At 62.6% G+C, this 56,455-nt stretch carries 51 protein-coding genes and 10 pseudogenes (2 of these 61 running past the window's edge); 39 read left to right on the forward strand and 22 right to left on the reverse strand.

Annotated elements, in window-relative coordinates; all coding sequences use genetic code 11:
- Together GT370_RS18605 and GT370_RS21695 are read right to left on the reverse strand one after the other, a co-directional pair.
- A protein-coding gene (locus tag GT370_RS18605; protein ID WP_270183536.1) for an IS630 family transposase crosses the window boundary here: on the reverse strand, nucleotides 1-528 show its 5' portion. It extends 30 nt beyond the left edge of the window; only the first 528 of its 558 coding nucleotides appear in the window; the start codon lies at nucleotides 526-528; the stop codon falls past the left edge of the window.
- Nucleotides 416-844 carry a helix-turn-helix domain-containing protein gene (locus tag GT370_RS21695; protein WP_442865461.1) on the reverse strand — a complete coding sequence of 143 codons (429 nt, stop codon included), beginning with the start codon at nucleotides 842-844 and terminating at the stop codon, nucleotides 416-418. Before GT370_RS21695 ends, GT370_RS18605 begins: the two co-directional genes overlap by 113 nt.
- A gap of 165 nt (nucleotides 845-1,009) precedes the next feature.
- Between GT370_RS21695 and GT370_RS18610 the strand changes: the two genes are divergently transcribed.
- Nucleotides 1,010-1,767 (forward strand): IS5 family transposase gene (locus tag GT370_RS18610; RefSeq protein ID WP_144052894.1). Its coding sequence is split into 2 segments (ribosomal slippage): nucleotides 1,010-1,328 and nucleotides 1,328-1,767, totalling 759 coding nucleotides; the frame shifts between segments, so codons are not numbered across the junction.
- A 234-nt stretch (nucleotides 1,768-2,001) separates the two neighbouring features.
- On the opposite strand, the gene GT370_RS18615 is transcribed toward GT370_RS18610, so the two are convergent.
- The 8 genes from GT370_RS18615 to GT370_RS18650 all read right to left on the reverse strand — a co-directional run bounded on the left by GT370_RS18615 (nucleotide 2,002) and on the right by GT370_RS18650 (nucleotide 9,241).
- Nucleotides 2,002-2,907, reverse strand: coding sequence for a hypothetical protein (locus GT370_RS18615; RefSeq protein ID WP_270183537.1), 906 nt, complete (start codon nucleotides 2,905-2,907; stop codon nucleotides 2,002-2,004).
- Nucleotides 2,880-3,209, reverse strand: a complete 330-nt coding sequence (locus GT370_RS18620) for a hypothetical protein (protein ID WP_270183538.1) — start codon at nucleotides 3,207-3,209, stop codon at nucleotides 2,880-2,882. The genes GT370_RS18615 and GT370_RS18620 overlap by 28 nt, the downstream gene beginning before the upstream one ends.
- Nucleotides 3,210-3,396: 187 nt before the next feature.
- A complete protein-coding gene (rhaM, locus tag GT370_RS18625) occupies nucleotides 3,397-3,729 on the reverse strand; it encodes an L-rhamnose mutarotase (RefSeq protein WP_008495279.1) in 333 nt (110 codons plus the stop codon).
- Nucleotides 3,726-4,724: an ABC transporter permease gene (locus GT370_RS18630; RefSeq protein WP_008495280.1), complete on the reverse strand. Its 999-nt coding sequence runs from the start codon at nucleotides 4,722-4,724 to the stop codon at nucleotides 3,726-3,728. The genes rhaM and GT370_RS18630 overlap by 4 nt, the downstream gene beginning before the upstream one ends.
- Nucleotides 4,721-5,716: an ABC transporter permease gene (locus tag GT370_RS18635; RefSeq protein ID WP_008495281.1), complete on the reverse strand. Its 996-nt coding sequence runs from the start codon at nucleotides 5,714-5,716 to the stop codon at nucleotides 4,721-4,723. The genes GT370_RS18630 and GT370_RS18635 overlap by 4 nt, the downstream gene beginning before the upstream one ends.
- On the reverse strand, nucleotides 5,709-7,193 hold the full coding sequence (locus GT370_RS18640; protein WP_008495282.1) for a sugar ABC transporter ATP-binding protein: 1,485 nt from the start codon (nucleotides 7,191-7,193) through the stop codon (nucleotides 5,709-5,711). Before GT370_RS18640 ends, GT370_RS18635 begins: the two co-directional genes overlap by 8 nt.
- A 53-nt stretch (nucleotides 7,194-7,246) precedes the next feature.
- Nucleotides 7,247-8,239 (reverse strand): rhamnose ABC transporter substrate-binding protein, encoded by a 993-nt coding sequence (rhaS, locus tag GT370_RS18645; protein WP_008495284.1) that lies wholly within the window; start codon nucleotides 8,237-8,239, stop codon nucleotides 7,247-7,249.
- A 186-nt stretch (nucleotides 8,240-8,425) separates the two neighbouring features.
- Nucleotides 8,426-9,241, reverse strand: coding sequence for a DeoR/GlpR family DNA-binding transcription regulator (locus GT370_RS18650; protein ID WP_008495285.1), 816 nt, complete (start codon nucleotides 9,239-9,241; stop codon nucleotides 8,426-8,428).
- Between the two features lie 195 nt (nucleotides 9,242-9,436).
- On the opposite strand from GT370_RS18650, the gene GT370_RS18655 reads away from it, so the two are divergent.
- The 3 genes and pseudogenes from GT370_RS18655 to GT370_RS18675 all read left to right on the forward strand — a co-directional run bounded on the left by GT370_RS18655 (nucleotide 9,437) and on the right by GT370_RS18675 (nucleotide 14,471).
- Entirely contained in the window at nucleotides 9,437-10,213 is a 777-nt protein-coding gene (locus GT370_RS18655; protein ID WP_270183539.1) for a class II aldolase/adducin family protein, read from the forward strand.
- A complete protein-coding gene (gene rhaI / locus GT370_RS21700; protein WP_442865462.1) occupies nucleotides 10,165-12,861 on the forward strand; it encodes an L-rhamnose catabolism isomerase in 2,697 nt (898 codons plus the stop codon). The genes GT370_RS18655 and rhaI overlap by 49 nt, the downstream gene beginning before the upstream one ends.
- A gap of 524 nt (nucleotides 12,862-13,385) precedes the next feature.
- Nucleotides 13,386-14,471, forward strand: a pseudogene (locus GT370_RS18675) (IS3 family transposase).
- A gap of 34 nt (nucleotides 14,472-14,505) precedes the next feature.
- Here GT370_RS18675 and GT370_RS18680 read toward each other — a convergent pair.
- Nucleotides 14,506-15,051 (reverse strand): hypothetical protein, encoded by a 546-nt coding sequence (locus tag GT370_RS18680; RefSeq protein WP_008495288.1) that lies wholly within the window; start codon nucleotides 15,049-15,051, stop codon nucleotides 14,506-14,508.
- A 456-nt stretch (nucleotides 15,052-15,507) separates the two neighbouring features.
- Here GT370_RS18680 and GT370_RS18685 point away from each other — a divergent pair, with 456 nt between their 5' ends.
- Complete coding sequence (locus tag GT370_RS18685; RefSeq protein WP_256378786.1) at nucleotides 15,508-15,642, forward strand: hypothetical protein; 135 nt, start codon at nucleotides 15,508-15,510, stop codon at nucleotides 15,640-15,642.
- 26 nt (nucleotides 15,643-15,668) lie between these two features.
- Complete coding sequence (locus tag GT370_RS18690; RefSeq protein ID WP_008495290.1) at nucleotides 15,669-16,565, forward strand: LysR substrate-binding domain-containing protein; 897 nt, start codon at nucleotides 15,669-15,671, stop codon at nucleotides 16,563-16,565.
- Between the two features lie 96 nt (nucleotides 16,566-16,661).
- On the opposite strand, the gene GT370_RS18695 is transcribed toward GT370_RS18690, so the two are convergent.
- Nucleotides 16,662-17,996, reverse strand: coding sequence for an MFS transporter (locus tag GT370_RS18695; protein WP_008495291.1), 1,335 nt, complete (start codon nucleotides 17,994-17,996; stop codon nucleotides 16,662-16,664).
- A 412-nt stretch (nucleotides 17,997-18,408) separates the two neighbouring features.
- On the opposite strand from GT370_RS18695, the gene GT370_RS18700 reads away from it, so the two are divergent.
- From GT370_RS18700 to GT370_RS18745, 10 genes and pseudogenes are all read left to right on the forward strand, one after another.
- A complete protein-coding gene (locus tag GT370_RS18700) occupies nucleotides 18,409-19,221 on the forward strand; it encodes an enoyl-CoA hydratase/isomerase family protein (RefSeq protein ID WP_008495292.1) in 813 nt (270 codons plus the stop codon).
- The gene (locus GT370_RS18705) at nucleotides 19,221-21,320 is read left to right on the forward strand and encodes an acetate--CoA ligase family protein (RefSeq protein ID WP_008495293.1); all 2,100 of its coding nucleotides are present in this window, start codon (nucleotides 19,221-19,223) and stop codon (nucleotides 21,318-21,320) included. The genes GT370_RS18700 and GT370_RS18705 overlap by 1 nt, the downstream gene beginning before the upstream one ends.
- Entirely contained in the window at nucleotides 21,317-22,330 is a 1,014-nt protein-coding gene (locus GT370_RS18710; RefSeq protein ID WP_270183540.1) for a 3-hydroxyacyl-CoA dehydrogenase NAD-binding domain-containing protein, read from the forward strand. Before GT370_RS18705 ends, GT370_RS18710 begins: the two co-directional genes overlap by 4 nt.
- A 79-nt stretch (nucleotides 22,331-22,409) precedes the next feature.
- On the forward strand, nucleotides 22,410-22,868 hold the full coding sequence (locus tag GT370_RS18715; RefSeq protein ID WP_270183541.1) for a 3-hydroxyacyl-CoA dehydrogenase family protein: 459 nt from the start codon (nucleotides 22,410-22,412) through the stop codon (nucleotides 22,866-22,868).
- Nucleotides 22,869-22,934: 66 nt separating this feature from the next.
- Nucleotides 22,935-23,715: pseudogene (locus GT370_RS18720) on the forward strand (enoyl-CoA hydratase-related protein).
- A 173-nt stretch (nucleotides 23,716-23,888) separates the two neighbouring features.
- Nucleotides 23,889-24,089, forward strand: a pseudogene (locus GT370_RS18725) (citrate-proton symporter); the annotation flags it as partial.
- A gap of 92 nt (nucleotides 24,090-24,181) precedes the next feature.
- A complete protein-coding gene (locus tag GT370_RS18730) occupies nucleotides 24,182-25,138 on the forward strand; it encodes an MFS transporter (protein ID WP_270183542.1) in 957 nt (318 codons plus the stop codon).
- A gap of 158 nt (nucleotides 25,139-25,296) precedes the next feature.
- Nucleotides 25,297-26,508 (forward strand): CaiB/BaiF CoA transferase family protein, encoded by a 1,212-nt coding sequence (locus GT370_RS18735; protein WP_008495298.1) that lies wholly within the window; start codon nucleotides 25,297-25,299, stop codon nucleotides 26,506-26,508.
- 36 nt (nucleotides 26,509-26,544) lie between these two features.
- Nucleotides 26,545-27,798, forward strand: a complete 1,254-nt coding sequence (locus GT370_RS18740) for an MmgE/PrpD family protein (protein ID WP_270183543.1) — start codon at nucleotides 26,545-26,547, stop codon at nucleotides 27,796-27,798.
- A 64-nt stretch (nucleotides 27,799-27,862) separates the two neighbouring features.
- A pseudogene (locus GT370_RS18745) lies at nucleotides 27,863-28,941 on the forward strand (IS5 family transposase).
- Nucleotides 28,942-29,170: 229 nt separating this feature from the next.
- Here GT370_RS18745 and GT370_RS18750 read toward each other — a convergent pair.
- The 4 genes and pseudogenes from GT370_RS18750 to GT370_RS21705 form a co-directional block, all read right to left on the reverse strand.
- Nucleotides 29,171-29,641: a hypothetical protein gene (locus GT370_RS18750; RefSeq protein ID WP_270183544.1), complete on the reverse strand. Its 471-nt coding sequence runs from the start codon at nucleotides 29,639-29,641 to the stop codon at nucleotides 29,171-29,173.
- 41 nt (nucleotides 29,642-29,682) lie between these two features.
- Nucleotides 29,683-29,922 carry a hypothetical protein gene (locus GT370_RS18755; RefSeq protein ID WP_270183545.1) on the reverse strand — a complete coding sequence of 80 codons (240 nt, stop codon included), beginning with the start codon at nucleotides 29,920-29,922 and terminating at the stop codon, nucleotides 29,683-29,685.
- Complete coding sequence (locus GT370_RS18760) at nucleotides 29,847-30,401, reverse strand: aminotransferase class I/II-fold pyridoxal phosphate-dependent enzyme (RefSeq protein WP_270183546.1); 555 nt, start codon at nucleotides 30,399-30,401, stop codon at nucleotides 29,847-29,849. Before GT370_RS18760 ends, GT370_RS18755 begins: the two co-directional genes overlap by 76 nt.
- Nucleotides 30,402-30,427: 26 nt before the next feature.
- Nucleotides 30,428-30,547, reverse strand: a pseudogene (locus tag GT370_RS21705) (hypothetical protein); the annotation flags it as partial.
- Nucleotides 30,548-30,900: 353 nt separating this feature from the next.
- Between GT370_RS21705 and GT370_RS18770 the strand changes: the two are divergent.
- From GT370_RS18770 to GT370_RS18835, 13 genes and pseudogenes are all read left to right on the forward strand, one after another.
- The gene (locus GT370_RS18770) at nucleotides 30,901-31,383 is read left to right on the forward strand and encodes an MSMEG_0572/Sll0783 family nitrogen starvation response protein (protein ID WP_008495301.1); all 483 of its coding nucleotides are present in this window, start codon (nucleotides 30,901-30,903) and stop codon (nucleotides 31,381-31,383) included.
- A gap of 4 nt (nucleotides 31,384-31,387) precedes the next feature.
- Nucleotides 31,388-32,374 (forward strand): Nit6803 family nitrilase, encoded by a 987-nt coding sequence (locus GT370_RS18775; protein ID WP_008495302.1) that lies wholly within the window; start codon nucleotides 31,388-31,390, stop codon nucleotides 32,372-32,374.
- Nucleotides 32,355-33,461 (forward strand): MSMEG_0568 family radical SAM protein, encoded by a 1,107-nt coding sequence (locus GT370_RS18780; RefSeq protein WP_008495304.1) that lies wholly within the window; start codon nucleotides 32,355-32,357, stop codon nucleotides 33,459-33,461. The genes GT370_RS18775 and GT370_RS18780 overlap by 20 nt, the downstream gene beginning before the upstream one ends.
- Entirely contained in the window at nucleotides 33,461-34,000 is a 540-nt protein-coding gene (locus GT370_RS18785) for an MSMEG_0567/Sll0786 family nitrogen starvation N-acetyltransferase (RefSeq protein WP_008495305.1), read from the forward strand. The genes GT370_RS18780 and GT370_RS18785 overlap by 1 nt, the downstream gene beginning before the upstream one ends.
- Nucleotides 33,997-34,940, forward strand: a pseudogene (locus GT370_RS21710) (sll0787 family AIR synthase-like protein). Before GT370_RS18785 ends, GT370_RS21710 begins: the two are co-directional and overlap by 4 nt.
- Nucleotides 34,928-36,067: an MSMEG_0565 family glycosyltransferase gene (locus GT370_RS18795; protein ID WP_008495307.1), complete on the forward strand. Its 1,140-nt coding sequence runs from the start codon at nucleotides 34,928-34,930 to the stop codon at nucleotides 36,065-36,067. Before GT370_RS21710 ends, GT370_RS18795 begins: the two are co-directional and overlap by 13 nt.
- A complete protein-coding gene (locus GT370_RS18800) occupies nucleotides 36,060-36,353 on the forward strand; it encodes an MSMEG_0570 family nitrogen starvation response protein (RefSeq protein WP_008495308.1) in 294 nt (97 codons plus the stop codon). Before GT370_RS18795 ends, GT370_RS18800 begins: the two co-directional genes overlap by 8 nt.
- Nucleotides 36,353-37,599, forward strand: a pseudogene (locus GT370_RS18805) (MSMEG_0569 family flavin-dependent oxidoreductase). The gene GT370_RS18800 and the pseudogene GT370_RS18805 overlap by 1 nt, the downstream one beginning before the upstream one ends.
- On the forward strand, nucleotides 37,599-39,359 hold the full coding sequence (locus GT370_RS18810; RefSeq protein ID WP_442865463.1) for an AMP-binding protein: 1,761 nt from the start codon (nucleotides 37,599-37,601) through the stop codon (nucleotides 39,357-39,359). Before GT370_RS18805 ends, GT370_RS18810 begins: the two are co-directional and overlap by 1 nt.
- A 138-nt stretch (nucleotides 39,360-39,497) precedes the next feature.
- Entirely contained in the window at nucleotides 39,498-39,626 is a 129-nt protein-coding gene (locus GT370_RS18820; RefSeq protein ID WP_270183547.1) for a hypothetical protein, read from the forward strand.
- Nucleotides 39,623-40,054 carry a hypothetical protein gene (locus GT370_RS18825; protein ID WP_270183548.1) on the forward strand — a complete coding sequence of 144 codons (432 nt, stop codon included), beginning with the start codon at nucleotides 39,623-39,625 and terminating at the stop codon, nucleotides 40,052-40,054. Before GT370_RS18820 ends, GT370_RS18825 begins: the two co-directional genes overlap by 4 nt.
- Nucleotides 40,055-40,064: 10 nt before the next feature.
- Nucleotides 40,065-40,439, forward strand: coding sequence for a transglutaminase-like domain-containing protein (locus GT370_RS18830; protein ID WP_008495312.1), 375 nt, complete (start codon nucleotides 40,065-40,067; stop codon nucleotides 40,437-40,439).
- A gap of 265 nt (nucleotides 40,440-40,704) precedes the next feature.
- On the forward strand, nucleotides 40,705-40,914 hold the full coding sequence (locus GT370_RS18835; RefSeq protein WP_008495313.1) for a cold-shock protein: 210 nt from the start codon (nucleotides 40,705-40,707) through the stop codon (nucleotides 40,912-40,914).
- 706 nt (nucleotides 40,915-41,620) lie between these two features.
- Here GT370_RS18835 and GT370_RS18840 read toward each other — a convergent pair.
- Both GT370_RS18840 and GT370_RS18845 read right to left on the reverse strand, forming a co-directional pair.
- Nucleotides 41,621-41,938 carry a hypothetical protein gene (locus GT370_RS18840; protein WP_008495315.1) on the reverse strand — a complete coding sequence of 106 codons (318 nt, stop codon included), beginning with the start codon at nucleotides 41,936-41,938 and terminating at the stop codon, nucleotides 41,621-41,623.
- Nucleotides 41,901-42,053 (reverse strand): cold-shock protein, encoded by a 153-nt coding sequence (locus tag GT370_RS18845; protein WP_234731564.1) that lies wholly within the window; start codon nucleotides 42,051-42,053, stop codon nucleotides 41,901-41,903. Before GT370_RS18845 ends, GT370_RS18840 begins: the two co-directional genes overlap by 38 nt.
- A 252-nt stretch (nucleotides 42,054-42,305) precedes the next feature.
- Between GT370_RS18845 and GT370_RS18850 the strand changes: the two genes are divergently transcribed.
- The 4 genes from GT370_RS18850 to GT370_RS18865 all read left to right on the forward strand — a co-directional run bounded on the left by GT370_RS18850 (nucleotide 42,306) and on the right by GT370_RS18865 (nucleotide 47,411).
- Complete coding sequence (locus GT370_RS18850) at nucleotides 42,306-44,276, forward strand: Hint domain-containing protein (RefSeq protein WP_083878824.1); 1,971 nt, start codon at nucleotides 42,306-42,308, stop codon at nucleotides 44,274-44,276.
- Between the two features lie 245 nt (nucleotides 44,277-44,521).
- On the forward strand, nucleotides 44,522-45,586 hold the full coding sequence (locus tag GT370_RS18855; RefSeq protein WP_008495317.1) for a type III polyketide synthase: 1,065 nt from the start codon (nucleotides 44,522-44,524) through the stop codon (nucleotides 45,584-45,586).
- Between the two features lie 35 nt (nucleotides 45,587-45,621).
- Nucleotides 45,622-46,275 carry a methyltransferase domain-containing protein gene (locus GT370_RS18860; protein ID WP_205619825.1) on the forward strand — a complete coding sequence of 218 codons (654 nt, stop codon included), beginning with the start codon at nucleotides 45,622-45,624 and terminating at the stop codon, nucleotides 46,273-46,275.
- Entirely contained in the window at nucleotides 46,272-47,411 is a 1,140-nt protein-coding gene (locus tag GT370_RS18865; RefSeq protein ID WP_008495319.1) for an NAD(P)/FAD-dependent oxidoreductase, read from the forward strand. Before GT370_RS18860 ends, GT370_RS18865 begins: the two co-directional genes overlap by 4 nt.
- 112 nt (nucleotides 47,412-47,523) lie before the next feature.
- On the opposite strand, the pseudogene GT370_RS18870 reads toward GT370_RS18865, so the two are convergent.
- The 3 genes and pseudogenes from GT370_RS18870 to GT370_RS18880 form a co-directional block, all read right to left on the reverse strand.
- A pseudogene (locus GT370_RS18870) lies at nucleotides 47,524-48,021 on the reverse strand (transposase); the annotation flags it as partial.
- Between the two features lie 52 nt (nucleotides 48,022-48,073).
- A pseudogene (locus GT370_RS18875) lies at nucleotides 48,074-48,445 on the reverse strand (IS66 family transposase); the annotation flags it as partial.
- Between the two features lie 372 nt (nucleotides 48,446-48,817).
- Nucleotides 48,818-49,905, reverse strand: a protein-coding gene (locus tag GT370_RS18880) for an IS3 family transposase (RefSeq protein ID WP_270183549.1) whose coding sequence is annotated in 2 segments (ribosomal slippage) — nucleotides 48,818-49,644 and nucleotides 49,644-49,905 — 1,089 coding nt in all. Because the reading frame shifts where the segments join, the coding sequence is not laid out codon by codon here.
- Between the two features lie 171 nt (nucleotides 49,906-50,076).
- Between GT370_RS18880 and GT370_RS18885 the strand changes: the two genes are divergently transcribed.
- From GT370_RS18885 to GT370_RS21715, 5 genes and pseudogenes are all read left to right on the forward strand, one after another.
- Nucleotides 50,077-51,156, forward strand: coding sequence for an IS5 family transposase (locus GT370_RS18885; protein WP_083878918.1), 1,080 nt, complete (start codon nucleotides 50,077-50,079; stop codon nucleotides 51,154-51,156).
- A gap of 220 nt (nucleotides 51,157-51,376) precedes the next feature.
- The gene (locus tag GT370_RS18890) at nucleotides 51,377-52,048 is read left to right on the forward strand and encodes a heavy metal response regulator transcription factor (protein ID WP_008495325.1); all 672 of its coding nucleotides are present in this window, start codon (nucleotides 51,377-51,379) and stop codon (nucleotides 52,046-52,048) included.
- A complete protein-coding gene (locus tag GT370_RS18895; RefSeq protein WP_008495326.1) occupies nucleotides 52,045-53,451 on the forward strand; it encodes a heavy metal sensor histidine kinase in 1,407 nt (468 codons plus the stop codon). The genes GT370_RS18890 and GT370_RS18895 overlap by 4 nt, the downstream gene beginning before the upstream one ends.
- 63 nt (nucleotides 53,452-53,514) lie before the next feature.
- Nucleotides 53,515-54,489: an efflux RND transporter periplasmic adaptor subunit gene (locus GT370_RS18900; protein WP_270183550.1), complete on the forward strand. Its 975-nt coding sequence runs from the start codon at nucleotides 53,515-53,517 to the stop codon at nucleotides 54,487-54,489.
- Between the two features lie 52 nt (nucleotides 54,490-54,541).
- Nucleotides 54,542-54,817 (forward strand): annotated as a pseudogene (locus GT370_RS21715) (efflux RND transporter permease subunit); the annotation flags it as partial.
- A gap of 79 nt (nucleotides 54,818-54,896) precedes the next feature.
- Here the strand turns inward: GT370_RS21715 and GT370_RS18910 are convergent.
- Entirely contained in the window at nucleotides 54,897-55,055 is a 159-nt protein-coding gene (locus tag GT370_RS18910; RefSeq protein ID WP_270183552.1) for a hypothetical protein, read from the reverse strand.
- 15 nt (nucleotides 55,056-55,070) lie between these two features.
- Between GT370_RS18910 and GT370_RS18915 the strand changes: the two genes are divergently transcribed.
- Nucleotides 55,071-56,455, forward strand: the 5' portion of a protein-coding gene (locus tag GT370_RS18915; RefSeq protein WP_270183553.1) for an efflux RND transporter permease subunit. The gene runs 1,066 nt beyond the window's last position; only the first 1,385 of its 2,451 coding nucleotides appear in the window; the start codon lies at nucleotides 55,071-55,073; its stop codon lies beyond the right edge, outside the window.

Raw genomic sequence — 56,455 nt, forward strand, 5'->3', positions numbered from 1 at the left:
GGTTCTTTCTGCGGCTTTTCGGAGCAGGGTTTTGAGTTTGGCGAAGACCTGCTCGATGGGGTTGAGATCGGGGCTGTAGGGCGGCAGGAAGAGGAGTTTGGCACCTGCGTCTCGAATGGCCTTGCGCACGGCGGGGCCTTTATGGCTGCCGAGATTGTCCATGATGACGATGTCTCCGGGGGACAAAGTCGGCACCAGCATCTGGCGGACATAGGCGGTGAATGTTTTGCCGTTGATTGGCCCGTCCAGAACGAAGGGGGCGTCGATGCGATCTGAGCGCAAGGCGGCCAGGAAGGTCAGGGTTTTCCAGTGACCATGTGGCACCTTTGCCTGTAGGGGCTGACCGCGCGGTGACCAGCCGCGCAGGCGCGTCATATTCGTCTTGGCGCAGGTTTCGTCCAGAAAAACCAGCCGCTCAGGCGCCAGTTTTGCCTGATGCTTCTTCCAGAACCGGCGTTTGCGCGCCACGTCGGGACGATCTTGCTCGGCGGCGAACAGCGTTTTTTTTGAAACTGAGCCGGGCGTCACGCACCAGGCGCCACACCGAAACCTCACTTGTGGCAACGCCGCGCGCGCCAAGTTCCAGCGCCAAGGCGCGCATCGTCAAATCCGGCTTCTCGTCCAGCCGGGCCAGTATCCAGCTCAAATGCGGCGCCAAAGCCCGAGGCGGCCGCCGGCCTTGCGGTTTGGCCGCAGCACTACCCGTCTCCCGCAACCGCTGCGACCACTTCACCGCACTTGCAGGACTTACAGAAAACAGCGCCGCAACCTCACGGCACGAACGGCCAGATAAAACCGCCGCCGCCACTCGTTCCCTTAGATCGTTCGAATAATGCCGACCCATTCCAAGCTGACCTCCAACCCAGCAGTCAGCTTGAATCAGAAATCAGCCCGCGCCGGAATCCCAAAAACGATTCAAGTGAGAGGAAAGAGACTCTAGGTCGTGTCTGCATTCATAGATTCCCTTTGTTTGTGATTTCTGATTCAAGGCTTGAGGAGGGTTCTTGCCTTGAGCAGACGGACACTGACGGACGAACAATGGAACCGCATTGAGGGTCACTTGCCTGGCCGTGTTGGCACCCCTGGCCGAAGCGGGGTGGACAACCGACTTTTTGTTGATGCGATCTTATGGATGGCTGGCAATGCGGCGCGTTGGCGAGATTTGCCGGAGATGTTTGGCAAATGGACGGCGGTACATGCGCGGTTCCGGCGTTGGTCTCATGCGGGCGTTTGGGAAGCGCTATTCAAAACCCTGGCGGATACGCCGGATTTTGAATACGTCCTGATTGATAGCACCATCTCGAAAGTCCATGCCGATGCGGCAGGGGCAAAAGGGGGGCTGAAGCTGCCGCCATTGGGCGTTCACGCGGCGGACTGACGACCAAGCTCCATGCCGCGGTCGATGCACTTGGCTTGCCGCTGCGCATCCACCCGACGCCGGGACATCACGGCGATTGCCCACAGGCGGAAGCCCTGCTGGATGGGTTGCAGGGTGTTGGTCATGTCATCGCTGACGCTGCCTACGACGCAGATCCCCTACGCGCTTTCATTGCCAATGATCTCGGTGCAACCGCTCAGATCAAGGCTAATCCCAGCCGCGCCATAAGCCCCCCAATCGACTGGAGGCTCTACAAGGAGCGCCATCAGGTCGAGTGCTTCTTCAATAAACTCAAACGCTTCCGCAGAATCGCCCTCAGATGCGAAAAAACCATCAAAGCCTTCATGGGCTTCGTACATCTCGCTTGCGCCATGATTTGGCTACGATGAATGCAGACACGACCTAGGGCGGGAAATCTCCGGGATCGGCACATGCTCACGCTTATGCCACCGGCGGATAATGCTCAAAAACGCCATGTCCAACACTCCGTTCGCCCCCGCCAGTTCCAGGCGGGGAAACAGTCAAACATGGGTCAAATCTCAGTGGAAAAATCCGGCCTTCCAGGGGCAGATCTCAGCGGAAATCAACACAGTGCTGGTTGATTGTCGCGGACCCGGATTTAATCAGGTAGCATCGGCCCCCATCAGCCTTGGGGAGAGGCTGGCGCGCCAGGCTGTGCGGTGAGCGCGCAGGGCGTGTGCCTGGGGCAGGGCGGGCGGCGGGGGCACCGGCGGCGCGGGCGGTGGCGGGGAGCCGGCAAGCCACAAAGCGGCCGCCGCCAGCCCGCCGCGTGCGGCCCGCGCCTCCACCGGGGATTGCGGGCGCAGAGCCTGCAGCAGGGCGGGAAAGAGCGGGTTGGCGGCGAAGGGGCCGTCGACCAGCACCGGGCCCTGGCCCTGCAGCCGTTCCAGAATGTAATCGGCCATCAGCGCGCAATACAGGCTGGCCAGGGCGGCACGGGCCGGCGGGGAGAGGGCGTCTGCCGCCAGCAGCCGGCCGGCCCGGCCAGGAAACGGGCCGCCCAGGGCAAAGCCGGGCAGCGCCATGGCGCCGGCGGTCAGCATTTCGTCAAGCCCGGCGAGGGTCGGCGGCGTCTCTGTTCCGGCGATGGCGGCATATTCCCGGCCGCCCATGAAGCGGGCGGTGGCGGTGGGCACGCCCAGCGCGTCCACATTGGCCAGCATGTCCGCCGCTTCATCCAGCCCGTCGAGCTTGGCGCCGCTGGCCAGGATGACGCACCAAGTGCCCGAGGATAATACGCAGAACGGCGCCGCCGGCGGTCGCCCGATGCGATGGGCGAGGTAGGAGGCGTTGGAATCATGGATCCCGCAGATCACCTGGCACGTCGCGGGCAAGCCCAGCGATGCGGCCAGCGCTGGGCGCAGCCGGCCGAGCGGGGTGGCGGCGGGGCGCAGCGGAGCGAGCAGCCCCTCCCAGCCCTGGGCGGCTACCAGCCGGGAATATTCGCCCTGTTGCGGCGCCCAGAGATCCGTGTGGCAACCTAGCGAGGTGACCTCCGAAGCGGCCATGCCGCTGAACCGCCAGGACCAGTATTGGGGGTAGGTGAGCAAGCGGCTGGTGCGCGCGAACAGTGCCGGCAATCGCTGCTGCACGAAGAAAATCTGCGCCCCGAGATTGAGCCCGGCCGGCAGGGCGGGGACAGGGTTTCCGCGAAGGGCGGACGCTGGGCGCGGTAGGCGGGCTGGGTCTGGGTGAAGGCCGGGTCCTCGTAATCGGGGGCGAGCAGCCTGGTGCCGGCGGCGTCGAGCAGCACCATCGCCGCGCCATGGGCGATGGGGACGATGGCGCGCACAGCCTTCCGCCCGGGCATGGTGGCCAGCGTCGCCAGGGCCCAATCCTCGATCCCGGCGACATCCAGCTGGCGGGTGAGCGGGCCATGTCCGGGGCGGGCAGCGCCGGGCTGGCCCGCTCGGCCGACCAGAGGCAGCTCCCGGCCGCATCCAGCAGCAACAGCTTGGCGTTGGTCTTGCCGATATCCAGGACGACGATAAGCCCGCTCATGGCATGTGGAACATCAGCGCCAGGGGCACGGCGAGGGGCGCATTGTCCGGCCCGGTCTGCATGATGTCGGCCATGTACGCCCACCAGCGCTGCATGACCGCCTGTGCCGGCAGAGCGTCCATGGCATGTTCCGCGCGGCGGCGCAGCACGGCGAACAAGGCATTGCTCTCCGGGTCAAGGAAGATCGAATAATCGCTGATCCCGGCCTCGCGCAGCAAGGTGAGCAGCTCTGGCCAGATCTCGTCATGCCGGCGGCGATATTCAGCCGCCTGGCCCGGCGTGAGGCGCATGCGCCAAGCCACCTGTTCCGGCGTCCCGGCCGCGCTCATCGCCGCCGCCGCGCCGGGCCGAGCTGCGCGGAGAGGGCGACGACCCCCAGCAGCATGCCCCCGGTGATGATGGCCAGCACAATCCCCGGCACGTTGAGCAGCGACAGCCCGAAGGTGACCATGCCGATCAGCAACGCCGCCAGCACCACGCCGATGATGCTGCCTTGCCCGCCATCGATGGCGACGCCGCCGAGGATGACCATGGTGATGACATCAAGCTCCCAGCCCAGCCCCAGCGAGGGGCGGGTTGAGCCCTGGCGCGAGGTGAGCAGGATGGAGGCCAGCCCGGCGCAGGTGCCCAGCAGCACAAACAGGCCGAATTTCGTCCGCCCCACCTGCACCCCGGCGAGCCGTGCCGCCACCGCATTGGCGCCGATGGCATAGATGCGCCGGCCGAGTACGGTGAAATGCAGGACGATGCCAAAGATCACCGCCAGCCCCAGGAACAGCACCAGCTCAAAGGACACCGGCCCCCACACATAGCCCTGGCCGAACCAGGCGAACGCGTTGCTGTAGGATTTGAGCACGCCATCACCCAGAATGGCGTAGGCGATGCCGCGATAGAGGCTGAGCGTGCCGATGGTGGCGACGATGGAGGGGACGCGGAAATAGGTCACCAGCAGGCCATTGCCCGCCCCCGCCAGTGCCCCGGCGAGCAGCCCGGTGAGGCAGACCAGAGCGGTGTTTCCGCCCGCCTGCGCCACCAGCCCCATGAACACCGACGACATGGCCATGGTGCTGCCCACCGAGATGTCGATCTCCCCGGCGATGATCAGCAGCGCCATGGGCAGCGCCATGATCCCGCGCTCGGTGAAATTGAAGCTGGCGTCCGAAAGGGTCCAGGGGTTGAGGAAATACGGCGAGAGCCGTGTGTTGAGGAAGACATCCGCCAGTACGGTCAGGGCCAGCAGGCTCTCCCAGCGGCGCAGCACGCGCCAGGTGAAGCCGCGCCGCGCGGCCACGCCGGGGGTCAGGGAGGTGGGGAGAGATTTCACGATGCGGCCTCCGCCGGTTCGAGGATCTTGCGGCCATGGGTCTTGCGCTGGACGGTGCTGTTGAGGATCACCGCCACGGTGATCACCAGGCCGCTGACGGCGAGTTGGAAGAAGGGCGAGATGCCGACCACCGGCAAGGCGGTTTTGATGATGCCGAGAAACAGCCCGCCCAGCACCACCCCAGCGATGCCGCCAACCCCGCCGGTGATGGAGACGCCGCCGATGACGCAGGCGGCGATCACCTGCAACTCGAACCCGCTGGCCACATCCGTGTAGGCCACGCCGAAGCGCGCCGTCCACAGATACCCGGCCAGGCCAGAGATGGTGCCCGAGAGCAGGAAGGCGAGGCACTGCATCCGCCCGACATCGATCCCCGCATAGGCGGCCGCTTCCGGATTGTTGCCGGCGGCATATAGGTTGCGCCCGGCATTGCTGTAGCGCAGGAACAGCCAGCCGAGCCCGGCCGTGCCAAAGCCGATCCAGCTGAGCATGGACAGGCCGAGCACCGGCAGCCGTACGAAATCCAGAAAGGCGGGCGACATCTGCCCGCTATTCACCCAGGCGCCGCCGGAGACCAGATAGACGCAACCGCGATAGATGGAGAGCGTGCCCAGCGTGACGACGATGGAGGGCAGGCGCAGCCGCCAGACCAGCAGCCCGTTGAACAGCCCCAGCCCCGCCCCCATCGCCAGGGCGATGAGCAGCACCGGCACCACCCCGGCCTGCGGATGCGCGGCATTGAACTGCGCCACCACCATGCCGGTGAGGGCGGCATTGGCCGCGACCGAGAGATCCACCCCCCGGGTGAGCAGCACGAACATCTCACCCACCGCCATCATGATCAGCAGGGCGGTGTCGTCGAGCAGTGACTTCACATTGTCCGGGGCGAGGAACTGCGGGAACAGCAAGGTGACCAGCGCCAGCAGGGCGAGGGTGAGCAGGCCGAGCCCGGCCTCGTGCGGCAGGGGTTTGAGGCGGCCGACTTTACGCATCGGTGGCGGCTTTCACGATGGCTTCGGCGCTGGCCTGCGCCCGGTTGAAACTGGCGCGTAGGCGGCCGCGGCGCATCACCAGGATGCGGTCCGCCAGCCCCAGCACCTCCGGCAGTTCGGATGAAACCATGATGATGCCAAGGCCCTTTTCCACCATCTCGGCCATCAGCCGGTAAACCGCGGTCTTGGCGCCGATATCGATGCCCTTGGTCGGCTCATCCAGGATCAGCACCGAGGGGCCGGTGGCCAGCCATTTGCCGATCACCACTTTTTGCTGGTTGCCGCCGGAGAGTTCCTCCAGGCGCTGCCCGACCCCGGCGGTCTTGATCTGTAATTGCCGGACATAGGTCTGCGCCAGGCTGTCCTCATCACGCCGGCGGATGAAGCCGCGGTGCGAAAGATGCGCGAGCGAGGGCAGGGCGACATTGCGGGCGATGGAGGCACCGAGGATGCCGCCCTGGACCTGCCGGTCCTCCGGCACATAGGCGATGCCGGCCTGGATGGCGGCTTGCGGGGTGGCGGCGTGCAACCGCGCCCCGGCCAGTGTCACCTGCCCCTGGTCAGGGCGGGTGATGCCCGCCAGCGCCTGCATCACCTCGCTGCGCCCGGCGCCGACCAGCCCGTACACGCCAAGGATCTCGCCGCGATGCAGGTTGAAGCTGATATCCGCGAACTCGCTGCCGCGCCCCAGCCCCTCGACCCGGAACAGCTCCGCGCCGATCTCGATTTCTGCCTTGGGATAGGCTTGCTGCACGGCGCGCCCGACCATCATCGCGATCAGCCGGTCGCGATCGACCTCGCTGATCAGCCCCTGGCCGACGGCATGGCCGTCGCGGAACACCGCATAGCGGTCCGCCAGGGCGAAGATTTCCTCGAATTTATGGCTGATGAACAGGATGGCGCGCCCGGCCCGTTTCAGCCGCTCGACGATGACGAACAGTTCCTCCACCTCGCGGTGCGAGAGGGCCGCGGTGGGCTCGTCCATGATCACCACCCGGGCCTCGTTGGACAGTGCCCTGGCGATCTGCACCAAGTGCTTCTGCGCCACGCTGAGCTGGCGCATGGGCGTGCGCGGGTCGATGCGCGGATCCAGCTCCGCCAGGATCAGCCGGGCGCGTTCGCGCATCCGGGTCCAGTCGATAAAGCCGTGGCGGCGCGGGCGGTCGGTGATGAAGATGTTCTCGGCGACGGACAGATCATCGAACACCACCGCTTCCTGGTGGATGGCGCCGATGCCAAGCCGCCCGGCCTGGTCGGCCGAACCGATATGGACCGGCGCGCCTTGCAGGCGCACCTCCCCGGCATCGGCCTGATGAACGCCGGTGAGGATTTTCACCAGCGTCGATTTGCCAGCACCGTTCTCGCCGATCAGCGCGGTGACTTCACCGGGATAGAGCGCGAGATCGACGCCGCACAGCGCCTGCACGCCGGCGAAGGATTTGCTGATGCCCGACAGGCTGAGCAGGGGGATGGTCATAAGGCTGGCTCTCTCCGGCTGAGGCGGCGGGGCAAGGCCCCGCCGCGCCGCGATCAGAAGATCTTGGCGAAGGCCTCGACGTTGGATTTGTCGTAGGTGAAGGGCGCGGCCATGGCGCCGACGCCATCCGCGCCGAAGCTGATGCTGCCCATGCGGCCGATGGGCAATGTAGCGCCTGGGCCGCGGGCCCCCTTGACCAGATCCACTGCGACATAAATCGTGGTGTAGCCGAGGTCGATGGGATTCCAGATGGCGAAATCACGGATCGAGCCGGCTTGCACATGGCCGGCGCATTCGGAGGGCAGGCCCAGACCGGTGACATAGACCTTGCCGACCTTGCCGGCATCCTCCACCGCCTTGGCGGCGGCGACGATGCCGACCGAGGTGGGCGCCACGATGACCTTCAGCTGCGGATATTTCTGCAACAGCGCGGTGGTCTGGCGGTAGCTGTCATCCGCGAGGTCGTTGCCGTAAACCGTGGCGACGAGCTGCAGGCCGGGATAATTCCCAAGCTGTGCCTTCATCACATCGATCCAGGCATTCTGGTTGGTGGCGGTGGGGGTGGCGGAGAGAATGGCGATCTGACCCTTGCCGTCGGGCGCGTTCTGCGCCGCCAGCTTGTCCAGGGCCGCGCCGATCAGGGCGTTGGAGGAGGGGGCGACATGCACGATACGCCCGGCCTGGTCGATGCCGCTGTCATATGAGATGACCTTGATCCCGCGCTGCATGGCGCGCTTGCAGATCGGCACCAACGCGTCCGGGTCGTTCGCGGAGATGGCGATGGCATCGACATGCTGGTCGATCAGTGACTGGATCACGTTGATCTGCCCGGCGGCGCTGGTGGTGGTGGGACCGGTGAAGATCACCTTGACATCGCCGAGCTGCGCGGCGGCCTGCTGGGCGCCCTTGTCCACCGCCACGAAAAAGCCGTTGCCGAGTGATTTGGCAACCAGCCCGACACGGATTTCCCCGGCCGCCCGGGCGCTGCGCCCAAGCCCCGCGGTGAGCGTGGCCGCACCCGCGAAGAGCGCGCCGCTCCTGATCAATTGACGCCTTTGCATCCTTGGTTCTCCCTTGTTTTTGATTCAGCTTGAGGCTCTAATTTTGGTATTAGCGAGCAATTTCTTGTGTTTATCTTGATGCTGGCGCGTCACTCCAAACACATATCGCTCTCGTCCGTCCGCGGGTTGTTCCGGGCCGGGGTGGCTTCTCCCCGATCACGGCGCCCGCCTTCACGCAACGTCCTGCAATCCTCCCGCCTGTGCCTGCAGCGGCTCAGGGTCGACGACAATGGTTTCAACCCCGGCGGCGCGCAGCATGTCGAGCTCCTCGGCGGTGGCGCCGCGATCAGTGATCACCGTGGTGATGCGCGACAGTGGGGCAACGATCATCGAGGAGCGTTGGCGCAGCTTGCGGCTGTCGGCCAGCACCACCAGCGTCTCCGCGCATCCCAGCAGCGACATCAGCGATTGCGCGATCAGCGGATCGGTCTCCATCAGCCCGAAGCCGTTCAGCCCATGGCAGCCGGTGAACAGCAGGCGACCGCAGAAATGCTTCATCATGTCGTGGCCGAAGGGGCTGAGCACGATGTTCTGCTGGGGATAGATGGTGCCGCCGGGGATGGTCACGCGCAGCTTGGGGCTGCGCATCAGCGAAGCCGCGAGGGGGAAGGAGTTGGTCAGCACATCGAGCCGCCGCTCCGCCAGGAACCCGGCCAGGCGATAGGTGGTGGTGCCGCCGTTGATGACGACGCTGTCGCCATCCTCCAGCATGGCGGCGGCGGCTTTGGCGATGGCCTGTTTTTCCGCCAGAGCCACCGGCTCCTCGGCGCTGAAATGCGCGGCGCCGAGTTGCGGCTGGTGGCGCGGGCGCAGCGCCTCCGCCCCGCCGCGCACACGGCGCAGCTCGCCGCGATCGGCCATCGCTCCAATATCACGCCGGATCGTCGCCTCCGAGGCGCCGAGCAGCTCGACAAGGTCGGCCACGGCGACGACGGAACGATCCTCGACGAGTTTGCGGATCAGGTGGTGGCGCTCACGTTCGAGCATCCGGGGCGTCCTCATTGGTTGTTTCTGCAAGAAAACGCCGGTTTTTGATAGTCGTCAAGCAAAATCGCGCATATTGCAACGCAATATTAATCGAATTTGGTTGATTGTGATCGTTTCGTGTTCTAGGAAAGGCTATCGCCCCTCAAAATGACGCAAGACGCCAGGGGGCACCAAGCGGCCGCACGGGAGGAACCAATGGACGCCATCACGTCACCATCTTTGCTTGAGACTCGCTGGGACGAGGCGCATGCGGCAACGCTGACGCCGGCGGCGCTGCTCGTCTATCGCTCCAATCTGCTGGGCGCGGACAAGCGCATCACCAATTACGGCGGCGGCAACACCTCCTCGAAAATCGAGATGGCGGATCCGCTGACCGGCGCCCCGGTCCAGGTGCTGTGGGTCAAGGGCTCGGGCGGCGATATAGGCAGCATCACGCAGGATGGCTTCGCCACGCTGTACATGGACAAGCTGCACGCGCTGCGCGGGATCTATCACGGCCCGGCGCAGGAGGATGCGATGGTGGGGCTGTATAATCACTGCACCTTCAACCTTAACCCGCGTGCCACCTCCATCGATACGCCGCTGCACGCCTTCATCGACCGCCCGCATGTGGACCATGTGCATCCGGATGCGATCATCGCCATCGCCGCGGCGGCGCAAGGCGAGGCGCTGACACAGGAGATTTTTGGTGACGAGATCGGCTGGCTGCCCTGGCGGCGGCCGGGGTTCGAGCTGGGGCTATGGCTGCGGCGCTTTGCCGAGACGCACCCGCAGGCCAAAGGCGTGGTGCTGGGCGCGCACGGGCTGTTCACCTGGGGTGACACGCAGAAAGAGTGCTATGAGACGACGCTGGCGGTGATCAACCGCGCCATCAGCTTTCTGGCAGCGCGGGCGCAAGGGCGCGCCGCCTTTGGGGGGTGCGCGTGCAGCCGGCTCCCGCGCCCACGCGCCGCGCCGTGGCCGCGACGCTGATGCCGGTGATCCGCGGGCTGATCAGCCAGGAGGGGCCGCGCAAGGTCGGGCATTTCGATGACGCGCCCGAGGTGCTTGAATTTGTCGGCAGTCACGCGCTGGACAGTCTGGCGCCGCTGGGCACCTCCTGCCCGGACCATTTCCTGCGCACCAAGATCGCGCCGCTGGTGCTGGCGTTCGATCCGGCGACGCAGCAGGCGGCGGATTTGCTGCCCGGCCTGGAGGACGCGCTAGCCGCCTACCGCGCTGGCTACGCCGCCTACTACCAACGCTGCAAACACCCCGACAGCCCGGCGATGCGCGATCCCAACCCCGTGGTCTATCTCATCCCCGGCATCGGCATGCTCACCTTTGCCGCCGACAAGGCCACGGCACGGATTTCCGGCGAGTTCTACCGCAACGCCATCAATGTGATGCGCGGCGCCAGCACGGTTTCCGAATATCGCGGCCTGCCCGAGCAGGAGGCGTTCAACATCGAATACTGGCTGCTTGAGGAGGCGAAGCTGCAGCGCCTGCCAAGGCCGCGCGCGCTGGCCGGGCGCATCGCCTTCATCACCGGCGGGGCCGGAGGCATCGGCGCGGCCACCGCGCGGCGGCTGCTGCAGGATGGTGCCTGCGTGGTGCTGTGCGATATCGACCGCGAGGCGCTGGAGGGCACGCGTGCGGCGCTGGCCAAATCCCATGGCGCCGACCAAGTGGCGGCGGTGTGGGCGGATGTGACGCGCGAGGAGGCGCTGGCCGCCGCCTTCACGGAAACCGCCCTGGCCTTTGGCGGGTTGGATATCTGTGTGTGCAATGCCGGCATCGCCTCCGCGGCGCCGCTGGAGGAGACCAGCCTGGCGCTGTGGCAGAAGAATATCGACATACTCGCCACCGGCTATTTCCTGACCTCGCGCGAGGCCTATCGGATGCTGCTCACCCAGAAGCTGGGCGGTTCGATCATCATGGTGGCGAGCAAGAACGCACTTGTCGCCTCGCCGGGGCGGCGGCCTATTGCACGGCCAAGGCCTCAGAGCTGCATCTCTCGCGCTGCTTGGCACTGGAGGGGGCGCCGCACGGCATCCGCGCCAACGTGGTCAACCCGGATGCGGTGCTGCGCGGCAGCCGCATCTGGCAGGGCGATTGGGGGAGCAGCGCGCGGCTTCTTACCAGAAGGCTTCGCTGGAGGAGCTGGACGATGTCTATCGCCAGCGCTCGCTGCTCAAACGCAGCGTCTACCCGGAGGATATCGCCGAGGGCATCGCCTTCTTCGCCTCAGAGATCTCCGCCAAATCCACCGGCAACATCCTGAATGTCGATGCCGGCAACGCCAACGCTTTCACCCGGTGAACCAGATGGACAAGTTCGTGACACCGCAACTGGACCAGGCGGCGCTGGCCGCGCAGAATGCGCCCTTGCTGGCGGCCCTGCAGGAGGATTACGAGGCGCTGGGCCGGGGGCTGGCGCGGCGCGGGATCGATATCGAGGCGGTCACCCGCGCCGTGGCCAGCTTTGGCGTGGCCACGCCGAGCTGGGCGGTGGGCACCGGGGGCACCCGCTTTGCCCGCTTCCCCATGCCCGGCGAGCCGCGCAACGTGTTCGACAAGCTGGAGGATTGCGCGGTGATCCACCGCCTCACCGCCGCCACGCCGACCGTCTCGCTGCATTTCCCATGGGATGAGGTGAGTGACGTGGCGGCCCTGAAGGAGCACGCCGCGGCCTTGGGGCTGGGTTTTGATGCCGTGAATTCCAACACGTTTCAGGACCACCCGGGCAATCCGGCGCATCCTCTCTCCTACAAGTTCGGCAGCCTCACCCATGCGGATGCGGCGGTGCGCGCGCAGGCGGTGGCGCACAACATCGCCTGCGCCGCGCTGGGGGCCAAACTGGGCGCCCGGGCGCTGACCATCTGGGTCGGCGATGGCGCGAATTTCCCCGGCCAGCAGGATTTCACCGCCGCGTTCGAGCGTTATATCGAGAGCGTGCAGGCGGTGTATGGCGCGCTGCCGGCGGATTTCGCGCTGTTCCTCGAACACAAGATGTACGAGCCGGCCTTCTATGCCACGGTGATCCAGGATTGGGGATCTTCCCTGCTGGCCGCGCAGGCGGTGGGCGAGCGCTGCCTGTGCCTGGTTGATCTGGGGCATCACGCGCCGAATGTGAATATCGAAATGATCGTCGCCCGGCTCGTGCATGCGCGCAAACTGGCGGGGTTTCACTTCAACGATTCCAAATATGGCGATGACGACCTGGATGCCGGGGCGATCGACCCGTACCGGCTGTTCCTGGTGTTCAACGAGCTGGTCGGCGCCCAGGCGCGTCAGGCGCCGGGGTTCGCGCCGGCTTATATGCTCGACCAATCGCACAACGTGACCGACCCGATCGAAAGCCTGATCACCAGCGCCATCGAGGTGCAGCGGGCCTTTGCCCAGGCATTGCTGGTGGACCGCGCCGCGCTGGCCGGCTTCCAGGCGCAGAATGACGCGCTGATGGCCAGCCAGACGCTCAAGCGCGCCTTCCTGACGGATGTGCAGCCGATCCTGGGCATGGCCCGTGCCCGCGCCGGCGCGGCGATCGAGCCGTTGAGCGCCTACCGGGCGAGCGGTTACCGCGCCGCGGTGGCGCGCATCCGCCCGGCCAAGGCGGGGGGCGGTGGCGGCATCGTGTAAGCAAAGACCGGGCGTGCGCGCGGCGCGCGCCCCTGATGTGCAGATTGCCTGCCCGACAAAATCGCCGGCCGCCACCGGCCTCACCGCCAGGGATTCCTCGAACTGTGGGCAAGCGGCTTTTCGCACAATACGGCCCTGTTGGCTTCTTGATCGGCGCTTCCGGAATTGGCCCGCTTATGCGGGGGGGGGGGGGAGGCCCTGTGTCGGATAAAAGCCGCCGGTTAGAGCAACATCCGATCAAACGGATTCGTTTGATCGGATAAATCGTCTTTCCTCTGCACTCTGAACTGCGGCAAATAGCCGTTGCAGCGCCAGGCTATCTTGCAAAACATGGGGTTCCGCAACATCCGAGGGATCTTCGCGAGCATCTCTGCATTTGTTTCCGGTGGCCAGGGCACGCCACATTCTGATCTCATGGCCGGACCTGAACCGCGCGGCGGCGATGGTGCTGGACGGTAATCCCCCCTGAAATTAAGGGGCTTGATAAGTAGAATTTTCTCGGCAGATTACACGAGGAGATTTGTATGAAGACGTCGAGATATAGCGAGCCCCAGATCCTTGCGATTTTGCGCCAGGCGGAGGGCGGTGTTCCGATTTCGGAACTGTGCCGCGAACATGGGATGAGCGATGCCTCCTTTTACAAATGGCGTGCCAAATATGGCGGGATGGATGCCTCGATGGTGTCGCAGATGAAGGCGATTGAGGACGAGAACCGGCGTTTGAAGAAGATGTTTGCGGAATTGAGCATGCAGAATGAGCTGCTCAAGGAGGCTTTGGGAAAAAAGTAGCGCGGCCATCTAAACGCCGCGAGATGGCCGAGGTGGCGGTGGCGAGGCGGGGGTGAGCATCGCGCTGGCCTGCCGGACGTTTGGCGTGAGCGAGACCTGTTATCGCTATGCGCCAAAACTGGTTGGCGAGAACGAGGAGATCGCTGATCTGCTCGTGGGATTAACGAATGCCAAGCGCAATTGGGGTTTTGGCCTGTGCTTTTTGTATTTACGCAATGTGCAGGGCCGGCCATGGAACCATAAACGCGTCTATCGCATCTACCGGGAGCTGGAGCTGAACCTGCGGATCAAGCCTCGCAAACGGCTGCACCGGGACAAGCCTGATGCATTGGCTGTGCCTGAGGCGCCGAACGTCTCATGGTCGATGGATTTCATGGCGGATCGCTTGGAGGATGGCCGCGCATTCCGGCTGTTGAACGTGCTCGACGACTTCAATCGTGAAGGTTTAGGCATAGAAGTTGATTTCTCGTTGCCGGCTGAGCGTGTAATCCGCAGCCTGAACCGGATCATCGAATGGCGCGGCAAGCCTGGGAGCATTCGTGTTGATAACGGCCCGAATATATCAGCGGAAAGCTGCTCGCATGGGCTGAGAAGTTGAAGATCAGCATCCGCCATATTCAGCCGGGTAAGCCCCAGCAGAATGCCTATGTCGAGCGCTATAACAGGACCGTGCGGCATGAGTGGCTCGACCAGCACATCATTGAAAGTATCGAGGAGGCGCAACACCACGCCACAAAATGGCTCTGGACTTATAACAACGAGCGCCCCAACATGGGCATCGGTGGGATCACGCCCGCTCAGAAACTGAAACTCGCCGCGTGAATTCTACGAACATGCCCCGTTAAAAACGGAGGGATTACTGGTGCGCCATGACCTCGTCGTAGGTTGAGAGGGGCGGCCGGATGAGGGGCTTTGCCGGTTCAGCCGGTGGCGGCGCATCAAATTCTGCGGGCCTGGTGTCCCAATCGATAAAGCGCGCCGGCTGAAATTCGACGGTGTCTGAAGCATCGGGCGGATCTGATTGGCTGTCCCGCGCCCCGACCGGTACCGCTTCCGGCACCGGCGCCGGTGCCGCAAACGCCGTCTCTGCCTGCTGCGCCGTCCTCTGCGGCGGTCCGGTGGCGGTCTTGCGCTGGTAGCCTTTCAGGGGGCGGCGGGCGCGATAGACCTCGCTTTGCAGCCAGTCGGCATCCCACGCTTTGCCGGTGCTGTAGGTGATGCCAGCCAGCGTCATCGCGCGTGCGATCGCCGCCCAGGACCAGTCGCCATGCACAAGCTCCAACAACATGCCGTAATGTTGGCGTAGCCAGGGCCGCACCACATCGCCCTGTCGCCAGAGCGGGCGGAGCATCTCCGCCAAGCTTTCGATCTCGGCCTCGGTGTGAATGCGTTTGCGCGACATGAACACGGGCTTTCAAAAATAGCGGCACGGAGTTTCGCTATTTTTGACGGGGCGGACAATCTTCCGAATCGGAATCTTGACAAGCGCTGAGCTCGTGTCCCAGCCCAATCCAAAGCCTTTTCCTGTGCTGATTCCTATGCTTGTTCCTGGTCTCAAAACTGAGCTCAATTCTAATCTTATCCCCAAGCTCAATCCTGATCTCTAATCTCGCAGGTTTCGTGTGGTAATATCTTATGCGGCTACAACAGACCAAGGAATGCTAGCGCATGCAGGTGCGTTAAGATGAACCGGATGAGATCGCCGCCATCGCGTTCCCGCTTTCCAGCGAAGCCGACATTATCACCGGCCAGATCTTGCATGTCGATCGCGGCGCGCCTGTCGGCCGGACTCAGCTGTGACCGCCGGCCTCGCGCATCAACCTGTTCGCCTGTTTTCAAACCTCGACAGATAAATCTCATGATCAACGATTTCACTTTGTTTGACAGCACCAATGCCCCAGTCGGTGCAGGCGATATTCTCGACGGCATGCAAAAAGCCTGGGGCTTCGTACCCAATCCGCATCGGGTTGCTTTGTCAAAGATCCAAGATTAGACTAACTCATTAAAAATGGCCAAACAATGAACCGTAGACTTCCATCTTTCGCCGCCCTGCGCTCGTTTGAGGCGGCTGGATGTTTGGGCAGCCTGACCCTGGCCGCGAATGAGCTTGGTGTTTCACAAGTCGCGGTCAGCCGTCAGGTTCGGCAGTTGGAGGCTTATCTGGAAGTATCTCTATTTACCCGTAGGCACCGTAAGATCGAAATTACGCGTGAGGGGACACAGCTATTGCAGGGCTTGGTTACGGCCTTCGATGATATCGATAATGCGGTAAAGAGAGTGTCGCGCCGTGGTCGTAACGATGTGATGTCGTTGCAATCCTATACAACCTTCTCACAACGCTGGCTGATTCCGCGGTTACCAGTGTTCCAGGAAGAACATCCAGACATCGAGGTGCGACTGACAACCTCGACCGATCCCGTTGACTTTCAGGGGCGTGCAATCGACGCCGCGATCCGTTCCGGGCGCGGCGACTGGAAGGATGTGGGCGTCGACAAGCTCACTGGCCTGACCTTGCTGCCGGTGGCAAGTCCAACCTTCCTGCGCCACCACAAGTTACGGCAGCCGCAAGATCTGGCCGGTGTCACGTTACTGCATTCGCTAGCCCGCCCCAACGACTGGGCGGCTTGGCTAAAGGCCGCCAAGGTTGAGGGAATAGAGCCCACGCGGGGGTTGAAGTTCGAGAGTTCCGCGCTTGCCTACGAGGCTGCATTGCAGGGGTTGGGCGTTGCCATAGGGATTGAGGTTCTCGTCAATAGCAATCTGAAAGACGGCGCATTGGTGGCCCCCTTCAGCAAACGCCATGTTCTGGACGAGGGCTACTATTTGATCTGGCCAAAAAACCGCAAGCCCTCGCGGGGATTAAGGCTATTCCACGCGTGGTTGCTCAGGCAGATGGAGAAAGAAATCGTGCCGTGAAGGGGGCCAGTGAAAGGCTCTCCCCATCTCCCCGAACTTGACTAACGGGTGTTTACGATACGCCTTGCCATATGGCGCCGAAAGGCATCGCCCCCCTCAGTCCTGGCCAGACGCCTCATGGCGCTCTTTCAAGAAGGAAACGGCAATTAGACTGATGATGGCGCAAACCAGGATATAGCCGGCGATCGCAAAGCCGGTATGGTCGTGGTGGAACAACAGGGTGACGATGATTGGAGTCGGCCCGCCGCCGATGATGGCGGAAAGCTGGTAGCCGATGGAGGAGCCGCTATAGCGCAGCTCCGGCGAAAAATTATTAGCGATAAGCACGGATTCCGAGCCATACATCATCGCAAACGGGATCAGGGAAAGCGCGATCATGATCAATGAGAGCGTCAGAGACCCGGCGCTGAGGAGCGCAAAATAGGCGAACGCAAACGCCGGTGCCGCGATCGTACCTATAATGAACAGGCGTTTGCGGCCAACTCGATCAGACAAATTGCCGAACACCGGAATCGCGACCGTACAAACACATGCGGCAACGAGCAATGTCTGCAAAATCGTATCATGGCCGAGATGCAGGCGCTGCAGACTGAAAGTGTAGATGAAGACGGTCATGACCTGGAAAAACGCCATCTCAACAATCCGCATGAAGGCGATGATCAAGATTTTGCGGTAGTGATGCTTGATCACGCGCGCAACTGGTTGTTGCTGGATGCGGTTTTCCTGTGCGATTGTCCGGAAGACCGGCGTCTCTTCCACCGCGCGGCGGATCAGAAAGCCCAGCCCGACGAGAAGAATGCTGGCGGCAAAGGGCAGTCGCCAGCCCCAGCTCATGAAGGCCGAGCCGGTCGCGAAGCTGGCGGCGGCGAAGGCGAGGTTGGCGAGAACAAGACCCAGTGGCACGCCGATTTGCGGCCAGCTGGCGGCAAAGCCGCGCCGCTCGGGCCGGGCCCACTCCATCGCGACCAGAACGGAGCCAGCCCATTCGCCACCCACGCCAACGCCCTGGATGAACCGCAGAACCGTGAGCGTGACCGCACCCGCGATACCAATTTGCACATATGTTGGCACCAGCGCGACGCTGAAGGTGCCGAGACCCATCATGATGAGTGTCGCGATCAAAGTCCCCTTGCGTCCGATACGGTCCCCGTAATGGCCGAAGATGAGTGCCCCCAGCGGGCGCGCGACGAAGCCCAATGCGAATATGCCGTAGGAGCTGAGCGTAGCCGACAACGGATCGGATTTAGCGAAATACAAGCTTGGGAAAATGAGGCCGCTGGCGATGCTGTAGAGGATGAAATCATACCATTCGATCGAGGTACCAACCATGCTGGCCAGCACCGCCGTCCGACGTTTGGCAATCAACCCGGCTATGTCGACATTGGATTGTTCAAAGCCGTCGGAGATTTCGACGCGGTCCGTTCTGTTCATGGTTTGTCTTCTCCCGAAGCACGCAGCTTATGCAATTTTTGTGGCGTAAGCTTTGGCACTATCACACCGGGATGCACCCGACTTTTGATGCCGGTATGGCCAACTTATAGTTAGGCAAATCGCCTTGAAAACGATTCAAGCGCGCGGTTCAGCCGCCCAAAACCAAGTGAGAGGCGCGGATTTGCCTAACTTTAAGTTTGTCTAGAAGCCACGCATTGTTGGTTGAGGAGCATAGCCGGTCCTGCGCAGGATGCTGGGTAACGATAAGGCGTCGGGATGGTTCGTTAGGCCACTGGGGGTTTGCCTGCCGGCACTAAAACTCCATCCCGGTTTCAGCCGCCAGGTCGGCCACGGCGCGTTTGATGCGACCTCCTAAAAGGGTCTCACGAATAGCCAAAAAAGAGGAAGAAACATGGACGAGGACAAAGCCCTGCCATCGAGCATCGAATTTGAGGTGGAGCAGGCGGTCGCGACGCTGCGCCTGAACCGGCCGGATGTTCGCAATGCCATTGACGACGACATGCGTGCGGGGCTGATTGGTTTGATTGACCGTGTGGCGCGTGATGAATCGATCAGGGCGTTGGTCATCACCGGCAATGGTAAAGGATTTTGCTCTGGCGGTGACATCAAGAGCATGAAACAGCGTCTGCAGGTTCCACCGGGTGATATCGCCTTCAATGGCTGGCGTCGGCAGCAGCGCACACATCATCTCATTTCAGCATTGCACGATCTGCCAAAGCCAACCATTGCCGCGGTGAATGGCGCTGCCACCGGGCTGGGCTGTGACCTTGCTCTGGCGTGCGATTTTGTCATTGCTTCGGAAGCGTCGACGATGGCGATGACGTATGTTCTGCGCGGTCTCATTCCGGACGGTGGAGGAATGTATTTTCTGCCGCGGCGGGTCGGCCTCGCCCGTGCCAAGGAGCTGATTTTCACCGGCCGCACAGTAAAGCCGCAAGAGGCGCTGGCCCTGGGGATGATCGACCGTATCGCCACTGTGGACCGTCTCGTGCGGGAAGCGCAAGACTGGGCGGCTGAGATGGCGCAAGGCGCGCCTGCCGCCGTCGCTTTGGCGAAGTCGGTCTTGAATCAAAGTTTTGAGCTCACAGCCGAGCAAGTCTTCGGCATGGGCAGTCAGGCACAGGCGATCTGCTACAGCACCCGCGACCATCTCGAGAGTGTGCAGACTTTTCTTGCCCAATCTGCAGGAAAGGAAAAGCGCTGATGGATATCGAACCGATCAGCAGCGTCGATCGCCTGCTCCGACCGCGCCATGTCGCGATTATTGGCGCTTCAGGTGATCCGGGCAAGCTTACCGGCCGTCCGGTGAACTATCTGCGTAAATATGGATTCACCGGCACAGTGCTGCCGGTGAATCCCAGGCTTGAGAAAATCGACGATTTGACCTGTTATCCCGATATTCAATCCCTGCCGGTGGCGCCGGATGTCGGGCTTGTGCTGCTAGGTGCGGAGCGGGCGAGCCAAGCTGTGCGCGCGCTGGCTCAGCGCGGCGCGGGCGCCGCCATTGTGCTTGCCAGCGGCTTTGGGGAATCCGGCGCGGAAGGCGCGAAGCGCCAGGCTGAGCTTCGCGAGGCGGCTGGCGCCATGCGGGTACTCGGGCCGAACACGATCGGCCTCGTCAATCTCTCAGACCGTGTCATGCTCTCCGCCAGCGGTGCGCTAGAGGTAGGCAACCTTCCGGTGGGCCATGTCTCCCTGGTTTCGCAAAGCGGCGGCATATTGGGCGCGCTGCTTTCACGGGCGGCGGATCGGGGCATCGGTTTTGCCAAGCTGGTTTCCACCGGCAATGAGGGCGATCTCGATAGTTCCGATCTGCTCGCACATCTGGTTGAGGATGAGCAGACGAAGGTTCTCGCAGTATATATGGAGGGACTGCGCCGGCCTGAGGCCTTTCGCAGGGTGGCTTACCGCGCTGCGGCGCTGGGAAAGCCGATCGTCGTGTTCAAGGTCGGTCGTTCAGAATCAGGCGCGCGTGCCGCTGTCTCGCATACCGGCGCCCTGGCCGGTGCCGATGCGATGTATGATGCGTTGTTTAAACAGCTTGGCGTCATCCGCGCGCAAAGCTTCAGTGATCTGCTCGACATTCCGGCGGCCCTGGTGCCTGGGCGGCGGATGCGCGGCAAGCGGGTGGCCATCCTCACCTCAACCGGCGGCGCGGGCACGCTGGTGGCCGATAGTTGCGGCCTTGCGGGGCTGGACGTGCCAGCCCCCGATGCCGAGACGGCGCAAAACCTCGCGGCGCTGCAAGGTATGGAGGGCAGCTCCGTGCAGAACCCGGTGGATCTCACGCTGGCCGGATTGCAGCCGCAGATTCTGAGCGCCGCCATGTCTGGATTGTTGGCGAGTGAAAGTTTCGACGCTGCCGTGGTGGTTGTCGGCTCCTCCGCGCTGGCCCAGCCCAACCTGGTCGCGGATGCCGCGGTCGCCTGTCAGGCGCGTAGCGACAAGCCGCTGATCGCTTATGTCAGTCCACATGCGCCGGATATCGTCAAGCTATTGAACAGCAAGGGCATTCCGACGCTAACCCAGCCGGATGGCTGTGCTGCCGTGCTGACGGCGTTGGCCCAGCCGGCCACGATGTCGCCACCTGCCCCTGCACAGGCGCCGGTTCCGCACGCGCCCCTCCCCGCCATGGGCGGCCCCCTCGATGAGGCCGAGAGCAAGCGCCTCTTTGCCGCCTTCGGTATTACGTCGGCCCGCGAACTCGTCGCCGCGTCGCCGGAAGAGGCGGGGCAGCTGGCACAGGGGTTGGCAGGGCGCCTCGTCGTGAAAATCCTCTCTCGGCAGATCGCGCATAAGAGCGATGTCGGGGGAGTGCGGCTTGGGGTCGCGCGGGACGAGGTCGCGGAGGTCGCCGCCCGAATGCAGAGTGATTTGGCGCGGCAGGGCCTGCCCGTGGAGGGCTTCCTGATTCAGGAAATGGTGTCCGGCGGCATCGAATTCATCCTAGGCCTAACCCGAGATCCGCAGCTTGGCCTGGCCTTGCTGCTCGGAGCCGGCGGCGTCGCGGCGGAGCTGTTCAAGGATACTGCGATCCGCCTTTTGCCGCTGAGTAGGGAGGATGCGGTTTCGATGATCGACGAGCTGAAATCCGCGCCGCTGCTGGAAGGCTATCGTGGCGCCCCGCGGCGCGATGTCGACGCATTGATCGAGGCAATCCTAGCCTTCTCGCGGATGGGTGAACAACTCGGTCCGCATCTACAGGAGGCGGAGATCAACCCACTTTTCATTTTGCCGGAAGGGCAAGGCGTTGTAGCGGCGGATGGGCTGGCAGTGTTGACCAAGCCGGAGGCGGAGGCGTGAGCCAGGCGGTGGAGATTGACCGCTCGATGCAAGTCGCCGTTCTGGGGGCGGGGGCCATGGGGGCCGGCATTGCGCTTGTCGCCGCCACGGCGGGGCATGAGGTCTTATTGTATGACGCCATAGAGGGCGCCGTGTCGCGTGCCCTGGAGCGGCTCGCGAAGGATCTAGATGCACTCGTGCGGCGCGGCAAGCTCAGCGCGCAAGCGCGCGAAACACGGCTGCGACGGCTGAAGCCGGCGGCCGGACTTGCCGATCTGGCAGCGGCCGGATTGATCATTGAGGCTGTGACCGAGCGGCTCGAGGTGAAGGCCGATCTATTCGGAGCGGTCGAGCGGGTGGTCGGCGATGAGGCGATTTTAGCCACGAATACGTCCTCAATCTCGGTGACGGCGATCGGGGCCAGGCTCCGCCGTCCCGGGCGCCTGGTCGGCATGCATTTCTTCAACCCGGCGCCGGCCATGCCCCTCGTGGAAATTGTCGCCGGCCATGTCTCGGATGACGAGGTGCTGGCGCGTGTGGTAGCCATTGCCGCCTGTTGGGGGAAGGTTCCGGTTCTCTGTCGCTCCACCCCGGGCTTCATCGTCAACCGCATCGCCAGACCGTTTTATGGCGAGGCATTGCAGTTGGTCTCTGAGCACGCGGCCAAGCCCACCACGATTGATGCCGTTTTGCGCCATGCCGGGGGCTTTCGCATGGGCCCCTTCGAGTTGATGGACTTGATCGGGCATGACGTGAATTACGCAGTGACCGAGAGCGTGTGGAAGGCGATGTATCACGACCCCAGATACCGCCCGTCCTTGATCCAGAAGAGCTTGGTTGAGGCCGGGCTGTTGGGCCGCAAGACCGGACGTGGCATTTACGACTACGCGAGTCAGGACCATCCCGGGCCGGTGGCTGCGCCCGCCGCACCGGCCCCGAGCACATTCTGGTGCATGGCACCCCCCGCCTGCTGGCCCCCTGATCGCCGCGGCGGAGGCTGCCGGCCTGCGTGTGGAGCATCGGCCCGTTAGCCGTGAACATCCGGCCGAAGCGTTCTCAATCGGCGATGTTTGCCTGGCTCTCAGCGATGGGCGCACAGCCACGCAGCGCATGGCGGAAACCGGCCGGGCCATGGTTCTTCTCGATTTGGCGATGGACTTTGGCGCCACGAAATGGCTGGCTATGAGCCCGGCCGATCAATTGCGCCCGGGCGCATATGATTTGGCGGTGGGATTTCTGCAGATGACCGGCAAAAATGTTGCCATCATCGATGATGCGCCGGGTTTGATCGTTCTTCGCACCGTCGCGATGATCGCCAATGAAGCGGCCGAGGCTGTGCAGCAAAAGCTGGCAACGCCGCAGGATATCGATTTGGCCATGGTGAAGGGCGTAAATTATCCTCGCGGCCCGCTCGCCTGGATCAAGGCCCTCGGGCCCGACCTGCTGGCCAGGACAATCGAGCATTTAGCCGCGTGCTATGGGGATGGTCGCTATCGTGTCGCGCCGCTGCTGCGCCGTTGGGCGCTCAGCCCGGATACCATGCCTGTTTGGGGAGATATCACGCAATGAAGGCTTACTCAGCACCCGGCAAGACTGTGGCTGGTTATCAAGGACCTGAGTCCCGGGGCGTTTGGCATGCGTGATCAGCGGGTAAAAACCGTCACCAGCCAGTGTGACGGGCGGGTCGCCACCCTTATCATCGACCGCCCAGAGCGTCGCAACGCGCTGAATCAGCAGGTCAAGAGCGAGCTGATCGTGGCGCTGGAGGCCGCGATTCAGGACGATGCCGTCAGCGCCATCATTCTGACGGGGCTAATGGCGTTTTCGCGGCGGGCAGCGACATCGCCGAAATGGCGACGCTCACTGCAGCGGACCAAGAGGCGGCGGATGGTGGAAAAGTGTTTTCTGTACTGCGGAATTGCCCGAAACCGGTGATCGCGGCGGTGGAAGGTTACGCGCTGGGCGGCGGCTGCGAGCTGGCGTTGAGCTGCGATCTCATCATTGCGGGGAGAACGCCAAATTCGCGCAACCTGAAATCCGTGTCGGCATCATGCCTGGCGGTGGAGGGAGCCAGCATTTGCTGCGTGCCATAGGACGATACCAAGCAGCCTGGATGGTGCTGACCGGCGAAGCTGTGGATGCGAAGACCGCTTTCGTCATGGGCATAGTGTCAGAACTCGCCGGCGAGGGCGGCGCCTTGGAGGCCGCGCGAAAGCGGGCCGTACAGATTTCAAAGCTTCCTCCCCTCGCAGTGCGTGCAGCTAAATCGGCTCTGCGCAAAGGCGAAGATCTGCTCCTGGCCGATGCGTTGCGGGCCGAGCGTCAAGCGTTCATCGCATTGTTTGATACGGCCGACCAGAAGGAGGGCATGGCGGCTTTTTTGGAAAAGCGTAGTCCAAACTATCGGGGATTCTGAGCGAAGCACTCTTTGCTAACCCCCATGGAGTGCCGATGAAATAGAGAAAATAGCCATATCGCAGCAAGCGGGCTGGCCAAATAAAAAATGCCGAAACGGAGCGAAAAATGTCCTTATCAAAAGCAGACTATGTGAAGTCGATATTCCAGGCGGCGTCGGGAAACTTTCTGGAAATGTACGACTTCTTCATATATGGGTTTTACGCGCAATATATCGCGAAAGCCTTTTTCCCGGCTCACAACCAGTATATCTCCCTGATGGTCACCTTCTCGACCTTCGCGGCGGGATTTTTGATGCGTCCGATCGGCGCGATTATCCTTGGTGGCTATATCGACCGGGAGGGGCGGCGCAAGGGGCTGATGCTCACACTTGCAATAATGGCCATTGGTACAATCTCCATCGCTATCGTTCCGACATACGAATCAATCGGTCTTCTGGCCCCCTGCTGGTCGTTCTTGGCAGGCTTTTGCAGGGCTTTTCCGCAGGGGTCGAGGTTGGCGGCGCATCCGTCTATCTTTCGGAAATCGCACCAGCCCGTCATCGTGGCTTTTTTGTCGCTTGGCAGTCATCCAGCCTTCAGCTTGCCACGATGACGGCCGCAGGTATTGGCTATTTACTCAACAGCGTCATGATGCCGGACACGATACAAGCCTGGGGATGGCGGATTCCATTTTTCATCGGCGCGCTCATCGTTCCTCTGCTGCTGGTACTCAGAACAACGATGCGTGAAACCGATGCTTTCCTCGCGCAACGCAAGCATCCGGAATTTTCTGAGATCATGCGATCCATGATCCTGAACTATAGAATCATCATTGTTGGTGCTTTGCTGATTTCGATGACAACGGTTGCGTTTTATCTCTCGGAGATCTATACGCCGACTTTCGGCCGGGTGGTTCTGCATCTGAGTGCAAGCGACAGCCTGCTCACCTCCTTCGCGGTTGGTCTCGTAGCATTGTTCGCTGTCCCCGCGATGGGTGCACTGTCGGACCGGATAGGGCGTCGGCCCCTGCTCATTGCGGCAACGATTCTGGCGATGGCGACGTCCTACCCCGTGCTGCTCTGGCTGGTCAGCAACATCACCTTCTATCATCTGGTCCTTACCGAAATCTGGTTTGCCCTGTTATATGCCATGTATAATGGCGCGGCGATGGTCACGTTGACGGAAATCATGCCGGCGCGGGTCAGAACGGTCAGCCTGGCATTTGCCTTTAGCGTTGCAGTGGCACTCTTTGGCGGATTTACGCCAATGATCTCGACATGGCTGATTCACACAACCGCCGATAAGGCCTCGCCGGGATATTGGCTGACATTTGCGGCGCTGTGTGGGATCTGCGCGACGCTTATGCTGCCCCGCTCCAAGAACCTTGCTTCAACCGATACGGCGGCGCAAGTTGGCTCTTCCGTCCCGAACTTCAGTGACTGAAGATAACCGACAGACTACAGCGCTTTGTAAGAAAAACCCGGCATTACGACGTCCGTTTATCCCCGCATCCAGGCGGCACGAACATCAAGCCCCTTCTGCGCCATGCGCCGGAAAATATCGGGCTGGCCTGGATAGGGCAGGGAGGCGGATCTTGCTTATTGGAGGACCAACCGTTGACAGCAGCATTACGCGGCCTGCGTATTATCGATACAACCCATGTTCTCGCGGGTCCCTTTGCGACGTACCAACTTGCCGTTTTAGGCGCAGAGGTGATCAAGGTTGAATCCCCCCATGACCCTGATCAGGCGCGTTGGCAGGGGGTGGACCGAAACCTGAACAACGCCGGTATGGGTACTTCCTATCTAGCGCAAGCCTCGAACAAGAAGAGCGTATGCCTTGACCTTAAAACCATCGAAGGGTGTGAGATACTCAAACGCCTTGTTGAAACTGCAGATGTATTTGTAGAGAATTATCGTCCTGGAGCGCTCGAGGCACTTGGCTTGGGATATAATGCTTTTTCAAATCTCAATCCCAGGCTGATTTATTGCTCCATCTCGGCCTTCGGGCAAACCGGTCAGCGCCGTGAGGAAACGGCTTACGATGGAGTCATCCAAGCCTTTTCGGGTATGATGGCGATGACCGGCACCAGCGCAGTCGGTCCGCTGAAATGTGGTGCACCCGTGGTCGATTATGCAACCGGTACAACGGCGGCGTTTGCCATCGCAGCAGCATTGTTCCAGCGCGAGCGCGCGGGTGGGCGTGGGCAGTTTATCGATGTTTCGATGCTTGACGTGGCTACAATGCTTTGCAGCCCCTATGTCACGGCGCATTTCTGGAATAGCAGTATCCCGAAGCCAAAAGGTAATACCTATCCTTTCGCTACAATCGGCTGTTACGAGACGGAAGACGGATTGCTGATGCTGAGCGCCTCGAACCTTCGTCAGCAGGCTCGCCTCTGGCTAGCGCTCGGGCGGCCGGATCAGATAAAGTCTGATAATAATCAGCGGCTGGATTCCCATGGGCAGGAACAGGCCGTGCTTGCGGAAATTTTTCTTACGCGACCGGCGGATGAATGGGAATTTTTTTTGAAGGGACATCGAGTACCTGCTGCGCGCGTGCGTGGCCTTGAAGAGTCTCTGAAAGACCTTCAACAGTTGGAAAGAGGGGTCTTACAACGCCACAGCGCAGCCGGTACGGCGTTTGAAAATCTAACTGTACCGGTAGCCGCGTTTTCCATGTCGGAAAGTGTCCCTGGCCTTACCGCTCCGCCGCAAGAGGCGGGAGCGCAGACGGGTGAGGTCCTGCGCGCACTTGGATATACGGAAGGGCAGATTGCGGCTTTGCGCGAAGCCCGGGTGATTAACGCGTAATTGGCCGGGTTAACCAAAGAGTTCAGGGGAAATGTCATGGATGCCGCAAGAAAGTTCGCCGCGCTCGCAGCAGGCTGGCGACACAAAACGCTGGAGGCCGAGGTCGAGACAGCGGCCCGGCGCGCGGTTCTTGATTGGTTTGCCACCACGCTCCCTGGCTGCGTCTTGGCGCCTGCGACAGTCCTTGCAAAGGCGTTGGCGTGCGACCGAGGCAGCGGGCGCGCGCAATGCTATGTCGACGGAGTGTCTTCCACCCCTCGGCATGCGGCGCTGCTCAACGCGATCGCGAGTCATACTGTTGAGTTTGATGACATTTTCCGGGACGGGGGTTACCATCCTGGCAGTCCAACCGTAGCCGCGGCGTTGGCTGTTGCGCAGGACCGTAACCTTTCCCTGGAGATGTTTCAGCGGGCCCTAATTGCCGGTTACGAGGTTGGTTGCCGGATTTCATTGGCGGTCCAACCGAGCCACTACGAATATTGGCATACAACATCGACGATTGGCACGATCGGTGCTGCTGTCGCAGGAGCCATGCTGCTTGATTGCGATGAAGAAGCCATCGGTCATGCGATTGGATTGGCGAGCAGTTTTGCCGGCGGTCATCAGCAGAATCTTCAAGGGGTGGGGGCGGCCAAGGCCATGCATCCAGGCCATGCTGCCGATGCCGGGCTCTTGGCCGCCTATGCGGCTGCGGCGGGGCTTACCGCCGCAACCGGTGTGCTGGACGGTATCAAGGGCTTTGCTGCAGCAACAAGCGAGTCGACGGGCAACTGGGCCGCAGCCTTTGAAGGTATCGGGCAATGGACCCCGATTGCCCGGGTCACGGTCAAAAACCATGGCTGCTGCGGGCATATTTTTCCTGCGCTCGATGGCCTGCGAACGATCTTAGCTGAGCGAAACCTTCAACCGGAGCAAATAGCGAGCATTAGTGTTGCCGGCTATGCCGCCACCGCGAAAATGTGTGACAGGCCGCATCCTGTATCAGCACAAGATGCCCGCTTTAGCCTGCAATATTGTCTTGCCGCCCAGAGCCACACCGGAGTTGTTCGATTAGGAGCGTTTACATCTGAGACAATGGCTCGGCATGATATTCGTACCTTTATGAGCAAGATTCGGGTTATGGCTGATGACGATTTAACAGCCCTCTATCCTCGGCGCAGAATGGCAAAGCTCGTAGTAAAATTGCTCGACGGCAAGGAAATTTTTCATATCCAAAAGACTCGAAAGGGTGACCCTGAAGACCCGCTTGCGGACGCTGAAATCGTCTCAAAATATCTAGCAGTTTGCTGAAAAACTCCTGGCGGCCGGATTATGATGTGATTCACTTTGGCTGGCAGGTTTTGTGAGGCGTGGGGTGCGGGGTTCTTTTCGAGATCAGGGCGGGATGTTTTCGTATGTTTCACCAGAAACACGGGTTCCGGCGACCCATCCGTTGCGAGCGATCCGTGCTTTGGTGCGGGATGTTCTGCATGAGATGAGCCGCAGCTTTGCCTGGCTGTATTCCAGGGAAGGCCGGCCCTCGGTGCCGCCTGAACAATTGCTGAGCGCGCTGCTGATCCAGGTGCTGTACGGGATTCGCTCGGAACGGCAGTTGATGGAGCAACTGGATTATAATCTCCTGTACCGCTGGTTTGTGGGCTTATCCCGGATGATCCGGTCTGGAACTCGACCACGTTTAGCAAGAACCGCGAGCGCCTGCAGAACGGCGATATATTCCAGAAATTCATGAGCCGGCTGCTGAACCACCCGCGGGTGACGCCGCTACTATCGGATGAGCATTTCTCGGTGGACGGCACGCTGATCGAGGCGTGGGCGTCGCAGAAGAGCTTCCGGCCGAAGGATGGCAGCGACGATGATGGTTCGGATTTCCACGGTCAGAAGCGTAAGAACGATACCCATGCCAGCACCACCGACCCGGAAAGCCGGCTGTACCGCAAGGCCGCTGGGCGGGAGGCAAAGCTTTCGTATATGGGGCACGCGCTGATGGACAACCGGCACGGCTTGGCGGTGGGTGGCCGAGTGACCCAGGCCACAGGCACGGCTGAGCGTGAAGCCTCGGAAGCGATGTTGAAAGCCAAAGCCAAGTCGGCCGCCGGGCGGATCACCGTAGGCGAAGACAAGGCTTACGATACCGCCGATCATGTCGCCAATCTGCGCGACGCCGGCGTGACACCGCATGTCACACAAAACAACGGTGAGACCAAAACCGGCAGGCACCGCCGCAGCGCGATTGACGGACGCACCACGCGCCATCCCGGTTATGCGATGTCGCAGACCCGCCGGGCGATGATCGAGTGCATATTCGGCTGGGGCAAGCAGCACGGCACGATGCGCAAGACCAAGCTGCGCGGCGTTGCGCGGGTCGCCGGCACCTTCATGCTCAACCTGATCGCCTATAATCTGGTACGCATTCCAAAAATGGTGGCAATATAAGGGACGAGTCTGTCCGCTGGACGAAAAAAGTCCAGAAACCGGCAAGAAACTTCAATCACTTGAACCAAAATCCAGGCCCCAAAGCTAAATCAGAAAAAATAAAACCAAGTTTCGGGGTTTTTCAGCAAACTGCTAGAATTGACCGCCGGAGTAATCCAGGAAGACGCTGCTTCCCGTTTGATGAATGTGATCCTTTATGAGGATAAGTTACCGAGACTAATTTAGGGTCTTAAAAAATATCCGAGGTCGCGGCCGGGCTGTTGGCGAGGCTATGGGCCATGAAGGTGAGGGCGGATTGGAGCTCCGCCCGGCTGGTCGGCCCGCCCAGGCAGATCCGCGCCGCTTCCGGCGGGTTGGAGGAGACGCTGAACGCGTCGGAGGTCACCACGCCGATGCCCACCGCCCGCATCTGCCCCGCAAAGGCAGCCCGGCTCCAACCAGCCGGTAGGTTCATCCAAAGATTGAAGCTGAGCGGGTCGGTCTGGCACAGCCCTGGCGGCAGCAGCTCCGCCGCCAGCTTCTGCCGGGCGGCGGATTCGGTGCGGATGAAGCGCAGAATGGAATCGCCCGTGCCATCCTCGATCCAGCGTGTCGCCAATGCCGCAGTGAGCGGCGATGCCATGACGATATTGGCGCGCATCAAAGCCGCGAAATTCCAGCCCGCTTTGGCGTCCGGGGCGATGACATAAGCTATCCGCAAGCCCGCCCCGAAACATTTGGCCAGGCCGGCGACATGCCATGTCAGCTCCGGCGCCAAGGCCGCAAAGGGGGCGGAGCATGGGCGGGGATGAAGCCATAGGCATCGTCCTCGATAATCGGCAGGCGGTGCCGGCGGGCAATCTCGGTCAGTGCCTCGCGCCGGTTGGCGGGCACGGTCAGGGTGGTCGGGTTCTGCAAGGTCGGGTTCAGATACAGCGCCTTTGGCCGGGCCCGCGCGCAAAGATCCGCCAGCGCCTCGGGCAGGATGCCGTGCTCATCCATCGCCAAGCCGTAAAGCTGCGCCTTATGCTGCGCGGCGATGGCCCGTACCCGGGATAGGTGATGCTCTCGCACAACACCGTATCGCCCGGCTGGACCAGCAGGCTGAAGATCGCCGAAAGCGCAGGGTGCGCGCCGGGGGTGATGAAGAGCCGTTCCTGCGAAGGCACCAGCCCGCGCCGTCCCAGCCAGCTGGATGCGGCATCCTTGGCCTGGGGCGAGCCACCGAAGCCCTGGTAATGCAGCAGCGGCACCAGATCCCGCGCCACCTCATCAAGTCCCGCCTGCATGCGCTCGATCAGCGCCGGATCATCCGGATCCGGCGGTAGGTTCATGGTCAGGTCCACCGGCGCGGTGCGCAGGCTGGCCTTGCTGCCCGTCCGGGTGCGGCTGCGCACAAAGGAGCCGCGCCCGACGGTGGAATCCAGCACGCCCCGCCGCGCTGCCTCGCTATAGCCGCGCGCCACGGTCGTGAAATCCACCCCAGCGCGCCGGCCAGCTTGCGCTGCGGCGGCAGCTTGTCTCCGGCCGCCAGCGTGCCGGCCGCCAGCCCCTCCTCGATCGCATCCGCGATCGCGAGATAAAGCGGCTTGTCGCTCTTCAGAATAGTGGCGGCCCAGTCAATCATCGGAGATGTCCAGTCAATCTGCCCGGAAGCATGGATTTTTGCCGAACTAAAGTCAATTGACCGGACCTTGTTGCATCTCCCGCGCCGCGGCGTGAATAAAGTTTTAACAAAACCCTGCAGAATTTTCTGGAAATGCGCCTCGTAAATAAGCGAAGATTTAAAATACAGGCATTGCTTTGCCGATATAAGATGCAGTCAATAAACACAGTCAAACTAAAAATTGAATACATTTAAGTATGTAAATTGAATAGATTCAATGATGCATTCTTATCGCTAGTCATTTGGCACGGCCCTTGCTGAAGACGCTTTGTCCCCCCGCCTTCGGAGGGGCCAACAGCCAAGGAGTGTCCCCTATGCCTACCGTGACCGCCCCCGCGCATCAGAGCGGCGAATTCTATGTCGACTACGAAGAGAAAGTGTTCGAGGATGTGAAGGCGGCGCCTGGCGAAAAGGCGCTGGTCACCTTCCACACCGTGGCGTTTGAGGGCTCCATCGGCTTCGTCAATCTGCTCCAGGCCACCCGGCTGCAGCGCAAGGGCTTCGAGACTTCGGTGCTGCTCTACGGCCCCGGTGTCACGCTCGGCGTGCAGCGCGGCTTTCCCAAGCTGGGTGATGAAGCCTTCCCCGGCCACCAGAATTTCAACAAGCAGATCGCGAAATTCATGGAAGAGGGCGGCAAGGTCTATGCCTGCCGCTTCGCGCTGCAGGCGCTCTATGGCCATGGCGAACCCTCGCTGATCCCCGGCATCCGGCCGATCAACCCGACCGACGTGCTGGATGTGATTCTGCTGCACCGGCGCGACAACGCCTTCATCCTCGATACCTGGACGCTGTGAGGCGATGATGCAGCCACGCACCTCCCTACGCGCCGGCGCGGTGCAGATCGCTCCCGACCTGGAGCGGCCGGGCGGCACGCTGGAGCGCGTGCTGGCGGCTCTGGCGGAGGCGGCGGGGAGGGGCGTGGAGTTTATCGTCTTTCCCGAGACCTTCCTGCCCTGGTATCCGTATTTCTCTTTTATCGACCCGCCGGTGAAAACCGGCGCGTCGCATCTGAAGCTTTACGAACAGGCGGTAACGGTACCGGGGCCGGTGACCCAGGCCATCGCCGAGGCGGCGCGCAAATACCGGATGGTGATCGTGCTTGGCGTGAATGAGCGCGATCACGGCACGCTTTATAACGCGCAGCTGATTTTCGATGCGGACGGCGCGCTGTTGCTCAAGCGCCGTAAGATCACGCCTACTTTTCATGAGCGCATGATCTGGGGCCAGGGCGATGGCGCCGGCTTGCAGGTTGTACCCAGTGCCGTCGGGCGGATCGGCGCGCTGGCCTGCTGGGAGCATTATAATCCGCTGGCGCGCTATGCGTTGATGGCCCAGCATGAGGAAATCCACGCGGCGCAATTCCCGGGCGCACTGGTCGGCGATATTTTCGCCGAGCAGATCGAGGTGACGATCCGCCATCACGCGTTGGAGAGCGGCTGCTTCGTGGTCAACGCCACCGGCTGGCTCACTGATACGCAGGTGGAAAAAATCTGCCCCAATGAGGCGCTGCGCCCGGCTTTGCGCGGCGGCTGCATGAGCGCGATCATCACGCCCGAAGGCCGGCATGCGGCCCCGCCGCTCACCAGCGGCGAGGGCATCCTGGTCGCGGATCTCGATCTCGGGCTGATCCTCAAGCGCAAGCGGATGATGGACAGTATCGGCCATTATGCGCGCCCCGAACTTCTGAGCCTCAATCTCGATAATCGCCCGGCGCTGCCGATGCGCCCGGCGCAGCCCCTTCCCCCCATCCCATGGAGCCAGGACAATGCTGACGCAGAGATTTGACGCCGATCTGATCGCCGATCTGCAAAGCCACGGCGTAAGGCTGCAAGGCGCTGAGACCGGCCTTGCCAGCCGCAAAGGCGGAGCGGGGCCGACCGACCATAAGGCGATGGTGCTGGGCGGCATGAGCGTGATGGTGCCGGTGCATACCGCCCCCGCCGCGCAGAGCCCGTTCCTGCTGGAGACGCCGGATGAATTCGGCAATGCCATCCTCCGGCGCGGAGGCGAGGTGGCGGGGCTGGTGCGCCTGCCTAAACAGCCCCGCTTCTATGGCCTGACCACCCAGGACGGCGTGCCCTACTCGAAGATCGCCGTGCTGCACGGGCAGGATGTGCTGGCCACCACCGTGCTGCAAAGCTGCGTGCGCTATGTCAGCGCGGAAAAAAGCTGCCAATTCTGCGCCATCGGCGCCTCGCTCGCGGCGGGGCGCACCATCGAGCGCAAAACCCCGGCCCAGCTCGCGGAAGTCGCCAAGGCGGCGGTCGCGCTGGACGGGGTGAAGCATATGGTGATGACAACGGGAACTCCGCCGGGCAAGGATCGCGGCGCGGCGATCCTGGCGGAGAGTGCGGCCGCGGTGAAGGCGGCGGTGGATCTGCCGATCCAGGTGCAATGCGAGCCGCCGGATGAAGATGTCTGGTTCGAGCGGCTGAAGGCGGCCGGCGCGGATGCGCTGGGCATGCATCTGGAGGCGGTGACGCCCGAAGTTCGGGCGCGGATCATGCCCGGCAAGGCGCAGGTGCCGCTTTCGCGCTATATGTCGGCCTTCGAGGCCGCGGTGCCGGTGTTCGGGCGCGGGCAGGTTTCCACCTACATTCTGGCGGGGCTGGGCGACACGCGCGAAGCGATCCTGGACATGTCCGAGACGCTGGCGGCGATGGGGGTTTATCCGTTCGTGGTGCCCTTCGTGCCGGTTTCCGGCACGGCGCTGGCCAACCACCCAGCCCCCAGGCCGGAGTTCATGCGCGCGCTGCTGGAGCCGCTGGCCGGGATCATCCGCAAAGGCGGGCTGGCGGCGGAAGACATCAAAGCCGGGTGCGGCAAATGCGGTGCCTGCTCGGCGCTCTCCGCCTATGAACGGAGGCTGTGATGTTCGAGCCCTTCCGCGCCTTCCTGCCTAGCGAATATCAGGTGAAAGCGGCCACCGAAGGCTGGGAATTCCGCGCCGCCGCCAGGCTTCGCCGCCAGGTTTTCTGCGCGGAGCAAGGGATTTTCCAGCAGCATGACCGCGATGCGATCGATGATGTCGCCCTGCCGCTGGTTGCCGTCTCGCTGCTCGGCGTCGCGGCCGGCGAGGTGGCGGGGACGGTGCGCATCCATGAGGCCGAGCCCGGGCTCTGGTGGGGCTCGCGCCTGGCGGTGGCGCCGGAATTTCGCCGCGCCGGGGCGCTGGGGGCGGCGTTGATCCGCCTGGCTGTCGGCAGCGCGCATGGGCGCGGTGCGAAGCGCTTTCTGGCGCATGTGCAGGCGCAGAATGTGAAAATGTTCCAGCGTCTGCATTGGCACACTCTGGAGGAGATGGAATTGCACGGCCGCAACCACGCGCTGATGCAGGCAGATCTCGCCGCCTACCCGGCCATTCGCGATCCTGCCCTGGGGTTTCGCGCGCTGGCGAGGCAGGCGGCATGAGCCTGCACGAACTCGCTGGCGAGTTGCGTGCCCATGCCGGGCTGGCGGCGAAGCGCGATGTCGCCGCGGTGAGCGCGCTGCTCGGCGCCCAGGCGCCGGGGCTGGGGGATGATTGCGCGGCAATCCCGGATGGGGAGGACCATCTGCTCTTCGCCATCGAAGGCTTCATCGCCCAGTTCGTCGAGGCGGATCCCTGGTTCGCGGGCTGGTGCGGGGTGATGGTCAATCTTTCGGACATCGCGGCGATGGGCGGGCGCGCCATCGCGGTGGCGGATGCGATCTGGGCGAAGGGCGAGAAGGGGGCGGAGTCGGTTCTGGCCGGCATGGCGGCGGCGGCGCGTGCCTACGGCGTGCAGGTGGCGGGCGGGCACAGCAATTTCCGCAGCGCCCAGGGGCAGCTCGCGGTTTCGGTGATGGGGCGGGCGAAAAAACTGCTCAGCTCCTTCGCGGCGAAACCCGGCGAGCTGTTGATCGCGGCGATTGATCTGCGCGGCGCCTACCGGCCGGTGTTCGATAATTTCCAGGCGGCACTCGATGCCCCCCTGAGCGGCTGCGTGGCGATCTCGAATTGTTGCCCGAAATTGCCGAGGCCGGGCTGAGCGGTGCTGCGAAGGATATCAGCCAGGCCGGGCTGGTGGGCACGGCGGCGATGTTCGCGGAATGCTCAGGTGTCGGCATGCGCATCAACCCGCATCTGGTGCCACGGCCCGAAGGGGTTACGCTGGCGCGCTGGTTGAAGAGTTTCCCGAGCTATGGCTATCTGCTCACCGCCACGCCGGAGGATGCACCGGCGTTGCTGGCACGCTTTGCCGGGCGCGGCATTGGCGCGGCGGTGATCGGCGCGGTCGAGGCGCATCAGAAAATCCTGCTCGATGATGGCGCTTCCTGCGAGGAGATCTGGGATTTCGCGGCGCAGGCGCTGATGGGATGTGCGGCATGAGAATCGCCATGCTTACCCATTCCACCAATCCGCGCGGCGGGGTGGTGCATGCGCTGGAGCTGTGCGAGGCGTTGGCGCAGGTCGGGCATCATCCGGTATTGTTCGCGCCGGATACAACGGGGGCAGGATTTTACCGTGCGGCCGCCTGCGAAACCCGCCCCTGGCCCGCGGCTGCGGCGCCGCGCGAGGTGGCGGCCCTGGTGGCGCGGCGCCGGGCGGAATTGTTGTGTCTGTTCACGCCGGATCTGTGCGCGGGGTTCGATCTGTTTCATGCGCAGGATTCGATTTCCGCCAATGCCCTGGCGGATCTTCAGGATGCAGGGCGGATCGGTGCCTATCTGCGCACCGTGCATCATCTCGATGACTTCGCCGATCCGGAACTGGCGGCTTTGCAGGCGCGCGGGGTGAACGCGGCACGCACCTTGTTCGCGGTAAGCCCGGCCGGACGGGCGGCGTTGGCGGCTTCGTTCGGGCGCGATGCCACGCTGATCGGCAACGGCGTTGATACAGCGCGGTTTTCACCGATGCCGGATGCGCAGGATGCAGCGCTGCGCGCGCGCCTGACGCTGGGTTCGGGGCCGGTGGTGCTGAGCCTAGGCGGGGTTGAAAAGCGCAAGAATACGCTGGGGATTTTGCAAGGATTCCGAGCGTTTCGCGCAGCCCATGCGCAAGCTGTGCTGGTGATCGCCGGCGGGGCGAGCCTGCTCGACCATAGCGCTTACCAACGCGAATTTTTCGATGCCCTGGCGCAAAGTGGTCTGCCGGACGGCGCGGTGCGCGTTCTCGGCAAAATCCCCCAGAGCGATATGCCGGCACTCTACCGCCTGGCGGATATGCTGGCCTTCCCCTCGCTGCATGAAGGGTTTGGCCTGGCCGTGCTGGAAGCGATGGCGAGCGGCACCCCGGTGCTGGTGCCGCGTTGTCCGCCTTTCACCGATTATCTCACAGAGCCCGACGCCGCCTGGTGCGATGCGGGCGACATTGCCGGCGCCATGCAATTTTGCCTGCGCCATGCGGCAGCTTTGCGCGCGAGCGGGCTGCAGGTGGCGGCGCGCTGGCGCTGGGCGGATGTCGCGGCGGCGCATCTGCCGATTTATCAACAGCAAAGAGAGCCAGCCCATGCCTGAGATGTGGTTCGATATTTCCTGGCCGGATGGGCGTGAGGAGCGTTGCTATTCGCCCTCCTTGATCGTCCGCGAGCGCCTGACGGAGGATACCGCCTACGCGTTGCCAGCCTTCATGGCGCGGGCAGAAGAGGCGCTGCGCGAGGCCTCCGCAAGGGTGCAGGCGAAATACGGCTTTCCCTGCAGCCGGGCGCTCGGGCAGATCGAACGGCTGCAGGCGAGCGCGAAAAGTTTTGACCATCAGCCCGGCGCGCTGGTGCGCGTGCGGCAATTTCTGGACAAAGGATGATGGGGATGACCGAGTATAAACCGCATGAAATCGACGTCGCGGTGATCGGTGGCGGCCAGGCGGGGCTTTCCGCCAGCTATTATCTGAAAGAGCAGGGGATTTCTCATATCGTCTTTGAGCGCGGACAGGCGATGGAGGCCTGGCGGGCGCAGCGATGGGATAATTTCTGCCTCGTAACCCCCAACTGGCAATGCCAGCTGCCGGGGCATGGCTATGGGGGGGCGGACCCGGATGGCTTCATGCGTAAGCCGGAAATCATCGAGTATCTTGAAGCATTCAAGAAAAAGCTCGATCCTCCCTTGCGTGAGGGGGTGGAGGTGACGCGCGTGGCGCCGCGCGCGCAGGGCGGGTTTGAGATCGTCACCTCGGAGGGGCGCTTTGCGGCGAGCCAAGTGGTCGTGGCCAGTGGTGGCTACCGCGAGCCGATCATCCCCCGCTTCGCCGAGCGGCTGCCGGCGTCGATTTTACAGATCCAGTCGGCGGATTACCGGAATGCCGCGCAACTTCCAGAGGGCGAGGTGCTGGTGGTCGGCTCCGGCCAGTCCGGCGCGCAGATCGCAGAGGATCTGCATCTGGCAGGAAAGCGCGTGCATCTGGCGGTGGGCAATGCGCCGCGCTGTGCGCGCTTCTACCGGGGCGCGATGTCGTCGCCTGGCTGGCGGATATGGGCTATTACGAAATGTCGGTGGAAGAGCATCCGCTGCGTGAAGGCGTGCGCGACAACACCAACCATTATGTCACCGGGCGCGATGGCGGGCGGGATATCGATCTGCGTAAATTCGCCGCCGAGGGTATGCAGCTTTACGGCGCGCTGGACGGTTTCGCGCAGGGCGCGCTGCGCTTCAAGCCCGGGCTGACCCAGGCGCTGGACGCGGCGGACGCCACCTACAATTCCATCAACGCCGCCATCGATAAATTCATCGCCGCGCAAAATATCGAGGCGCCGCCGGCCTCCGTTTACGAGCCGGTATGGCGGCCCGAGGCTGAGCCTCAGGCGCTGAACGTCGACGGGCTGGCGGCGATCATCTGGTGCATCGGCTTCAAGCCCGATTTCGGCTGGCTGGATGCGCCGGTGTTCAACGGCGCCGGGCGCCCGGCGCATCGGCGCGGGGTTACCGCGCAGCCGGGGCTGTATTTCCTTGGCCTGCCCTGGCTGCATACATGGGGCTCGGGGCGCTTCTCTGGCGTGGCGCGGGATGCGGCCTTCATCGTGCAGCAGATCGTCACCGCGCTGGCGAGCGTCTGATGGACGGCACAGCTTGGCCAAGCACCTACGAAGCCGAATATGCAGCCTCGTTGGAGGATCCGCAGGGCTATTGGATGGCGCAGTCGCGGGTGCTCGACTGGGTGCGCCCGCCTCAGGCAGGGTTTGTGCTGCGCCCGGACGGCCAGGCCGGTTGGTTTCCCGGCGGCATGCTCAATCTCTGCGCCAATGCGCTGGACCGGCATGTCGCCGCCGGGCGCGGCGAGCAGGCCGCCTTGATCTGGGAGAGTCCCGCCTGCGGTGCCAGTGATATGTTCACCTACGCGGCGCTGCTGGCGCGTGTGGCCGGGTTTGCCGGGGGGCTGCGCGCGGCCGGGGTCGAGCCAGGGGACAGGGTGGTGATCTGCCTGCCGCCGATTCCGGAATGTTTCGTCGCCATGCTGGCCTGCGCCCGGCTGGGGGCGGTGCATGTCGTCGTCTTCGCCGGGTTCGCGCCGGCTGAGCTGGCGCGGCGGATCGAGGATGTCGATCCGAAGCTGGTGATCACCGCCAGCGCCACCTACCGCGCCGGCCGTGCCACGCCGCTGCTTCCCGGCGTGCGGGAGGCGACGCAGCGCAAGCTGGTCGTGGTGCAGCGCCCAGGCGCGCCGGCCCTGCTCGGCCCCGCAGAGAGCGACTTCGCCACGCTCGAGTACGCCGAACCGATCGTGCCGGTGCCGATGCCCGCCACTGCGCCGCTGTATATCCTGCACACGTCAGGCACCACGGGGCGGCCAAAAGGCGTGGTGCGCGATACTGGCGGCCATGGCGTGGTGCTCGCGCAGTCCATGCGCACGGTCTATGGACTCGGGGCCGGTGAGGTGTTCTTCACCACCGCAGATCCAGGCTGGGTGGTGGGGCATTCCTACGGGCTCTATGCGCCGCTGCTGGCGGGTTGCGCCACCGTGCTGGCCGAAGGCGCCGTGGGCCGGGCGGTGTGGGATATCTGCGCGCGGCATCGGGTGGCGGTGCTGTTTACGTCGCCTTCGGTGCTGCGCGCTCTGCGTCTTGCCAAGGCCGCGCCGCCGCCCTTGCCGCCGCTGCGGCGCATCTTTCTGGCGGGCGAGCGGGCGGATGCAGGCGACAGCGCTTGGGCCGCGCATGCCACCGGGGTGAAGGTGCTGGACCATTGGTGGCAGACCGAAACCGGCAGCGCCATGGCGGGAAGCTTCGCCGGTCTGGGTGATTATGCCGCGCCAGGCAGCAGCTTGCGCCCCGCGCCGGGTTATGAGCTCTGCGCGCTGGACGTGCAGGGGCAGGAACTGCCGCCGGGTCATGCCGGGGAGATCGCCGTGCGCTTGCCTCTGCCGCCGGGCTGCCTGACCGGCATGTGGGGCGCCACGCCAACCTGCTTCTCCTATTCCGGCTATTATCGCAGTTTCGATTACGGCGTCATCGCGCCGGATGGGGGAGTGAGCATCCTCTCCCGTACGGATGACGTGTTGAACATCGCCGGTCGGCGCCTGGGGGCGGGAGAGATCGAGGCGGCCATCGCAGATCATCCGGGGTTATGGCCTGCGCCGTTATCGCCGCGCCGCACCGGCTGCGAGGGGAGGAGCCGGTCGGGTTCGTGGTGCCGCATCCGGAGGCAGGAGCCAAGCTGCAGCCAGAGATCATCGCCCTGGTGCGCGAGAGGTTGGGGGCGTTTGTCGGGCTGCGACGGATCGTGCTGGTGGAGGAGCTGCCGCGCACGAAATCCGGCAAGATCATCCGCCAAGCGCTGTCGGTACAAGTCGTGTTTGATTGACTGTATTAACCTTTAAATTGAATGCATTTAATTCGAAATTGATGGCAGTAACGCCAGCTTTTCACTGTTATTCTGTCAAATGATGGCCTATGTCAGACATTGTGAATGGCGGTGATTGACTGAATGTTGTTTCCATTCAATTTCGAGGTGTGAGATGCATTACAGTTTTGCCGCGACCACATTCCACTGGGTTTTCATCAGCCTGACGCTGGTGCTGTGCGTTGTCGCCTCGCTGCCCACCCGCGCCTGGCTGGGGCCGGTGCATGGCTGCAGCAGCAGATGACGCGCTCAACATCCCAGCGGCTGCAAGCGAGCCTGGCGCCCTTCGCCGGGCGGTTTTCGCAGAGCGAGAGCTTTTTCGCGCGCGGCGGTGGGCTGGCGTTCGATGCGCCCCGCGGGCTGGTATTCCTGGCATCCATGGATGGCTTATCGGTCCAGTCCGCCATCTATCCTGCGGCGCTGATCGAAGCCGCGCAGGCGCGCTGCGTGGTGGAAAATGGCTTTCAGGATTTCGTGCTGGATGTCGGCATTAGCGGCCAGGCAGCCGGCTGGAGGCTGCGCTGCGCGAGCCAGGAGCTGGCGAATGAGATGAGTGCGGCGCTGGCGCGGTTCTGCGGGACACCAGACCAGGCTTTGGGACTTATTCGGCAAGATCCAGCCCGGCTGGGCGCGCGTGCAGGCAATATGCGACTTTGTCCATGGTCATATTAAGTTCGACTATATGCAGGCACGCGCGACCCGCACGGCGCTGGAAGCCTTCAATGAGCGCGTTGGGGTGTGCCGGGACTTCGCGCATCTGGCGGTTACCTTCTGCCGTTGCCTGAATATTCCCGCACGCTATGTGAACGGTCATCTGGGAGATATCGGTGTGCCGGTGGTTGATCCCATGGATTTCAGCGCTTGGATCGAAGTGTTTATCGGTGGAAAATGGCATAGCTTCGATCCACGCAATAATGTTCCAAGGATCGGCCGGATCGTTGTTGCCCGAGGCAGGGACGCGGCCGATGTACCCTTGATCAACTCCTTCGGCCCGCATGTGCTGAAATCTTTCCGGATCTGGACGTATGAGGTGGATGCGTCGTCAGTGGAGCCGTAGCCGTGCGCGCGGGGCCCTGATGGGATTGTCGCCGTTTTCTGAAACCCGGCATGGCCGAGTTTGTGTCTGATGCCACGGTACCATGGCGCGGTCTTGCAATTCACAGCGGAGCGGCCCATACTACCATTTATCGATCTTGCTACTGAACTTTGTTTCCCGCGTTAATCGCGTTGTTGACGATCTTCCTCCTCAAAGTCGATCTGAATAGCTTGTGGCGCATTCCGCGCCGCGGGTTGAACCGTGTGACTGATTGAAAGGAATCGTCATGAATATTGGAACCGTAAAATTCTTCAATACGGCCAAGGGGTTTGGTTTTATCAAACCCGATAACGGAAGCGATGATGTCTTCGTACATATTTCGGCTGTAGAGCGTGCTGGCATGCGCGTCATCACAGAAGGGCAGAAGTTGAGCTTCGAAATCGTCACGGACCACCGTAGCGGTAAAAAAGCAGTGGATAATCTGGCGGCTGTCTAAGCTTCAGCAATTTAGCCATTGCCTAAGCTGTGTACATCCCGCCGGATAGATAAGACGGCCCATGCCGCCTTATCTATAAAGCTCTCTGCCTAGTGAAGACGTGATTCCGGACTCCCGATACTGTCGATTGGACGGCGCCATGCAATTTAAGTGCATCGCACGATAAGCTCCTTTTATTCTCATCTTCATTATTTGACCGTGAAGAGTGTGGCACATCTGCTATTCGTTTCTTTACGAATGGCCCCACCATAAACTGTCGGTTGACCGCCGGCCAAGGAAGACGACCTGCTTTACCCTAATTTTCGTACGCAAGCGCAGAACATGCGTGTCAGCCGTACAATTATAACCCGCGCAATACCCGTTCCGGATATTCAGACCGAGTACACCAGGAAAGTACCTGCGTTCAAACTTACACAAGCCGAGATCCGCGAGATCGTTGAAAATATCATTGGTTAACCTTGCTGAACAATAGTCGCTCTCAAGATCCCGTGATCGAATTAAATGCAAAAAGTGCATAGCTCACAGCGATCATCGTAAAAATCACTGCGTGATCAGAGCGGTACAATCCAGCTTTAACATGATCCGTTCATGAGTGTGCAGCATTTAGGTCGATCAAGGAGATATTTCGTCCTTCACGGAGACACGAGCCGCAAAAAAAGCTGCGGCGTACTCCGTTGTTCATATTCATGCTGGAAAGATCCGAATGTCAGTCGACCTTCGCGCGCTCAGTCCTGAATATCTGCGGGCCGGTGTCGCTTAATTGGCTTTCACGAACCATACGCTCGTGTCCGTTTTCATTGCTCTGGATGCGGTATTGCAAATCACGTGTTTCACTAGGCATCTGACGACGAATGGTATAGAGGCCACGGTTGGCGTTTGGTTCGTGCGGCCCCGGCCTGAAGTCGACCGTTTGCCCGATAGCGAACTTATGTTGTGTCATAATCACCTTTTCAATCTGTTCCGATTCAATAACAAGACACCCGAAGTCAGGTAACTTGTGAGTTAATTGCCGATACTTTACCATATTGACTATCTTCCAGATGATAGGTGATCTTCTGGCCGTCATTCCAATGATCGAGACCCGAACGCTCGACGACGAAAACATGGACGAACACATCCTCTGATTTGTCATCAAGCATAATAAAGCCAAGGCTTTTTTGTAAATTGGTCCATTTAACTATACCCTGTGGCGTGGTGCATCTCCATCATACGTTGGCATCCACATGGTGTGGATCGAATTGTTCTCTAGAGAGGAAAGCCACCAGATGAGCATCGCATTCAAGGGCACACAACATCCGGATAAACAAGATATCCTTCTCCTAGATGGGCCCTCATGCAGAAAAATACAATCGAAAACTGTGTCGTAATTCTCAGTATTTAGTGACCAGCTCGTGTCATCTGGCGGCAAGGCCATTGGCACCACCGTCTATGGTGAAGAACAGGTCGTACTCGGTGGCGTTGCGTCCTCCACAACAATTGAAGCCGGTGGCGCGCTCCTCGCGGGCAGCAGTACTGTAAGCAACACGGTGGTGTTGAGCCGCGGCCTGGAGCAGCTTGGCGTTGCCAGCGTGGATACCGGCACCACAGTATCGGCTGGAGGTACCCAGTGGGTCTATGACACCGCCGTGGTGAATAATGCGGTGCTGAACGGCGGCATACAGGTTATCGGCGCCGTTACATCGTCAACAGCTTTCGGCACCCAGGCCACCTCGGGCGGTACGGCAACGGGTACCGTCGTCAACTCCGGCGGCACTGAATATGTCGGCTTCGATGCCACAGCGAGCGGCAAGCTCATCACCAGCGGCGGCACACAGCAGGTCGGCGGTTCAACGGTATGGAGCTATTATTACCAGGTATCGTCCGGGGTGGCAGGGTCGACGATATCGACCAATCTCAGTGGCGGTATCGTCTCCGGCACCATCCTTAGCGCCGGCGCGCCCCATGGCAGCGGTACCGAGACGACGCAGATCGTCGGCTCCGGCGGCACCGCCATCGATACCACTCTGGAAAGCTACGCCGTGCAGCGTGTGTCCGCCGGCGGCGTGGCGAGCGGCACGATCATTGACTCCGGTAATGTGCAAGCCGTGGGCTCCGGCGGCTCCTCGATTGACGCGGTGGTGAACAGCGGCGGCCTGGAGCAGGGCGCCGGGACTGTCAGCGGCACCACGGTGAGCAGCGGCGGTGTCGAAACCGTTAATAGCGGTGGCACCGCCGACAATGTGACGCTCAGCGGCGGCGTGCAGATCGTTGGTGGAACTCAATCGTCGACGCTCTCGGGTAGCGCGGCATTGACCGGCATCGCCTCCGGCACCGTCATCAGTGCCGGCGGCACCCAGTATGTGGGCTCGGGCGCCACGGTGACGGGTACGACCGTGACCAGTGGTGGCACACAGCAGATTGGTGGCTCTACGACCTACGATTACGCTCCGGGCACGATTATTTCGGTCACTCTTGGCGCAGGTGTCGCCACCGGCACCACAGTGTCCAATGGCGGTACCGAAATCGTTTCGTCTGGCGGTACGGCAAGCGGCACAACTGTGAGTTCCGGCGGTCTCGTCAAGGTTATCTCTGGCGGCAGCATCACCGGTACCGACCTGATCAGCGGTGGCACGATTAACCTCGCCTATGCCTCCTATGTCTCAGGGGCAACAGCGGTGCTGAATGCGAGCACAGACGTCTTGACCGTGACCGATGGCAGCAACAGCTACGATTTGCAGATGGCAGGCAGCTATACACAAGGGTTTGCCGTCATTGAGGCCAGCGATGGCTCGGTGGACATCATCCTCTGCTTCTATCCAGGCACGCGGCTTGCCGCCGAAGATGGCGAGATCGAAGTGCAGGATGTTAAAGCCGGCACAATGTTGCGCGTTGCAGACGGACGCGTGCTGCCCGTACGTTGGGTGGGACGCTCAGAAGTTTCCATGCGCTTCGCGGACCCGCTGCGCAGCCTGCCGATCCGCATCAAGGCGGGCGCCCTGGCAGATAACCTGCCGGTGCGCGACCTGCTGGTTTCTCCGGACCATGTGATGTTCTTGGACGATGTGCTCATACAGGCTGGGGCACTGATCAATGGCTTGACCATTCTGCGCGAGGAAAACGTGCCAGAGTACTTCACCTATTATCACGTCGAGTTGGAAACTCATGAATTGCTGCTCGCCGAAGGCGCACCAACTGAAAGTTTCGTGGATAACGTCGACAGGATGCATTTTCAGAATTGGGATGAGCGTGCGGCTGCCACACTTGCCGCGCCTATCGTGGAAATGCCTTATCCAAGGGCGAAATCCTACCGGCAGGTTCCGAAGAGGCTGCGGGCCATGCTGGAGGCGCGTGCCGGCCTGGCTGCAAACCGGGGTGTCGCCTGAGCCAAAACCAGCCAAAGCCTGGGGTGTTACATACATGCGGCGCGGGCTCGACGAGGTGCTGGCGCGGCAGGGGGCAACCCAGCTGATGGCCAAGGTGCGCTGTACGGCACCCATGTCTAGCCGCCGGTGGACTCGGTTGTGGGAAGGGTTCATGCTGCGAGATGATCGATCCGTATTGTGCTGGTCGTAAACCAGTGCGCGGATCCTGCTTATAGAAGCGGTTCCCAACAACAATGAAGTAGGAAATGACCCAGGCGTATATCAACAGGATCGGCACGGCGCGGCCGCCTCATGACGTCCACGCCGCTTTCCAGGATTACACCGCTCGCGGTCTGCCCGATGAGCGGCAGCGGGCGTTGTTTCACCGGATGGCCAGGCGGGCGGGGATTTCGCACCGCTATTCCGTGCTGCACCAGGACGGCATGGTGGAGGCCGCCGCCCCGACGCCGGGCTTCTACCGCCGCGGCGCCTTTCCGGGCACCGCGGCGCGCATGCGAACCTACGCCGCGCATGCCCCAGCATTGGCGGAACAGGCTGTCAGCCAGCTCGACCTGCAGGGCCGGGCCCAGGAGATCACGCATCTCGTCGTCGCCTCCTGCACCGGCTTCATGGCCCCCGGGCTGGACCAGATCCTCGCCGCCCGGTTGGGGCTGCGCGTGGATCTGCAGCGCACCATGGTCGGCTTCATGGGCTGTGCGGCGGCGGTGCCGGCGCTGCGCATCGCCCAGGCGGCAGTGCTGGCAGACCCGGCGGCGCGGGTGCTGGTGGTCAATCTCGAGCTGTGTACCCTGCACATGCAGGAGACCGACGCGCTGGAGGTGGCGCTGACTTTCCTGCTGTTCGGCGACGGCGCCACGGCGGCCCTGGTTACTGCTGAGCCGCACGGCTTCGCGCTGGAGGATTTCCGTAGCGTCCTGATTCCGGACAGCGAGGATTTCATCTCCTGGCATGTCGGCGACCAGGGGTTCGTCATGCATCTCTCCGGGCAGGTACCCGGGCGCATTGCCGCCGCGCTGCGCGCTGCTCCGGATTTCATCCTGCGCGGCGAAGGCACGCAGGCGCTGCAGCTCTGGGCCGTGCATGGCGGCGGGCGCAGCGTGCTGGATGCGGTGGAGGGCGCCTTCGGTCTGGAGGAAACGGCGCTGGCGCCGTCGCGCGCGGTGCTGGACGCGCATGGCAACATGTCCTCGGCTACCATCATGTTTGTCCTGGCCGGCATGCTGAAAACCGCGCCACCCGGCCAGCGCGGGCTGGCCATGGCCTTTGGCCCCGGCATGGTCACCGAAACCTTCCGATTCACCGCCCGCTGATGGATTTGTCCCGGCGCTCGACCCAAAGTGAGGCCATGGATGATCCGGCCATGGACGAGGCGGCGTATCGGCGCTGCCTGGCGGATCTGGCGGGGGTCAACCGGGTGACGCTGACCCATCGAGCGACCCTGCGCTGGCTGTCGGGCAAGACCCGAGCCCTGCCGCGCGGGAGAGAAATCTCAGTGCTGGATGTCGGCTGCGGGCAGGGGGATCTACTGCGCGCCATCGCTGACTGGGCGCGGCGTCGGCAGAGGCCCGTCGTCCTCATGGGGCTGGATCTGAACCCGCGCAGCGCGGCGTCGGCGCGCGCCGCCGGAGAGGGGGAGGAGATCACATACCTCACCGGCGATGTGTTCGCCTTCCAGCCGCCGCGCAAGCCGGATTTCATCGTCACCTCGCAATTCACCCACCATCTGCCGGATGACCAGATCGTCCAGCTACTCGGCTGGCTAGAGGCGCATGCCGCGCAAGGCTGGCATATTGCCGACCTGCACCGGCATTGGTTCGCCTATCACGGCTATCCACTACTCGCCCGGCTGTTCGGCTGGCACCCGATCGTCCGTGTCGACGGGCAGATTTCCATCGCCCGCGGTTTCACCAGGGCCGAGTGGGTGGTGTTGCTGGCGCGGGCTGGGGTGCAAGCACGCATTACCTGGCAGCCGCTGTTCCGCCACGCGGTGTCGACATGATCCTGGTGGTCGGTGGCGGCCCGGCCGGAGCGGCCTGTGCCATTGCCCTGGCGCAGGCCGGACGGGCGGTGACGCTGATCGAGCGCGAACCCGCCGCCACCGACAAGGTCTGCGGCGAGTTCGTCAGCGCCGAGGCGCAGGCCTACCTCACCCGGCTCGGGCTGCCCCCGGCGCTGCTGGGCGGACAGCCGATCACCAGACTGCGGCTGGTGCGCGGCGGCCGTACCATCACCGCGCCGCTGCCCTTCGCCGGGCGCGGCGTGCGGCGCCGGGGCGTGGACGAGACGCTGCTGGATGTGGCCGAGCAAAGCGGGGTGCGTGTGCGGCGCGGCCAGGCGGTACGGCGGATCGACAGCGGCGGGATCAGCGTTGAGGTCGGCGGCGAGGTTCTGCATCCTGCCACGCTGGTGCTGGCCAGCGGCAAGCATGAGGTGCGTGGCGCGGCGCGCCCGGCCCGGCCCGGCCGGCTGGTCGGGCTCAAATCCTATTTCTCTCTGGCCGCCGGTCCGCAGTCAGAACTCGTGCAGCATGTCGAGCTTATCATGTTCCGCGGCGGTTATGCCGGTCTGCAGATGGTTGAGGACGGACTCGCCAACCTCTCTTTGCTGGTCGACAAGGCGGTGCTGCGCGAGGCCGGCAATAAATGGCCGGCGCTGCTGGCCGGGCTGCAGCGCACTATCCCGCATCTGGCTTCAAGGCTGGACAAGGCGGCTGACCGCCTGCCGGAGCCGCTCGCCATCGCTGGCATGCCGTTCGGCTTCCTGCATCGGCCCCACGCCGCGGACCCGCCCGATTTGTTCCGGTTGGGCGACCAGGCGGCGGTCATCCAGTCCTTCACCGGGGACGGGCTGGCGATCGCCCTGCATAGCGCAGCCCTGGCGGCGGCTGCAATCATCGCCGGTGCGAGCGCGCAGACGTATCACCAGCAGTTGCGGACCGATGTAAGGTGGCAGGTGTTTCGTGCCGGGGCGTTGCATCACGCGCTGAGCGCCCCGCTGCTTGGCCCCGTTCTGTTCGCAGGCGCCGCTTTGTGGCCCGCAACCCTCGCCCGTGCCGCTGCCTGGACCCGCGTGCCCGAGGCGGCGCTGGCGCGCTGCCAGAGTCAAGCTCGGCCCGGCTTGTGCTCACTCAGATAAGTGGCCTGCGTGGGGATTTTTGAACCAGTTGAACTGAGACAAACTGGTTTAGAAAGGAGGGTAGCGTCCGTCAATGTGGTGGACATTCTGGTGTAGCTGAAGTGGCCATCGATCATGCGGCTGCGGTGGAAATCTGGTTTGGTTCAGCGTTGATCAGCGGGGGTGTAAGTTCAGCCATTCCCTCGATCTGCATATACCGGTTTTGTGTCTGCCACTCATCGTTTGCATCCAGCAGCACGGCACCGATCAGCCGGATGATCGCTGCCTCGTTTGGAAAGATGCCTACGACATCGGCGCGGCGTTTGACCTCTTTGTTCAAGCGTTCCAAGGGGTTGGTGCTGTGGATTTTGGTCCTGTGCTGGGCGGGAAAATCCATGTGCGCCAGCACGTCGATCTCGCTGTCATCGATAAACGTGCCGAGCTTTGGCCACTTGCCGCGGAGCTGATCGGCGACATGGCGCAGGGTCTGGCTGGCATTGGCGCGGTCAGGCTGGATGAACGCCTGGCGCAACGCGGCGGATGCCATGTTCTGCTGGGCCTTCGGGACATAGGACAGCGCGTTCCTCATCCAATGCACCCGACAGCGCTGCCAGGATGCGCCCATGACTTTTCGGCCGCACATGGCGGATGACTTTCAGCCGGGCCGGGATTTTCTCCAGCACCTCGGTGATGTCCTCGCCGAGTTTGACCAGATGCGTGCCGCCACAATTGGGGCAGACCTCGGCAGTTGGGTACACCACATCCTCACGCGGCAGATGCACCGGCAAAGGTTTGCGCACCGCCGGTGAGCGGGCCGGACGTGGCTGCGGGGTTGCTGCTACCCGTGCGGCTTCAGCTTCCTCAAGGTCTTCGAGCTGCAACTCCAACTGCTCGATCTGCGTGTCCAGCGCCTCGGACGATTGCCCGAACTGCATGCGCCGCAGCTTGTGCAACTGCGCTTTATACTGCTCGATAAGCAGGTGCGCCGTCGCCAGCTTTGCTGCGCGCTCGGCAAGTTGGGCTCGCAGGCTGACAATCTCGGCAGCGGCATCCATCGGCTTTTAATCTAGCCGAATCGCATGAAAATATCAAGAGTTTTTACGAATCAGCAGGCCGTTTCCAGTGTAAAGTTGCGCACCGGCGCGCGCCAGTCGATCCCCTCCAGCAGCATGGATAATTGCGCCATTGAGGTTGCTGTAGAAGACGGCGATCCGGTACCCAAGCCTTCTACTATAGAGACGGTGAGAGGAAATTCTGACTTCGGTGGGTGGATCATTAGCGAAGTTGATTTAGGAATATAATCCTAAATTGCCGATTGGCTAAATTAGCCAGACAGTAGCAAGTCAAGTTTGCTTCATAGTCCGCACCAGCTCGAATATTGCTCCGGCTAGTAATCCCCCGTTTTTAACGGGGCATGTTCGTAGAATTCACGCGGCGAGTTTCAGTTTTTGAGCGGGCGTGATCCCACCGATGCCCATGTTGGGGCGCTCGTTGTTATAAGTCCAGAGCCATTTTGTGGCATGGTGTTGCGCCTCCTCGATACTTTCAATGATGTGCTGGTCGAGCCACTCATGCCGCACGGTCCTGTTATAGCGCTCGACATAGGCATTCTGCTGGGGCTTACCCGGCTGAATATGGCGGACGCTGATCTTCAACTTCTCAGCCCATGCGAGCAGCTTTCCGCTGATATATTCGGGGCCGTTATCAACACGAATGCTCACGGGCTTGCCGCGCCATTCGATGATCCGGTTCAGGCTGCGGATTACACGCTCAGCCGGCAACGAGAAATCAACTTCTATGCCTAAACCTTCACGATTGAAGTCGTCGAGCACGTTCAACAGCCGGAATGCGCGGCCATCCTCCAAGCGATCCGCCATGAAATCCATCGACCATGAGACGTTCGGCGCCTCAGGCACAGCCAATGCATCAGGCTTGTCCCGGTGCAGCCGTTTGCGAGGCTTGATCCGCAGGTTCAGCTCCAGCTCCCGGTAGATGCGATAGACGCGTTTATGGTTCCATGGCCGGCCCTGCACATTGCGTAAATACAAAAAGCACAGGCCAAAACCCCAATTGCGCTTGGCATTCGTTAATCCCACGAGCAGATCAGCGATCTCCTCGTTCTCGCCAACCAGTTTTGGCGCATAGCGATAACAGGTCTCGCTCACGCCAAACGTCCGGCAGGCCAGCGCGATGCTCACCCCCCGCCTCGCCACCGCCACCTCGGCCATCTCGCGGCGTTTAGATGGCCGCGCTACTTTTTTCCCAAAGCCTCCTTGAGCAGCTCATTCTGCATGCTCAATTCCGCAAACATCTTCTTCAAACGCCGGTTCTCGTCCTCAATCGCCTTCATCTGCGACACCATCGAGGCATCCATCCCGCCATATTTGGCACGCCATTTGTAAAAGGAGGCATCGCTCATCCCATGTTCGCGGCACAGTTCCGAAATCGGAACACCGCCCTCCGCCTGGCGCAAAATCGCAAGGATCTGGGGCTCGCTATATCTCGACGTCTTCATATAAATCTCCTCGTGTAATCTGCCGAGAAAATTCTACTTATCAAGCCCCTTAATTTCAGGGGGATTACCATCAAGCTCAATACATATTGCTCTAGCAGTTTGCTGAAAAACTCCTGGCGGCCGGGATTATGATGTGATTCACTTTGGCTGGCAGGTTTTGTGAGGCGTGGGGTGCGGGGTTCTTTTCGAGATCAGGGCGGGATGTTTTCGTATGTTTCACCAGAAACACGGGTTCCGGCGACCCATCCGTTGCGAGCGATCCGTGCTTTGGTGCGGGATGTTCTGCATGAGATGAGCCGCAGCTTTGCCTGGCTGTATTCCAGGGAAGGCCGGCCCTCGGTGCCGCCTGAACAATTGCTGAGCGCGCTGCTGATCCAGGTGCTGTACGGGATTCGCTCGGAACGGCAGTTGATGGAGCAACTGGATTATAATCTCCTGTACCGCTGGTTTGTGGGCTTATCCCCGGATGATCCGGTCTGGAACCCGACCACGTTTAGCAAGAACCGCGAGCGCCTGCAGAACGGCGATATATTCCAGAAATTCATGAGCCGGCTGCTGAACCACCCGCGGGTGACGCCGCTACTATCGGATGAGCATTTCTCGGTGGACGGCACGCTGATCGAGGCGTGGGCGTCGCAGAAGAGCTTCCGGCCGAAGGATGGCAGCGACGATGATGGTTCGGATTTCCACGGTCAGAAGCGTAAGAACGATACCCATGCCAGCACCACCGACCCGGAAAGCCGGCTGTACCGCAAGGCCGCTGGGCGGGAGGCAAAGCTTTCGTATATGGGGCACGCGCTGATGGACAACCGGCACGGCTTGGCGGTGGGTGGCCGAGTGACCCAGGCCACAGGCACGGCTGAGCGTGAAGCCTCGGAAGCGATGTTGAAAGCCAAAGCCAAGTCGGCCGCCGGGCGGATCACCGTAGGCGAAGACAAGGCTTACGATACCGCCGATCATGTCGCCAATCTGCGCGACGCCGGCGTGACACCGCATGTCACACAAAACAACGGTGAGACCAAAACCGGCAGGCACCGCCGCAGCGCGATTGACGGACGCACCACGCGCCATCCCGGTTATGCGATGTCGCAGACCCGCCGGGCGATGATCGAGTGCATATTCGGCTGGGGCAAGCAGCACGGCACGATGCGCAAGACCAAGCTGCGCGGCGTTGCGCGGGTCGCCGGCACCTTCATGCTCAACCTGATCGCCTATAATCTGGTACGCATTCCAAAAATGGTGGCAATATAAGGGACGAGTCTGTCCGCTGGACGAAAAAAGTCCAGAAACCGGCAAGAAACTTCAATCACTTGAACCAAAATCCAGGCCCCAAAGCTAAATCAGAAAAAATAAAACCAAGTTTCGGGGTTTTTCAGCAAACTGCTAGCTGAAATAGGGGTTTGTTCACGCCTGCTTCCTACGGGCGCGCGGGCTGGTATGCTTACGACACCATGTTTTCACGGAACGGGCCATGCAGCTGCTATTAGCCGAGGATGAGCAGAAGACGATCAACTACCTCACCAAGGGGTTGCGTGAGGATGGTCATGTTGTGGACGCCGTCAGCAATGGCGCGGACGCGCTTGCCCTGGCGCTGGCCGGCGAATTTGACGCGATCATCCTGGATGTGATGATGCCCGGCCTCGATGGCTGGGAGGTGCTCAAATGTCTGCGTGCCGCCGGGCGGGCCACGCCGGTGCTGTTCCTGACGGCGCGCGATCATGTGGAGGACCGGGTGCGCGGCTTTGATCTCGGCGCCAACGACTATCTCATCAAACCCTTTGCCTTCGCGGAATTGCTGGCCCGGCTGCGTAATCTGGCGCGTCTGCCCAAGGCGGCACCCGGCTCCAGCCTAATGACCGTGGGGAATCTGGAGATCGACACGTTGCGCCACCGTGTCAGCCGTGCCGGCGTGGGGCTGCAGCTGACCTCCAAGGAATATGCGCTGCTGCTGTTGCTGGCGCGCAACCAGGGGCGGGTGCTCTCGCGCACGCTCATCGCCGAGGCGATCTGGGGCTTGTTCCACGACCAGCAAGCCAACGCGGTGGACGCGCTGGTCCGCCGCCTGCGCGCCAAGCTGGACACGCCTTTTGATACGGCCTTGCTGCACACAATTCGCGGCACCGGCTATGTGCTGGATACATGATGCGCCGCATCCTTCCCCCCACCTCCATCAGCGGGCGGCTCGCATTGCTCTACACGCTGGGGGCGCTCCTCGCGGTGGGGCTGTTCGCGTTGCTGGCAAACTGGAAGCTGGAGGCGAATTTCACTGTCGCGCATCGGGATTTTCTCCAGGCCAAGGCGGCGGAGTTTCAGGATGATCTGAATGATGGCGGCGGCGAGCCGGACCTGCTCATCAATGAGGTCTTGAAGGAAACCGACGGCGCGCGCCTGCGTTCCTATGAGGCCAGGGTGCTGGTGGCGGGCAAGCTGGCAGGTGCTACGCCAGGCATGGCCACCACGCTGCCCGCGCGCTTATTTCCCGCCGTGCGTGGCGTGCAGGCTCTGACCCTCATCCGCGACCAAACCGGCAACAGCTCCTGGCTGCTGACCAGCCTGCCCCTGCAAGGGCCACAGAATGTCAGCCTTCAAATCGGGCTGGACATCACTCGGGATGAAGCGCTGCTGACGGATTTTCACCGCGCGCTGGCCGTGTTCTTCCTGCTGATGGTGCCGCTTTTGCTGGGAGCCGGACGGCTGGCCGCCACCCATGCCCTGGCGCCGCTGACGCGCATCGCCAAGGTGGCGCAGAGCATTACCCCCGCCCAGCTGTCCCGGCGCATTCCGCAGGACCCGCCCTGGCCGCGCGAGCTGACCGGGCTGGTGCAGGTGTTCAACCAGATGCTGGATAATCTCGAATCCAGTTTCGAGCGTCTCTCCCGTTTCTCGGCGGATATCGCGCATGAGCTGCGCACCCCGCTTTCCAATCTCACCGGGAGTCTGGAGGTCTGCCTCATCCGCCCCCGTGACGAGGCGGAATATCGCGCCGCCATTGCCTCCGCGATCGAGGACGCGCAGCGCCTCACCGGGCTGATCGAGAATTTGCTGTTTCTGGCCCGGGTGGAGAACCCCAGACACGCGCTGCGCCTTGAGCGTTGCGAGGCCAGTGAAATCTGCGCCTGGGTGGCGGCGCACTATGAGGCTCAGTCTCGCCCCAAGGATTTGCGCCTGCGCATCGCAGGTGCGGCCACGTTCTACGCGGATACGCTGCTGCTCCGCCAGGCGTTGGGCAATGTGTTGGCCAATGCCGTGCGCCATGCGCCGCCGGGCTCGGAGATCGTGCTGGCCATTTCGGGCAGCCCGGCCAGCGGCGTGGACATCTCTGTTTCCGACCAGGGGCCGGGTATCGCGCCAGAACATTTGCCCCGGCTGTTCGACCGCTTCTACCAGACCGACCCGGCGCGGGGCCACAAGGCAACGCAAGGTTCAGGGCTGGGGCTGTCTATCGTGCGTTCGATCATGGAGCTGCATGGCGGGCGGGTGACGATCGAGAGCGTGCCTGGGCATGGAACACGCGTGAGCCTGCAGTTTCCGTCCATGGAGGCGTGAAAATGATAAAATTATCATCGAAATGGCGCCGTTTCGTCCAGAGGGCGCGTTTATCAAGGCCTGATGATTCGACGCTTACGATCCGCGCCGCTCGGCCTTGTCCTGACGCTGCTGGCGCTTACCGCCCAGGCACCTGGGGGCTGGGTGACAGTACGGACCAGCCAATTCGCCCCGGTTCTTTCCGGTTTCGCCAGCGTGCAACCGGGCGCGCCGGTCCCCATTACCGCCCTGCAAGCCGGCGTGCTCACCAGCCTCGCCGTGGTGCCGGGCGAAAGCGTGCATCCAGGCCAGCCCATAGGCCAGCTTGGCGGGGCGCAGCTCGCCGCGGCACTCGCCACAGCGCAAGGGGCCAGCAACGCCGCCAATGCCGCCCTGGCGGCCGAACAGGGTAAGTTCGCGGACCATCTCGCGACGAGAGTCGCGGTGGTGCAGGCACGCGCGGCGGCGGTTTCAGCGCGGGCCAGCCTCCTGGCGCTGCGCGCCGCATCCCGCCTGCAAAGCCCGGTGGCCGGGCAGGTGCAAAGCCTCGCGGTTGGGCCAGGCGCCGCCCTGGTGCCGGGGCAGGAGGTGGCCGTGATACAACCCGCCGCCGGCGCATGGGTGAAGGCGGTGCTGTATGGCGCGCAAGCGGAAACGCTTGCCCCCGGTATGGCGGCCCGGTTCACTCCCGCCGATGGCGCGCCGGCTATGCCGATCACGCTGCGCGGGGTGCAAGCCACGCAGTCCGATGGCGGGCTGGTCCTTGCTTTCGCGGGCCATGGCCTTCAGCCCGGCGAATCCGGCGCGGTCAGTCTTTCCTTGCGGCTGCGCCCTGTCCTGCTGGTCCCCAGCGAAGCGCTGGTGCTGGATAACGGGCGCTGGTGGGTGATGTTACATGGCGCCCAGGGCGACCACGCCGCCCCGGTCGTGCCGGGCACAACGCAAGGCCCTGAAACGCCTATTCTCTCCGGCCTCAAGGCCGGGGATCAGGTCATCGTCCAGGATGCCGCCTTGCTGTATCATCGCGGCATCGCTGGCCTTTACCAGCCGCCGGATTAACGCCATGCCCGCCGCTTTACGCCGCCTGCTGGGCCGCCCGGCTCTGTGGTTGATGATCTATGCCGCCTTGCTCGGCTACGGGCTGCTCGCCCTGTTCAATATCCCCGAAGAGGTGCTGCCCGCCTTCAACTATCCTGAGATCAGCGTGACGGTGCATCTGCCCGGCACCACCGCCACGGATATGGAGGCGATGGTTGCCACCCCGCTGGAAGGCGTGTTGCTCGGCTTACCCGGTGTCTCGAATGTCCGCAGCACCATCAGCGATGGGCTGGTGGAAACCGATCTGCGTTTTGCCGCCACCACCAACGCCCAGGCGGATTTGCAGGCGGTGAACGGCGCCATCGAGCGGGCCCAGACCAGCCTGCCGCCGGGCGTGCAGCCGTTCACGCAGATCATGGGCAATGCCATCAATGAGGTGGCGGATTATGCGGTTCGCATTGCCCCGGCATATCACAGGCGCGGGCGGCCCGCGCGGTGGCGATGCAATTGGTCCCGGCCTTGCGCGCGGTGCCGGGGGTGCAGCTTGTCACCTCCGCCGGGTTGGGGGCGAGGCGCTTTGGGTACAACCCAACCTCACCGCCATGGAACAGGCCGGGGTCTCCGTGCAGGCCTTGCAACAGGCGCTGGCTGGGCAAACCATGCTGGTGCCGGGCGGCACGCTCAGCCTTGGCCATGTCGACTCCCTCATCACTTTCGGCAATGCGCCGAGCGCGGCAAAGCTGGCGCAGACGCCGGTGATGGGGCCGCACGGCCCGATTCCGCTGGGCGCGCTGGCGCGCGTCCTGCACAGCACGGAACCGGTGCATCAGCGCGAATTGCTGGATGGAACCCCCGCGATTGCGCTTGTTGTGTTCAAGCAGCAGGGCGCCTCCACCTTACCGGTGGCGCGAGCCCTCGCGCGGGCGATCAAATCCGTGACTCTGCCGGACGGCGTTTCCGTGCTGCGGATTTACGACCAGGGCCATCTGGTGCGGGCCACGAGCGATGATTTGCGCCGCAATCTGCTCATTGGCGGCGTGCTGGCTATTGCCGGGCTGCTCGCGGTGCTGGGGGCAGGCAGCGGGGCTTGGTTGCTGGCCTTGTCTCTGCCGACATCGCTGCTGCTGGGCATCGCCGGGCTGTACGCCACCGGACAGAGCCTCAACCTGCTCACCTTCGGCGCCATCATCGTGGCGCTCGGGCTGGTGGCGGATGATTCCATCATCGTGCTGGAGAGCATTTTCCACCGCTGGGAAGCGGGCGACGCAACCTGGCCTGGCATCTGGCGCGGCTTAAGGGAGATCATGGCGCCTGACATGATCGGCACGCTTACCACCGCGCTGGTGTTCGTGCCGCTGCTCTTTACCGGCGGGCTGGCGGGGCTGTTCAGTGTGCCCTTCTCGCTGGCCATGATTTTCGCGCTCGGCGCCTCGCTGCTGGTGTCGCTGACGCTGATTCCGCTGGGGTTGGGGGTGCTGCCGCGCCACACCGTCCGTTCACCTCGCGCGGCCAATGCGCTGCTCACCCGGCTGATGGGCTGGAACCGCCGCCTGTTCCGCCTCGCCTTGGCCTACCCCAAACGCGCCGTGCTGGCCTGCGTGGCGCTGCTGCTGGCGAGCCTCGGCGCGATGAGCCTGGTCTCGGTAAATGTGCTGCCCTTGCCGAATGAGGGTGTACTGCTGGAATCCTTTACCCTCGCCCCCGGCACCTCGCTTGCGGATTCGGACGCGGTGATGCGCCGTCTCTCCGCCCGGCTGGCGAAAGACAAGGCGGTTGAGCACGTGCTGGCACGCATCGGCTCGGCGGCGGGCTCCACCTATACCGAACCTGCCTATGCCGGGGAGATCACCATCCGGCTCAAGCCAGGTGCGGGTGGCGCCAGCCTGGATGCCATCGCCAACCGCGTGCAGGCGGAAACGCAATATCCCTCGCTGCAAACCGGCATTGACACGCCCACCATCGAACGGCTGGGCGAAAGCCTGAACGG

This window comes from Acidocella sp. MX-AZ03 (assembly GCF_027626035.1).
Classification (GTDB): Bacteria; Pseudomonadota; Alphaproteobacteria; order Acetobacterales; family Acetobacteraceae; genus Acidocella; species Acidocella facilis.

Bases quoted from the DNA above. Each gene is read 5' to 3' on its own strand.
- GT370_RS18755 (WP_270183545.1), bottom strand. From the start codon at position 29,922: ATGGATGAGCACGGCATCCTGCCCGAGGCGCTGGCGGATCTTTGCGCG.
- GT370_RS18820 (WP_270183547.1), top strand. From the start codon at position 39,498: ATGCATTACAGTTTTGCCGCGACCACATTCCACTGGGTTTTCATCAGC.
- GT370_RS18780 (WP_008495304.1), top strand. From the start codon at position 32,355: ATGCTGACGCAGAGATTTGACGCCGATCTGATCGCCGATCTGCAAAGC.
- GT370_RS18865 (WP_008495319.1), top strand. From the start codon at position 46,272: ATGATCCTGGTGGTCGGTGGCGGCCCGGCCGGAGCGGCCTGTGCCATT.
- GT370_RS18690 (WP_008495290.1), top strand. From the start codon at position 15,669: ATGAACCGTAGACTTCCATCTTTCGCCGCCCTGCGCTCGTTTGAGGCG.
- GT370_RS18770 (WP_008495301.1), top strand. From the start codon at position 30,901: ATGCCTACCGTGACCGCCCCCGCGCATCAGAGCGGCGAATTCTATGTC.
- GT370_RS18685 (WP_256378786.1), top strand. From the start codon at position 15,508: ATGATCAACGATTTCACTTTGTTTGACAGCACCAATGCCCCAGTCGGT.
- GT370_RS18830 (WP_008495312.1), top strand. From the start codon at position 40,065: ATGCAGGCACGCGCGACCCGCACGGCGCTGGAAGCCTTCAATGAGCGC.
- GT370_RS18840 (WP_008495315.1), bottom strand. From the start codon at position 41,938: ATGGTAAAGTATCGGCAATTAACTCACAAGTTACCTGACTTCGGGTGT.
- GT370_RS18810 (WP_442865463.1), top strand. From the start codon at position 37,599: ATGGACGGCACAGCTTGGCCAAGCACCTACGAAGCCGAATATGCAGCC.
- rhaM (WP_008495279.1), bottom strand. From the start codon at position 3,729: ATGAGCGCGGCCGGGACGCCGGAACAGGTGGCTTGGCGCATGCGCCTC.
- GT370_RS18895 (WP_008495326.1), top strand. From the start codon at position 52,045: ATGATGCGCCGCATCCTTCCCCCCACCTCCATCAGCGGGCGGCTCGCA.
- GT370_RS18740 (WP_270183543.1), top strand. From the start codon at position 26,545: ATGGATGCCGCAAGAAAGTTCGCCGCGCTCGCAGCAGGCTGGCGACAC.
- GT370_RS18800 (WP_008495308.1), top strand. From the start codon at position 36,060: ATGCCTGAGATGTGGTTCGATATTTCCTGGCCGGATGGGCGTGAGGAG.
- GT370_RS18860 (WP_205619825.1), top strand. From the start codon at position 45,622: ATGGATGATCCGGCCATGGACGAGGCGGCGTATCGGCGCTGCCTGGCG.
- GT370_RS18715 (WP_270183541.1), top strand. From the start codon at position 22,410: ATGGCGGAAACCGGCCGGGCCATGGTTCTTCTCGATTTGGCGATGGAC.
- GT370_RS18845 (WP_234731564.1), bottom strand. From the start codon at position 42,053: ATGCTTGATGACAAATCAGAGGATGTGTTCGTCCATGTTTTCGTCGTC.
- GT370_RS18775 (WP_008495302.1), top strand. From the start codon at position 31,388: ATGATGCAGCCACGCACCTCCCTACGCGCCGGCGCGGTGCAGATCGCT.
- GT370_RS18825 (WP_270183548.1), top strand. From the start codon at position 39,623: ATGACGCGCTCAACATCCCAGCGGCTGCAAGCGAGCCTGGCGCCCTTC.
- GT370_RS18680 (WP_008495288.1), bottom strand. From the start codon at position 15,051: ATGTCGCGCAAACGCATTCACACCGAGGCCGAGATCGAAAGCTTGGCG.
- GT370_RS18620 (WP_270183538.1), bottom strand. From the start codon at position 3,209: ATGCCCGGGCGGAAGGCTGTGCGCGCCATCGTCCCCATCGCCCATGGC.
- GT370_RS18650 (WP_008495285.1), bottom strand. From the start codon at position 9,241: ATGCTCGAACGTGAGCGCCACCACCTGATCCGCAAACTCGTCGAGGAT.
- GT370_RS18705 (WP_008495293.1), top strand. From the start codon at position 19,221: ATGGATATCGAACCGATCAGCAGCGTCGATCGCCTGCTCCGACCGCGC.
- GT370_RS18890 (WP_008495325.1), top strand. From the start codon at position 51,377: ATGCAGCTGCTATTAGCCGAGGATGAGCAGAAGACGATCAACTACCTC.
- GT370_RS18700 (WP_008495292.1), top strand. From the start codon at position 18,409: ATGGACGAGGACAAAGCCCTGCCATCGAGCATCGAATTTGAGGTGGAG.
- GT370_RS18695 (WP_008495291.1), bottom strand. From the start codon at position 17,996: ATGAACAGAACGGACCGCGTCGAAATCTCCGACGGCTTTGAACAATCC.
- GT370_RS18655 (WP_270183539.1), top strand. From the start codon at position 9,437: ATGGACGCCATCACGTCACCATCTTTGCTTGAGACTCGCTGGGACGAG.
- GT370_RS21695 (WP_442865461.1), bottom strand. From the start codon at position 844: ATGGGTCGGCATTATTCGAACGATCTAAGGGAACGAGTGGCGGCGGCG.
- GT370_RS18855 (WP_008495317.1), top strand. From the start codon at position 44,522: ATGACCCAGGCGTATATCAACAGGATCGGCACGGCGCGGCCGCCTCAT.
- GT370_RS18635 (WP_008495281.1), bottom strand. From the start codon at position 5,716: ATGCGTAAAGTCGGCCGCCTCAAACCCCTGCCGCACGAGGCCGGGCTC.
- GT370_RS18795 (WP_008495307.1), top strand. From the start codon at position 34,928: ATGTGCGGCATGAGAATCGCCATGCTTACCCATTCCACCAATCCGCGC.
- GT370_RS18785 (WP_008495305.1), top strand. From the start codon at position 33,461: ATGTTCGAGCCCTTCCGCGCCTTCCTGCCTAGCGAATATCAGGTGAAA.
- GT370_RS18615 (WP_270183537.1), bottom strand. From the start codon at position 2,907: ATGGCCGCTTCGGAGGTCACCTCGCTAGGTTGCCACACGGATCTCTGG.
- GT370_RS18640 (WP_008495282.1), bottom strand. From the start codon at position 7,193: ATGACCATCCCCCTGCTCAGCCTGTCGGGCATCAGCAAATCCTTCGCC.
- GT370_RS18835 (WP_008495313.1), top strand. From the start codon at position 40,705: ATGAATATTGGAACCGTAAAATTCTTCAATACGGCCAAGGGGTTTGGT.
- GT370_RS18900 (WP_270183550.1), top strand. From the start codon at position 53,515: ATGATTCGACGCTTACGATCCGCGCCGCTCGGCCTTGTCCTGACGCTG.